This is a genomic window from Terrabacter sp. C0L_2 (assembly GCF_036352015.1).
Taxonomy (GTDB): domain Bacteria; phylum Actinomycetota; class Actinomycetes; order Actinomycetales; family Dermatophilaceae; genus Terrabacter; species Terrabacter tumescens.
The window spans coordinates 1-57671 of record NZ_CP143557.1 but is presented as its reverse complement, the minus strand read 5'-3'; the positions used below and the strand labels follow the sequence as shown (position 1 = coordinate 57671).

At 69.3% G+C, this 57671-nt stretch carries 55 protein-coding genes, 1 tRNA gene, 1 pseudogene and 1 riboswitch (1 of these 58 running past the window's edge); of the genes and pseudogenes, 27 read left to right on the top strand and 30 right to left on the bottom strand.

What is annotated here, in order from left to right; all coding sequences use genetic code 11:
* The 3 genes in view from mshA to U5C87_RS00275 are tightly spaced (at most 23 nt apart) and all read left to right on the top strand, a layout consistent with a single transcriptional unit that may run on beyond the window.
* On the top strand, positions 1-9 hold the final stretch of the coding sequence (gene mshA / locus U5C87_RS00285; protein WP_330474673.1) for a D-inositol-3-phosphate glycosyltransferase. 1278 nt of this gene lie to the left of the window's left edge; 9 of the gene's 1287 nt are visible here — the last part of the coding sequence; its start codon lies off the left edge, out of view; the stop codon is at positions 7-9.
* Positions 6-575, top strand: a complete 570-nt coding sequence (locus tag U5C87_RS00280) for a YbjN domain-containing protein (RefSeq protein WP_443082092.1) — start codon at positions 6-8, stop codon at positions 573-575. Before mshA ends, U5C87_RS00280 begins: the two co-directional genes overlap by 4 nt.
* Before the next feature lie 23 nt (positions 576-598).
* The gene (locus U5C87_RS00275) at positions 599-1342 is read left to right on the top strand and encodes a phosphoglyceromutase (protein WP_330474672.1); all 744 of its coding nucleotides are present in this window, start codon (positions 599-601) and stop codon (positions 1340-1342) included.
* An 83-nt stretch (positions 1343-1425) separates the two neighbouring features.
* Here the strand turns inward: U5C87_RS00275 and phoU are convergent, their stop codons facing one another.
* Positions 1426-2145 carry a phosphate signaling complex protein PhoU gene (gene phoU, locus U5C87_RS00270; RefSeq protein WP_030199686.1) on the bottom strand — a complete coding sequence of 240 codons (720 nt, stop codon included), beginning with the start codon at positions 2143-2145 and terminating at the stop codon, positions 1426-1428.
* A gap of 233 nt (positions 2146-2378) precedes the next feature.
* Between phoU and U5C87_RS00265 the strand changes: the two genes are divergently transcribed.
* Both U5C87_RS00265 and U5C87_RS00260 read left to right on the top strand, forming a co-directional pair.
* Positions 2379-3683: a sensor histidine kinase gene (locus U5C87_RS00265; RefSeq protein WP_330474671.1), complete on the top strand. Its 1305-nt coding sequence runs from the start codon at positions 2379-2381 to the stop codon at positions 3681-3683.
* 55 nt (positions 3684-3738) lie between these two features.
* Positions 3739-4422 carry a response regulator transcription factor gene (locus tag U5C87_RS00260; RefSeq protein WP_030199695.1) on the top strand — a complete coding sequence of 228 codons (684 nt, stop codon included), beginning with the start codon at positions 3739-3741 and terminating at the stop codon, positions 4420-4422.
* A 147-nt stretch (positions 4423-4569) separates the two neighbouring features.
* Here U5C87_RS00260 and U5C87_RS00255 read toward each other — a convergent pair whose 3' ends face one another.
* Entirely contained in the window at positions 4570-5091 is a 522-nt protein-coding gene (locus tag U5C87_RS00255) for a hypothetical protein (protein ID WP_330474670.1), read from the bottom strand.
* 264 nt (positions 5092-5355) lie between these two features.
* On the opposite strand from U5C87_RS00255, the gene U5C87_RS00250 reads away from it, so the two are divergent.
* From U5C87_RS00250 to U5C87_RS00225, 6 genes are all read left to right on the top strand, one after another.
* Entirely contained in the window at positions 5356-5838 is a 483-nt protein-coding gene (locus tag U5C87_RS00250) for a CarD family transcriptional regulator (protein ID WP_030199704.1), read from the top strand.
* 49 nt (positions 5839-5887) lie between these two features.
* Positions 5888-6559 (top strand): 2-C-methyl-D-erythritol 4-phosphate cytidylyltransferase, encoded by a 672-nt coding sequence (ispD, locus tag U5C87_RS00245; protein WP_443082117.1) that lies wholly within the window; start codon positions 5888-5890, stop codon positions 6557-6559.
* A gap of 75 nt (positions 6560-6634) precedes the next feature.
* The gene (locus U5C87_RS00240) at positions 6635-7435 is read left to right on the top strand and encodes an SDR family oxidoreductase (RefSeq protein ID WP_330474669.1); all 801 of its coding nucleotides are present in this window, start codon (positions 6635-6637) and stop codon (positions 7433-7435) included.
* Positions 7432-7929, top strand: coding sequence for a 2-C-methyl-D-erythritol 2,4-cyclodiphosphate synthase (gene ispF / locus U5C87_RS00235; protein WP_330474668.1), 498 nt, complete (start codon positions 7432-7434; stop codon positions 7927-7929). The genes U5C87_RS00240 and ispF overlap by 4 nt, the downstream gene beginning before the upstream one ends.
* Before the next feature lie 218 nt (positions 7930-8147).
* Complete coding sequence (locus U5C87_RS00230; protein WP_330474667.1) at positions 8148-9230, top strand: S-(hydroxymethyl)mycothiol dehydrogenase; 1083 nt, start codon at positions 8148-8150, stop codon at positions 9228-9230.
* Positions 9227-9901: an MBL fold metallo-hydrolase gene (locus U5C87_RS00225; protein WP_330474666.1), complete on the top strand. Its 675-nt coding sequence runs from the start codon at positions 9227-9229 to the stop codon at positions 9899-9901. Before U5C87_RS00230 ends, U5C87_RS00225 begins: the two co-directional genes overlap by 4 nt.
* A gap of 73 nt (positions 9902-9974) precedes the next feature.
* Here the strand turns inward: U5C87_RS00225 and U5C87_RS00220 are convergent, their stop codons facing one another.
* Positions 9975-10739 (bottom strand): hypothetical protein, encoded by a 765-nt coding sequence (locus U5C87_RS00220; protein WP_330474665.1) that lies wholly within the window; start codon positions 10737-10739, stop codon positions 9975-9977.
* A gap of 85 nt (positions 10740-10824) precedes the next feature.
* Between U5C87_RS00220 and cysS the strand changes: the two genes are divergently transcribed.
* The 4 genes from cysS to U5C87_RS00200 all read left to right on the top strand — a co-directional run bounded on the left by cysS (position 10825) and on the right by U5C87_RS00200 (position 14939).
* Positions 10825-12312, top strand: coding sequence for a cysteine--tRNA ligase (gene cysS, locus U5C87_RS00215; RefSeq protein WP_030199735.1), 1488 nt, complete (start codon positions 10825-10827; stop codon positions 12310-12312).
* 1 nt (position 12313) lies between these two features.
* Positions 12314-13288: a 23S rRNA (guanosine(2251)-2'-O)-methyltransferase RlmB gene (rlmB, locus tag U5C87_RS00210; RefSeq protein ID WP_330474664.1), complete on the top strand. Its 975-nt coding sequence runs from the start codon at positions 12314-12316 to the stop codon at positions 13286-13288.
* Between the two features lie 256 nt (positions 13289-13544).
* A complete protein-coding gene (locus U5C87_RS00205; RefSeq protein ID WP_330474663.1) occupies positions 13545-14399 on the top strand; it encodes a DUF929 family protein in 855 nt (284 codons plus the stop codon).
* Positions 14400-14405: 6 nt separating this feature from the next.
* Positions 14406-14939, top strand: a complete 534-nt coding sequence (locus U5C87_RS00200) for a vitamin K epoxide reductase family protein (RefSeq protein WP_330474662.1) — start codon at positions 14406-14408, stop codon at positions 14937-14939.
* A 39-nt stretch (positions 14940-14978) separates the two neighbouring features.
* Here U5C87_RS00200 and U5C87_RS00195 read toward each other — a convergent pair whose 3' ends face one another.
* The 3 genes from U5C87_RS00195 to U5C87_RS00185 all read right to left on the bottom strand — a co-directional run bounded on the left by U5C87_RS00195 (position 14979) and on the right by U5C87_RS00185 (position 18118).
* Positions 14979-16223 carry a DUF4032 domain-containing protein gene (locus tag U5C87_RS00195; protein ID WP_330474661.1) on the bottom strand — a complete coding sequence of 415 codons (1245 nt, stop codon included), beginning with the start codon at positions 16221-16223 and terminating at the stop codon, positions 14979-14981.
* On the bottom strand, positions 16220-16879 hold the full coding sequence (locus U5C87_RS00190; RefSeq protein ID WP_330474660.1) for a Pr6Pr family membrane protein: 660 nt from the start codon (positions 16877-16879) through the stop codon (positions 16220-16222). The genes U5C87_RS00195 and U5C87_RS00190 overlap by 4 nt, the downstream gene beginning before the upstream one ends.
* Positions 16880-17014: 135 nt before the next feature.
* Entirely contained in the window at positions 17015-18118 is a 1104-nt protein-coding gene (locus tag U5C87_RS00185) for an ABC transporter ATP-binding protein (protein WP_330474659.1), read from the bottom strand.
* Positions 18119-18386: 268 nt separating this feature from the next.
* On the opposite strand from U5C87_RS00185, the gene U5C87_RS00180 reads away from it, so the two are divergent.
* The 5 genes from U5C87_RS00180 (at position 18387) to U5C87_RS00160 (ending at position 25244) form a co-directional block, all read left to right on the top strand.
* Positions 18387-19706 (top strand): sugar ABC transporter substrate-binding protein, encoded by a 1320-nt coding sequence (locus U5C87_RS00180; RefSeq protein WP_330474658.1) that lies wholly within the window; start codon positions 18387-18389, stop codon positions 19704-19706.
* A 151-nt stretch (positions 19707-19857) separates the two neighbouring features.
* Positions 19858-21402, top strand: a complete 1545-nt coding sequence (locus U5C87_RS00175; protein ID WP_330474657.1) for an ABC transporter permease subunit — start codon at positions 19858-19860, stop codon at positions 21400-21402.
* Positions 21402-22346 carry a sugar ABC transporter permease gene (locus U5C87_RS00170; protein WP_330474656.1) on the top strand — a complete coding sequence of 315 codons (945 nt, stop codon included), beginning with the start codon at positions 21402-21404 and terminating at the stop codon, positions 22344-22346. The genes U5C87_RS00175 and U5C87_RS00170 overlap by 1 nt, the downstream gene beginning before the upstream one ends.
* Positions 22343-24229: a glycoside hydrolase family 13 protein gene (locus U5C87_RS00165; protein WP_330474655.1), complete on the top strand. Its 1887-nt coding sequence runs from the start codon at positions 22343-22345 to the stop codon at positions 24227-24229. Before U5C87_RS00170 ends, U5C87_RS00165 begins: the two co-directional genes overlap by 4 nt.
* A gap of 1 nt (position 24230) precedes the next feature.
* Positions 24231-25244, top strand: a complete 1014-nt coding sequence (locus U5C87_RS00160; RefSeq protein ID WP_330474654.1) for a LacI family DNA-binding transcriptional regulator — start codon at positions 24231-24233, stop codon at positions 25242-25244.
* 431 nt (positions 25245-25675) lie between these two features.
* Here U5C87_RS00160 and otsB read toward each other — a convergent pair whose 3' ends face one another.
* Positions 25676-26479, bottom strand: a complete 804-nt coding sequence (gene otsB, locus U5C87_RS00155) for a trehalose-phosphatase (RefSeq protein ID WP_330474653.1) — start codon at positions 26477-26479, stop codon at positions 25676-25678.
* Positions 26476-27990 carry an alpha,alpha-trehalose-phosphate synthase (UDP-forming) gene (locus U5C87_RS00150; RefSeq protein WP_330474652.1) on the bottom strand — a complete coding sequence of 505 codons (1515 nt, stop codon included), beginning with the start codon at positions 27988-27990 and terminating at the stop codon, positions 26476-26478. Before U5C87_RS00150 ends, otsB begins: the two co-directional genes overlap by 4 nt.
* Positions 27991-28144: 154 nt before the next feature.
* Between U5C87_RS00150 and U5C87_RS00145 the strand changes: the two genes are divergently transcribed.
* From U5C87_RS00145 to U5C87_RS00125, 5 genes are all read left to right on the top strand, one after another.
* A complete protein-coding gene (locus U5C87_RS00145) occupies positions 28145-28576 on the top strand; it encodes a CBS domain-containing protein (RefSeq protein ID WP_330474651.1) in 432 nt (143 codons plus the stop codon).
* A gap of 91 nt (positions 28577-28667) precedes the next feature.
* Positions 28668-30518: a serine/threonine-protein kinase gene (locus tag U5C87_RS00140; RefSeq protein ID WP_330474650.1), complete on the top strand. Its 1851-nt coding sequence runs from the start codon at positions 28668-28670 to the stop codon at positions 30516-30518.
* Positions 30519-30885: 367 nt separating this feature from the next.
* Positions 30886-31073, top strand: a riboswitch (cyclic di-AMP (ydaO/yuaA leader).
* 3 nt (positions 31074-31076) lie between these two features.
* Positions 31077-31748 carry a LysM peptidoglycan-binding domain-containing protein gene (locus U5C87_RS00135; protein ID WP_030199784.1) on the top strand — a complete coding sequence of 224 codons (672 nt, stop codon included), beginning with the start codon at positions 31077-31079 and terminating at the stop codon, positions 31746-31748.
* A 149-nt stretch (positions 31749-31897) separates the two neighbouring features.
* A tRNA-Thr gene (locus U5C87_RS00130) sits at positions 31898-31970 on the top strand.
* Between the two features lie 178 nt (positions 31971-32148).
* Complete coding sequence (locus U5C87_RS00125) at positions 32149-33267, top strand: tyrosine-type recombinase/integrase (RefSeq protein ID WP_330474649.1); 1119 nt, start codon at positions 32149-32151, stop codon at positions 33265-33267.
* Positions 33268-33299: 32 nt separating this feature from the next.
* Here U5C87_RS00125 and U5C87_RS00120 read toward each other — a convergent pair whose 3' ends face one another.
* The 6 genes from U5C87_RS00120 to U5C87_RS00095 form a co-directional block, all read right to left on the bottom strand.
* On the bottom strand, positions 33300-33548 hold the full coding sequence (locus U5C87_RS00120) for an excisionase family DNA-binding protein (protein WP_330474648.1): 249 nt from the start codon (positions 33546-33548) through the stop codon (positions 33300-33302).
* Between the two features lie 341 nt (positions 33549-33889).
* Entirely contained in the window at positions 33890-34219 is a 330-nt protein-coding gene (locus U5C87_RS00115; RefSeq protein ID WP_330474647.1) for a histone-like nucleoid-structuring protein Lsr2, read from the bottom strand.
* Positions 34220-34371: 152 nt separating this feature from the next.
* Entirely contained in the window at positions 34372-35805 is a 1434-nt protein-coding gene (locus tag U5C87_RS00110) for a PIN domain-containing protein (protein ID WP_330474646.1), read from the bottom strand.
* Between the two features lie 622 nt (positions 35806-36427).
* Complete coding sequence (locus U5C87_RS00105; RefSeq protein ID WP_330474645.1) at positions 36428-37777, bottom strand: ThiF family adenylyltransferase; 1350 nt, start codon at positions 37775-37777, stop codon at positions 36428-36430.
* Positions 37759-38145 carry a hypothetical protein gene (locus U5C87_RS00100; RefSeq protein WP_330474644.1) on the bottom strand — a complete coding sequence of 129 codons (387 nt, stop codon included), beginning with the start codon at positions 38143-38145 and terminating at the stop codon, positions 37759-37761. The genes U5C87_RS00105 and U5C87_RS00100 overlap by 19 nt, the downstream gene beginning before the upstream one ends.
* Positions 38142-38414, bottom strand: coding sequence for a multiubiquitin domain-containing protein (locus tag U5C87_RS00095; RefSeq protein ID WP_330474643.1), 273 nt, complete (start codon positions 38412-38414; stop codon positions 38142-38144). Before U5C87_RS00095 ends, U5C87_RS00100 begins: the two co-directional genes overlap by 4 nt.
* 154 nt (positions 38415-38568) lie before the next feature.
* Here U5C87_RS00095 and U5C87_RS00090 point away from each other — a divergent pair, with 154 nt between their 5' ends.
* Together U5C87_RS00090 and U5C87_RS00085 are read left to right on the top strand one after the other, a co-directional pair.
* On the top strand, positions 38569-39693 hold the full coding sequence (locus U5C87_RS00090; RefSeq protein ID WP_330474642.1) for a helix-turn-helix domain-containing protein: 1125 nt from the start codon (positions 38569-38571) through the stop codon (positions 39691-39693).
* A 98-nt stretch (positions 39694-39791) separates the two neighbouring features.
* The gene (locus U5C87_RS00085; protein WP_330474641.1) at positions 39792-40235 is read left to right on the top strand and encodes a hypothetical protein; all 444 of its coding nucleotides are present in this window, start codon (positions 39792-39794) and stop codon (positions 40233-40235) included.
* Positions 40236-40521: 286 nt separating this feature from the next.
* On the opposite strand, the gene U5C87_RS00080 is transcribed toward U5C87_RS00085, so the two are convergent.
* The 16 genes and pseudogenes from U5C87_RS00080 to U5C87_RS00005 all read right to left on the bottom strand — a co-directional run bounded on the left by U5C87_RS00080 (position 40522) and on the right by U5C87_RS00005 (position 57659).
* A complete protein-coding gene (locus U5C87_RS00080; RefSeq protein WP_330474640.1) occupies positions 40522-41895 on the bottom strand; it encodes a helix-turn-helix domain-containing protein in 1374 nt (457 codons plus the stop codon).
* Complete coding sequence (locus tag U5C87_RS00075; protein WP_330474639.1) at positions 41895-42236, bottom strand: hypothetical protein; 342 nt, start codon at positions 42234-42236, stop codon at positions 41895-41897. Before U5C87_RS00075 ends, U5C87_RS00080 begins: the two co-directional genes overlap by 1 nt.
* Positions 42237-42257: 21 nt before the next feature.
* Positions 42258-43706, bottom strand: coding sequence for a CHC2 zinc finger domain-containing protein (locus tag U5C87_RS00070; RefSeq protein WP_330474638.1), 1449 nt, complete (start codon positions 43704-43706; stop codon positions 42258-42260).
* On the bottom strand, positions 43703-44314 hold the full coding sequence (locus tag U5C87_RS00065; protein WP_330474637.1) for a hypothetical protein: 612 nt from the start codon (positions 44312-44314) through the stop codon (positions 43703-43705). Before U5C87_RS00065 ends, U5C87_RS00070 begins: the two co-directional genes overlap by 4 nt.
* 129 nt (positions 44315-44443) lie before the next feature.
* Complete coding sequence (locus tag U5C87_RS00060; protein ID WP_330474636.1) at positions 44444-44869, bottom strand: hypothetical protein; 426 nt, start codon at positions 44867-44869, stop codon at positions 44444-44446.
* Positions 44866-45276 (bottom strand): hypothetical protein, encoded by a 411-nt coding sequence (locus tag U5C87_RS00055; RefSeq protein WP_330474635.1) that lies wholly within the window; start codon positions 45274-45276, stop codon positions 44866-44868. Before U5C87_RS00055 ends, U5C87_RS00060 begins: the two co-directional genes overlap by 4 nt.
* Positions 45254-46573: a type IV secretory system conjugative DNA transfer family protein gene (locus tag U5C87_RS00050; protein WP_330474634.1), complete on the bottom strand. Its 1320-nt coding sequence runs from the start codon at positions 46571-46573 to the stop codon at positions 45254-45256. The genes U5C87_RS00055 and U5C87_RS00050 overlap by 23 nt, the downstream gene beginning before the upstream one ends.
* 532 nt (positions 46574-47105) lie before the next feature.
* Positions 47106-48299 carry an IS110 family transposase gene (locus U5C87_RS00045; RefSeq protein ID WP_330474633.1) on the bottom strand — a complete coding sequence of 398 codons (1194 nt, stop codon included), beginning with the start codon at positions 48297-48299 and terminating at the stop codon, positions 47106-47108.
* Between the two features lie 401 nt (positions 48300-48700).
* A pseudogene (locus U5C87_RS00040) lies at positions 48701-49569 on the bottom strand (aldo/keto reductase).
* Positions 49570-49776: 207 nt separating this feature from the next.
* Positions 49777-50976 (bottom strand): IS110 family transposase, encoded by a 1200-nt coding sequence (locus U5C87_RS00035; RefSeq protein ID WP_443082150.1) that lies wholly within the window; start codon positions 50974-50976, stop codon positions 49777-49779.
* A gap of 312 nt (positions 50977-51288) precedes the next feature.
* The gene (locus U5C87_RS00030) at positions 51289-52197 is read right to left on the bottom strand and encodes an ATP-dependent DNA ligase (protein ID WP_330474631.1); all 909 of its coding nucleotides are present in this window, start codon (positions 52195-52197) and stop codon (positions 51289-51291) included.
* 123 nt (positions 52198-52320) lie between these two features.
* Positions 52321-53541, bottom strand: a complete 1221-nt coding sequence (locus U5C87_RS00025; protein ID WP_330474630.1) for an ATP-binding protein — start codon at positions 53539-53541, stop codon at positions 52321-52323.
* A 233-nt stretch (positions 53542-53774) separates the two neighbouring features.
* Positions 53775-55220, bottom strand: coding sequence for an SCO6880 family protein (locus U5C87_RS00020; protein WP_330474629.1), 1446 nt, complete (start codon positions 55218-55220; stop codon positions 53775-53777).
* 3 nt (positions 55221-55223) lie between these two features.
* A complete protein-coding gene (locus U5C87_RS00015; RefSeq protein WP_330474628.1) occupies positions 55224-56564 on the bottom strand; it encodes a type IV secretion system protein in 1341 nt (446 codons plus the stop codon).
* Positions 56561-57349, bottom strand: coding sequence for a hypothetical protein (locus U5C87_RS00010; RefSeq protein ID WP_330474627.1), 789 nt, complete (start codon positions 57347-57349; stop codon positions 56561-56563). The genes U5C87_RS00015 and U5C87_RS00010 overlap by 4 nt, the downstream gene beginning before the upstream one ends.
* Positions 57350-57377: 28 nt before the next feature.
* On the bottom strand, positions 57378-57659 hold the full coding sequence (locus U5C87_RS00005; protein WP_034770756.1) for a DUF6112 family protein: 282 nt from the start codon (positions 57657-57659) through the stop codon (positions 57378-57380).
* Positions 57660-57671 lie beyond the last annotated feature (12 nt).

Sequence of the window (57671 nt, the reverse complement as noted above, 5' to 3'; positions counted from 1 at the left end):
ATCCCGTGAGCGCCGAGCCGCAGGAGCCGGACCCGGCGGACCCGGTGGACTCGGTGGACTCGGCGGAGGGCACGCCGCGCGCGGCCGCCGAGGCCCGCCTCACGGCATACCTCGACTCCGTCGGGCTCGACTGGGAGCTCGGCGGACGCGCGGGTGAGTACGTCGTCACGCTGCCCGGCGAGAAGAAGCTCAAGACCGTCGTGTCGGTGCTCGTGCGCGACCGGACGACGAGCCTCAGCGCCTTCGTCATCCGCAACCCCGACGAGAACCACGAGGTCTTCTACCGCACCCTGCTGCGCAAGAACCTCCGGCTGCAGGGGCTCGCCTACGCGATCGACTCCGACGGTGACGTCTACCTCCGCGGCGAGATCCCGACCGTCGCGGTCGAGCCCGACCACCTCGACCAGGTCTTCGGCATCGTGCTGTCCGCGAGCGACGACGTCTTCAACGAGCTGCTCGCGCTCGGCTTCCTCGGCTCGATGAAGAAGGAGTGGGCCTGGCGGGTGTCGCGTGGCGAGTCCACCCGCAACCTCGACGCGTTCCGTCACCTGTTGGACGACGGGTCGGAGGCCTGATCGGCCGTCGCTAGGCTGGCGCCATGACCTACACGCTCGTCCTCGTCCGTCATGGCGAAAGCGACTGGAACGCCAAGAACCTCTTCACCGGCTGGGTCGACGTCGACCTCACCGACAAGGGCCGCGCCGAGGGCGTGCGCGCCGGCGAGCAGCTCAAGGAGGCAGGGATCCTGCCCGACATCGTGCACACCTCGCTGCTGCGTCGCGCCATCACGACGGCCAACCTCTCGCTCGACGCCGCCGACCGCCACTGGATCCCGGTCAAGCGCGACTGGCGCCTCAACGAGCGCCACTACGGCGCGCTGCAGGGCAAGGACAAGAAGCAGACTCTCGAGCAGTTCGGCGAGGAGCAGTTCATGCTCTGGCGCCGCTCCTACGACGTGCCGCCGCCGCCCATCGAGGTCGACGACGAGTTCTCGCAGCACGGCGACCCGCGCTACGCCGGTCTCGGCGACGCGATGCCCGCGACGGAGTGCCTCAAGGACGTCGTCACGCGCCTCATGCCGTACTGGGAGACCGAGATCCAGAACGACCTCGCCGACGGCCTCACTGTCATGGTCGCCGCGCACGGCAACTCGCTGCGGGCCCTCGTCAAGACGCTCGACGGCATCTCCGACGACGACATCGCCGGGCTCAACATCCCCACCGGCATGCCGCTCGTCTACGAGCTCGACGAGTCGTTCAAGCCCGTCACCCCGGGTGGGCGCTACCTCGACCCCGAGGCCGCCCGCGCCGCGGCAGAGGCCGTCGCCAACCAGGGCCGCTGACCGACCGCCTTCACCGTCGAAAGGCCACGAACCGGGCTCCGGTTCGTGGCCTTTCGGGGCTTTCGGCTGGAGGCGTCTGGGCGTCAGGCGGGGGTGTGCCCGCGCTCGATCTCGGCGATGACGTCGGCGTCCTCGTCGTCCTCGTGGTCGAAGCTGACCTCGGAGTCGTACTCGCCCGTGACGAGGTAGACGACGCGCCGGGCGACCGACACGGCGTGGTCGGCGAAGCGCTCGTAGTAGCGGCCGACGAGCGTCAGGTCGAGGATCGAGCTGCGCGACCACGACGTGTTCTCGTCGAGGAGCGCCGCGAAGAGGTCGCGGTGCAGGTCGTCCATCGCGTCGTCGTCCTTCTCGAGCGCGATGGCGCCGGCGACGTCCTTGCTCGCGATGATCGAGCCGCACTTGGCCACGATCGCCTCGGCGACCTGGCCCATCTGCAGGATGTGCGCGCGCAGCTCCGGCGGCACCGCCGAGTCCGGCGTGCGCAGGCGGGCGACCTTGGCGACGTGGCGGGCGAGGTCGCCCATCCGCTCGAGGTCCGAGCTCATGTGCATCGCCGTGACGACGATGCGCAGGTCGGTCGCGACGGGCTGCTGCCGCGCGAGCAGGTCGATGGACAGCTCGTCCAGCTCGATGCGGATGTCGTCGAGCTTGCGGTCGGCCTCGATGACCGACTCGGCGAGGTGGACGTCGGCGTCGAGCAGGGCGGTCGTGGCGCGGGAGATGGCCGACCCCGCGAGCCGGGTCATCTCGACGAGCTGGTCCGAGATGGTGTCGAGGTCCTCGTGGAACTGGTCGCGCATGGTCTTCCTGTCAGTCGCCGGTCGTGCGTGCTCGGGTCGTCGTGCCTGCCAGCCTGCCACCCGCGACGCGCGCGAGAGGGCATACGGGCGGGTCGACACGTCCCCCGCTGGTGCAGAGGCTCGCAGGGCTTCGTGAATGGGTGGGGACGCTGAGGTGAACAGTGGGTTCGTGCACCGCACGAGCACGGCGCGCGTGGTCGGAGCCTCCCGCGTCGATGCGTACGCTGAGTGTCGTGGACCCGACGACCGCGGCAACGCTCGGTGGCATCGCCGGCCTCGCCCTGGGCGGCCTGGCGATGGTCGCCGTGCGCCTGTCGGACCGCTCGACGGCGGCCGAGGCGCCGGCCCCTCCCGACCCGCCGCTGCCCCCGGGCGTCGGTGAGGTCATCGCCGTCCTGCGCTCGAGCGGCATCCTCGTCGACTCCTCCGACCGCGTCGTCAACAACTCGCCCGCGGCGGTCGCGCAGGGTCTCGTGCGCGGCCAGGAGCTCGTCCACCCCGAGCTGCTCCACCTCGCCCGGGCGGTGCGCCGCGACGGCGTCATCCGCGAGGCCGAGCTGACCCTGCAGAAGGGCATCGGCGACGGGCGCCTCGTCGTGGCCGCCCGCGTCGCACCCCTGGGCGCCGACCACGTGCTGCTGCTCGTCGAGGACCGCTCCAAGGCGGCCCGCGTCGAGGAGATCCGCCGCGACTTCCTCGCCAACGTCAGCCACGAGCTCAAGACCCCCGTCGGCGGCATCTCGCTCCTCGCCGAGGCGGTGCTCGACGCCCACGACGACCCCGAGGCCGTGGCCCGCTTCGCCAAGCGGATCAGCGTCGAGTCCGACCGGCTGACCCGCCTGGTCAAGGAGATAGTCGAGCTGTCCCGCCTGCAGGGCGCCGACGTCATCAAGGACCCGACGCTCATCGACGTCGGGGCGTGTGCCCGCGACGCCGCCGACCGCAGCCGACTCATCGCCGACGAGCACCGCATCGAGCTCGTCACGGCGGTCGACGAGGGCTGCGAGGTGTGGGGCGACGCCGACCTCGTGACCACCGCCATCAGCAACCTCATCGGCAACGCCATCGCCTACTCCGACAGCGGCACGCGCGTCGGCGTCATGGTGCGCCGCGGTCGCTCCGGCGTCATCGACGTCTCGGTCACCGACCAGGGGCTCGGCATCGCGCCGGACGAGCAGCAGCGCATCTTCGAGCGCTTCTACCGCGTCGACACCGCGCGCTCGCGCGCGACGGGTGGCACCGGCCTCGGCCTCGCGATCGTCAAGCACGTGGCCGACAACCACGGCGGCAACGTCTCGGTCTGGTCCGAGCCCGGCCGCGGCTCGACCTTCACCATCGAGCTGCCCGCGGCCAACGCCTCCGGCGCCATCGAGCCCGCCGCACCGACGACGTATGCCGCCCTGCCGCACGACCCGCGGCCGACTCCGTCCGACCGCGAGGGCTCGACGCCGGCCGGGGACACGAGCCCGACGCCGTCCGCAGACCCGGGTCCGAACCCGTCCGTGGACACCGGCCCGACTCCGTCCGTGAGCGCCTGAGACCCCACCTGAGCAACCCGCCAGCCCCACGCTGCCAGACCCCGAGAGGCCCGTCTTGAGTCGCATTCTCATCGTCGAGGACGAGGTGTCGTTCTCCGACCCGCTGTCCTACCTGCTGAAGAAGGAGGGCTACGACGTCGCCGTGGCCGAGACCGGGCCGGACGGCCTGGCCGAGTTCGACAAGAACGGCGCCGACCTCGTCCTGCTCGACCTCATGCTCCCCGGCCTGTCGGGGGTCGACGTGTGCCGGGCGCTGCGCCAGCGGTCGTCGGTCCCGGTCATCATGCTGACGGCCAAGGACAGCGAGATCGACAAGGTGGTCGGCCTCGAGATCGGCGCCGACGACTACGTCACGAAGCCCTACTCGAGCCGCGAGCTGCTCGCGCGGGTCAAGGCCGTCCTGCGCCGTCTCGCCGAGCCCGAGGACCTGCTGCCCTCGACCCTCGAGTCGGGGCCGGTCCGGATGGACGTCGAGCGCCACACCGTCAGCGTCGCGGGCCGGTCCGCCTCGCTGCCGCTCAAGGAGTTCGAGCTGCTCGAGATGCTGCTGCGCAACTCCGGCCGGGTGCTGACGCGCATGCAGCTCATCGACCGGGTCTGGGGGAGCGACTACGTCGGGGACACCAAGACCCTCGACGTCCACGTCAAGCGCCTGCGGGCCAAGGTCGAGCCCGACCCGGCCAACCCCGTCCACATCGTCACGGTGCGCGGCCTCGGCTACAAGTTCGAGGCCGGCTGAGCCGTCGGACGTCACCCGCGACCCGGTGACGCGCAGACGCAGTGGTGCGCCCACGGCATACGCCGTCGGTGACCGCTCGCGGCCCCGTCGAGAACGCACGAGGACCGGCCTCCCGAGGGAGCCGGTCCTCGTCGTGTCAGGCGTCAGTCAGCTGCCCGTGGGCGCGGGCGTGACCGTCGAGTAGTAGTCCTTGGGGGCCAGCACGGGCACCTTGACGACGGTCGTGCCGCCGACGCTCGAGGTGACCGTGACGGGCACGAGGCCGCCCGGCTTGGTCTTGACCCCGCTGAGCTGCAGGCCCTTCGAGGAGAGGGAGACCTGCTCCTGCGGACGCAGCGAGATCTCGGACCCGGTGGGCGCGCTCGTCGCGTTGGGGTCGGCCTGGGCGGCGATCTGGACCGTCATGTCCTGGTCGCCGAGGTTGACCGCGGAGCCGGAGATGACGACGGTCCCGGTGCCGTCGCCGACGAGCGCGAGGTCGCGAAGGGCGAGCTCGCCGACGTTGGCCGGCACGCCGTCGGCGGGGACGTAGGCGACGTCGGTCTGGACGGGCGAGTTGACCTGGCAGCCGGTCGTCGCGAGGGCGAGGGCCACACCGGCGAGCACCGTCGTCACCCGGCGGGTGGACGGGCGACGCGCGGGGGCCGGGGCGGGGATTCGACGCTTCACGGGCGACAGCCTACCGGCGCACGGGCCGCGCGGCCGGGGCACCCGCCGTAGCGGCTCGCCGGGGTGACCGGGCAGCCGTCGGGACGGGCCGGTCCGCGCGTCCGGAGGGGCTCGTGATGCATGCCGAACCGGGTTCTGTCAAGACGTCAATCGTCGGCCCCGGGCGGCCGACTATGGCTCTGACCTGCGACGATGCCGGATCCTGAGATCGCTATGTGCCTTGGTTCGTGATAATCTGGAGGTCGCGAAAGGGGAAAACAGCAGATGGTTTTCAAGGTCGGCGAGACGGTCGTGTACCCCCACCACGGGGCTGCACTGATCGAAGAGATCAACACACGAACGATCAAGGGAGAGGACAAGCTCTACCTCAAGCTCAAGGTCGCTCAGGGTGACCTGACGATCGAAGTCCCCGCCGAGAACTGCGACCTCGTGGGTGTCCGCGACGTCGTGGGCCAGGAGGGCCTGGACCGGGTGTTCGAGGTCCTGCGCACGCCCCACACCGAGGAGCCGACCAACTGGTCGCGCCGCTACAAGGCCAACCTCGAGAAGCTCGCGTCGGGTGACGTCATCAAGGTCGCCGAGGTCGTTCGTGACCTGTGGCGTCGTGACCAGGACCGTGGTCTGTCGGCCGGCGAGAAGCGCATGCTCGCCAAGGCCCGCCAGATCCTCGTCTCCGAGCTCGCGCTCGCGGAGAAGACCGACGAGGAGAAGGCCGAGACCATCCTCGACGAGGTCCTCGCGTCCTGATCCGGGCGAGATCCTGAACAACGAGACCGGAGCCGGTCGCGTCGGCGTCATCGTCGTCGCGGCCGGCTCCGGTTCGCGTCTGGGGGCTTCGGTCCCCAAGGCGTTCGTGCCCCTCGCGGGGGTGCCCATGCTGGGGCACGCGCTGCGGGGGGCTCTGTCGTGCACGGCGGTCTCCGAGGTGGTCGTCGTCGCTCCTGCCGCGCACCGCGGTGACGCCGAGGTCCTGGCCGAGGGCGTATGCCGTGAGCTCGGGTCGTCCGCGCCCGTGGCCGTCGTCGTCGGCGGGGCCGAGCGGGGCGACTCCGTCGCAGCCGGGCTGGCCGTGCTGGGCGATGCCGTCGAGATCGTCCTCGTCCACGACGCCGCCCGGTGCCTGACGCCGGTGGCGGTCTTCGACCGGGTCGTGGCCGCCGTCGCCGGTGGGGCGGTCGCGGTCGTGCCCGGCACCGCCGTGGTCGACACGATCAAGCAGGTCGACGCGGAGGGCTTCGTCGTCGGCACCCCGGACCGGTCGGCGCTGCGCGCGGTGCAGACGCCCCAGGGCTTCCGGCGGGACGTGCTCGAGCGGGCCCACGCCGTCTCGAGCGACGCGACCGACGACGCCGGGCTCGTCGAGCGGCTGGGGGAGCGGGTCCTCGTCGTCGAGGGCGACCCGCGAGCCCTCAAGGTCACCACCCCCGCGGACCTCGACGCCGCCGCCCGCCTCCTCACCGCCACCTGACCCGCGGTTCGATGTATCTGCGCGGCCTCTGGGGCGCGCGGATACATCGAACCGGCAGCGCCTATTGTCGGCAGCGTGACCGACGTGACGACCTCGACCCAGTCCCGCCCCCTGGCCCTCATCACCGGTGGCGGCACCGGCATCGGCGCGGCCATCGCCCGGCGCCTCTCGCAGGACGGCTTCGACGTCGTCGTCGCGGGCCGCCGCCGCGAGAAGCTCGACGAGGTCGTGGCCTCCGTCGAGGTGGCCGGAGGCTCGGCCCGCGCCCTCGTCATGGACGTCACCGACGCCGACTCGGTCAGCCAGGGCGTTGCGACGCTCGGCCGCTGCGACGTCGTCGTCAACAACGCCGGTGGCGCCCTCGGCGTGACCCGTGTCGAGGACGGCGACCCGGCCGAGTGGGAGCGGATGTACGCCACGAACGTCGTCGGCACGATGCGCGTCACCCAGGCCGTGCTGCCGCTCCTGCGCCGCTCGGCCCGCGCCACGATCGTCGACATCAGCTCCATCGCCGGCGAGCGCGTCTACGAGGGCGGCGCCGGCTACGTCGCCGCCAAGCACGGCACCTCGGTCGTCTCCGAGACGCTGCGCCTCGAGCTCAACGGCGAGAACATCCGCGTCGTCGACATCCGCCCCGGCATGGTCCGCACCGAGGAGTTCTCCCTGACCCGGCTGCACGGCGACCAGGCCGCGGCCGACAAGGTCTATGCCGACGTCGACCGCCCCCTCGTGGCCGACGACGTCGCCGAGTGCGTCGGCTTCGTCGTCGGGCTGCCCCAGCACGTCAACATCGACACCATGGTGATCAAGCCGGTGGCGCAGGCGGCCCCGCACAAGCTCCACCGCGGCCCGATCGACTGGAAGGACGCCCGGTGACGACCCTCCCGCGCGTCGGCGTCGGGGTCGACGTCCACGCGTACGCCCTCGAGGGGTCGGACCGCGAGCTGTGGGTCGCCGGCCTGCTCTGGCCGGGCGAGCGCGGTCTCGACGGGCACTCCGACGCGGACGTCGCGGCGCACGCCGCCTGCGACGCGATCTTCTCCGCCGCCGGCATCGGTGACCTCGGCGCGCACTTCGGCACGTCCCGCCCCGAGCTCGCCGGCGCGTCCGGCGTCACACTGCTGTCCGAGGCCGCGAGGCTCGTGCGCGAGGCCGGCTACGAGATCGGCAACATCGCGGTGCAGGTCGTCGGCAACCGTCCCAAGGTGGGCACGCGCCGCGCCGAGGCCGAGGCCGCGCTGTCCGAGGCGGCCGGCGCCCCGGTGTCGGTGAGCGGCACGACGACGGACGGACTGGGCCTCACCGGCCGGGCCGAGGGCATCGCCGCCATCGCCACCGCCCTCGTCGTCCCCACCGCACCGGTCGAGTGAGCGCTCCGCCCCAGTCGAGTGAGCGCTCCGCCCCAGGCCGGGGCGCGCCCGTCCGCGACTGATGTGACTGGGCGCTCACTCGTGTGTGACGGGGCGCTCACTCGACGCAGCGGGACGCGCGGCGCCGCTCGCCCTCGTTGCGTCTGCCGCCCCGGGGCGTTTGGGTAGGTCAAGGAAGGCCCTCGGGGCCGCACGTCCGCAGATCGACAGGAGTAGTCATGCCGCAGACCGTCAAGGGTGTCATCAGCCGCAGCAAGGGAGCCGACGTCGAGGTCGTCGACGTCGTCGTGCCCGACCCGGGACCCGGCGAGGCGGTGGTCAAGATCGAGACCTGCGGGGTGTGCCACACGGACCTGCACTACCGCGAGGGCGGCATCAACGACGACTACCCGTTCCTGCTCGGGCACGAGGCAGCGGGCTACGTCGAGGCCGTCGGCGAGGGTGTCACCGACGTCGCACCCGGCGACTTCGTCATCCTCAACTGGCGCGCCGTCTGCGGCCAGTGCCGGGCCTGCGCCAAGGGCAAGCCGTGGTACTGCTTCAACACCGCGAACGCCACGCAGAAGATGACGCTGACCGACGGCACCGAGCTGACGCCGGCCCTCGGCATCGGCGCCTTCATCGAGAAGACCCTCGTCGCCGCCGGCCAGTGCACCAAGGTGCCCGAGGCCGACGCCGCCGCGGTCGGTCTGCTCGGCTGCGGGGTCATGGCCGGCTTCGGTGCGGCCGTCAACACCGGCGGCGTGACCCGGGGCGACTCCGTCGCCGTCATCGGCTGCGGGGGTGTCGGCAACGCCGCCATCGCTGGCGCCCGGGTGGCCGGCGCGACGACGATCATCGCCGTCGACGTCAGCGACGCCAAGCTCGAGCAGGCCAGGCACTTCGGCGCGACGCACACGGTCAACAGCAAGGACACCGACGCGGTCGAGACGATCCGCAGCCTGACCGGCGGCAACGGCGCCGACGTCGTCGTCGAGGCGGTCGGCCGCCCCGAGACCTACGAGCAGGCCTTCTACGCCCGCGACCTCGCCGGCACGGTGGTCCTCGTCGGCGTGCCGACGCCCGACCAGCAGGTGACCCTGCCGATGATCGACATCTTCGGTCGCGGCGGCTCGCTCAAGTCGAGCTGGTACGGCGACTGCCTGCCGAGCCGGGACTTCCCGATGCTCGTCGAGCTCTACAGGCAGGGCCGCTTCGACCTCGACGCCTTCGTCACCGAGCGCATCGGCCTCGGCGACATCGAGGCGGCGTTCGAGAAGATGCACCGCGGCGAGGTGCTGCGTTCGGTGGTCGAGCTGTGAGCGCCGACGACGCGGCCGACCAGGTCAGGCCCTCGCAGGGCGGCGTGCGCGTCGACCACACGACCACCGAGGGCACCTTCAGCCTCGACGGCGGCACGTGGGAGGTCGAGAACAACGTCTGGGTCATCGGTGACGACACCTCGTGCGTCGTCATCGACGCCCCGCACGACGCCGGCGCGATCCTCGAGCTCGTCGGCGACCGTCGCCTGACGCATGTGCTGCTGACGCACGCGCACGACGACCACGTCACGGTCGTGCCCGAGCTGCTCGCGTCGCACCCGGGGGCGAAGGTCGCGCTGCACCCCGACGACCGGGTGCTGTGGGACCGGACCCATCCCGACCTGGCGCCGACGCAGGACCTCGCCGACGGGGACGTCGTGCAGGTCGGCGACGTCGAGCTCTTCGTGCTGCACACCCCTGGCCACGCCCCGGGTGCGTGCTGCTTCTTCGCGCGTGACCTCGCCGTCGTCTTCACGGGCGACACGCTCTTCCACGGCGGTCCGGGGTCGACGGGTCGCTCGTACTCCGACTTCCCGACCATCGTCGAGTCGATCAGGGACAAGCTGCTCTCCCTGCCGCCCGAGACGGCGGTCCTGACCGGCCACGGCCGCGCCACGACCGTCGGCGACGAGTTGCCCGACGTCGAGGAGTGGATCCGCCGAGGGCACTGACGCGCGCTCCGCGCCACACGGCATGCGCAAGCGGGCGTATGCCGTGTGGCCGCGCCGGGCCTGCCGGGCGGGCTCAGGCGCGTGGTGCGTCGCGCAGCAGGCTGATCTTCTGCCAGATCTTGCGGCTCATTCCGGTCGTGAGGTTCTCGATCTCGCTCACGGTGTCGAGTACGAGCGCGTCGGTCGACTCCTCGGCGCAGAGGGCCGCGGCCTTGGAGCAGAGCGAGAGCAGCTCGGAGCAGTAGTCGAGGTAGAGCGCGTAGTCGCGCACCGACATCGTGCGCGGGCTGACCACCTCGTCGCCGGCCACGTCGTCGCCGGCCACGGTGCCCGGCCGCGTGGCGGGCAGCAGCGCCGCCGGGTCCTTGCTCATCTGGTGCATGTCGATGATGTGCGCCAGCGACCGCAGCCGGTGCAGCCGCCGGATGAGGTCGTTGCGCACGACCCGGTCGGCGAGCGAGAGCAGGAACCAGATGGCGATGCCGGCGAAGACGAGGTCGTTGATGAGGCTCTCGACGACCGGCAGCCACTCGAACGCCGCGATCGAGCCCGCGCGCGCCACGGCGTCGCGCACGGCGATCGCGACGGCGACGACCGAGACGGCGACGACCACGACGATGAGCACGCGCGAGAGCCACAGCAGCGCGGCCCGCTGGACGGGAGCGCGGCGGCGCCGGTCGAGGAGCGCGTCGATGACCTTGCCGAGCTCCTCGGTGGCCGCGCGCAGCCCGGGGTGGCGGGGCAGGTAGGTGTCGATGCGCTCGCCGAGGTAGCTGATGACGGCGCGGACCTCGGTGCCGTCGAGCCGCTCGTAGCTCGTGAGCCGCGGTTGCGCCATGGCCCCGACCCTAGTCCGAGGGCCGCTGCAGCTGCCGGACCGTCGCTGGTCGGGCGCGTGGCGACGCGCCGATAGACTTCGGCGGGTGAGCCTACGACTGTTCGACACCGCAACCCGGGAGCTGCGCGACTTCACGCCGCGCGAGGCGGGCAAGGTCGGCATGTACATCTGTGGCCTCACCACCCAGGGTGCGCCGCACATCGGGCACATCCGTTTCGCCGTCGCGTTCGACGTGCTGCGCCGCTGGCTCGAGACCGGGCACGGCTACGACGTGACGCTCGTGCGCAACGTCACCGACATCGACGACAAGGTGCTGCGCAAGGCCGCCGAGGCGGGCGAGCAGTGGTTCGCCCTGACCTACCGCAACGAGCGGCTCACCTCGCAGGCGCTCGACGCGCTGGGCGTCGAGCCCGCCACCTACGAGCCGCGCGCCACCGGGCACGTGCCCGACATGGTCACGCTCATGGAGACCCTCATCGACAAGGGGCACGCGTATGCCGCCCCCGACGGCAGCGGCGACGTCTACTTCGACGTGCGCTCGTGGCCCGAGTACGGCTCGCTCACGGGCCAGTCGCTCGACGACATGGCGAGCGCCGACGACGCCGACCCGCGCGGCAAGCGCGACCCCCGCGACTTCGCGCTCTGGAAGGGCCGCAAGTCCGACGAGCCCGAGAGCGCCTCGTGGCCGACGCCGTTCGGCGCCGGACGCCCCGGCTGGCACCTCGAGTGCTCCGCCATGGCGCGGCGCTGGCTCGGCGACGAGTTCGACATCCACGGCGGCGGCATCGACCTGCGTTTCCCGCACCACGAGAACGAGCAGGCGCAGTCGCGCGCGGCCGGTCTCGGCTTCGCCCGCTACTGGCTCCACAACGCGTGGGTCACGGTCAAGGGCCAGAAGATGGGCAAGTCCCTCGGCAACGCCCTCGAGGTCGCGCACCTGCTCGAGGTGACCCGCCCCATCGTGCTGCGCTACTACCTCACGGCCGCGCACTACCGTTCGACGATCGAGTACCACGAGGGCTCGCTCGAGGAGGCCGCCGGCGCCGTCGAGCGCATCGAGGGCTTCCTCGAGCGCGCGGCCCGACGCGGCGAGATCGTGCCCGTGGCCGCGACCGACCTGCCGGCGGCGTTCGTCGCCTCGATGGACGACGACCTCGGCGTCAGCGGCGCGCTCGCCGTCGTGCACGACACCGTGCGGGCCGGCAACAGCGCGCTCGACGAGGACGACGACGAGGCGGCCCTCGCGGCCGCCGGCGCCGTCGTCGCCATGACCGACGTGCTCGGCGTGAACCCCCTTGCGGCGCACTGGGGTTCGGGCGGCAGCCGCGAGGACGCCGCCGCCGAGGTGGCGCTCGAGGCACTCGTGCGGGCCCAGCTCGACGCGCGCCAGGTCGCCCGCCAGGAACGCGACTTCGAGCGCGCCGACGAGATCCGCGACAGCCTGACGGCCGTCGGCATCGAGATCACCGACACCCCCTCCGGGGCCCAGTGGTCCCTCGCCCGCGCACCGCGCGCGAACGACCCCGAAGACACCACCACCGCGGCCCCCGGGGCCGAGAAGGCACAGGGCTGACATGCCAGGCAACTCCCAGAGGCGCGGCGCCATCCGCAAGAGCAGCAAGGGCGCGACCGTCGGTTCAGGCGGCCAGCGCCGCCGCGGGCTCGAGGGCAAGGGCCCGACCCCCAAGGCCGCCGACCGCGAGTACCACCCCGCGCACAAGCGGGCCACGTCCGCCGCCAAGCGCTCCGGTGGCGGCTCCGCCGGTCCGGGTGGCCGCGGCCAGGCGCGCTCCAAGAGCCGCGGCAGCAAGGCCTCGAGCGAGATGGTCTACGGCCGCAACTCGGTCGTCGAGGCCCTGCGCGCGGACGTGCCCGTGGCGACGATGTACATCGCGACGCGCATCGACACCGACGACCGGGTGCGCGAGGCCCTCAAGATCGCCACCGAGCGCGGCCTCGCCATCCTCGAGACGCCCCGCGGCGAGCTCGACCGCCTCACCGACGGCGGCGTCCACCAGGGCATGGCGCTGCAGGTGCCGCCCTACGAGTACGCCCACCCGAACGACCTCATCGACCCCGAGATGCCCGGCATCCCGCTCGTCGTGGCCCTCGACGGCATCACCGACCCGCGCAACCTCGGCGCCATCGTGCGGTCCGTCGCGGCCTTCGGCGGTCACGGCGTCGTCGTGCCGGAGCGGCGCTCGGTCGGCATGACGGCCTCCGCGTGGAAGACCTCCGCCGGTGCCGCCGCCCGCATCCCCGTGGCCCGCGCCAGCAACCTCACGCGCGCCCTCGAGGAGTTCAAGAAGGCCGGCTTCTTCATCCTCGGCCTCGACATGGACGGCGACGTCGAGCTGCCCGACCTGACGCTCGCCACCGAGCCGCTCGTCATCGTGACCGGCTCCGAGGGCAAGGGCCTCTCGCGCCTCGTCCGCGAGACGTGCGACCAGATCGTCTCGATCCCGATGAGCTCGGCCGTCGAGTCGCTCAACGCCGGCCTCGCCACCGGCGTCACCCTCTACGAGATCGCCCGCCAGCGCCGACGCTGACGGGCGACGCCCGACCCCGCGGGACGGCATACGCCCGTTCGGCGCAGCCGACGTCGACAGGCGAGTGGGGAGCGGGCGGGACCATGCACGAGGGTCAGCGAGGACCCGGCTGTGAGTTGGGGAACTTCGGACGGCCCTCCCACGCTGGTCTGATGGTGCTCGATTAGAGTGCTGTCGAGTCGACTACGCCCTGTAGTACCCACCGGGGCGTCACGCTGAGCGCTGCGGACGAGCAGCCGGAACGAAGGACGTACCCGTGGCGAAGAGCACCCGCGCCGAGACGGCCGCCCGAGCGGCGCAGCTGCGCGCCGAGGCCGCCCGCAAGGACCGCCAGCGCACCCAGGTCATCGCCGCGTCGGTGGCCGTCGTCGTCGTGATCATCGCCGTCGTCGTCGGGGTCGTCATCTCCAACCGGCCCAAGGACGCTCCCGCGGCCGCCAGCGGGGGAGCCGCCGCGCTCGCCACCCTCGAGAAGCTGCCCGCGACCCTCTTCGACAAGGCGCCGGCGCCCTCGCCCGCGCAGGCGCCGACCAAGCTGCAGGGCGGCACCGCGCTGACGCAGGACGGCAAGCCGAAGGTGCTCTACATCGGCGCCGAGTACTGCCCCTTCTGCGCGATGGAGCGCTGGGCCCTCATCGGTGCGCTGTCGCGCTTCGGCACCTTCACCGGCGTCACCGAGACGACGAGCTCGAGCACCGACGTGCACCCCAACACCCCGACGTTCTCGTTCAAGGACGCGAAGTTCACGAGCGACGTCGTCGCCTTCCAGGCCATCGAGACCCAGGACCGCGAGGGCAAGCCCCTGCAGACGCTCGACGGCGAGAATCTCGCGCTGTTCCAGAAGTTCAACCCGGGCGGCGGCATCCCGTGGGTCACCTACGGGGGCACGCACGCCACCGACGGCGCAACGGTCGACGCCAACGCCTTCGAGGGCAAGACCTACGACCAGATCATCGCCGGCATCCAGGACCCGACCTCCGACATCGGCAAGACGGTGACGCCCGCGATCAACATGATCACCGCCCAGATCTGCTCGCAGACCGACGGCAAGCCGGCCAACGTCTGCACGAGCCAGGGCGTGCAGTCCGCGTCCGTGCTGCTCAAGCGGTGACGCGGCGTGAGCTCGCTGCGTGACGACGTGACCACGGGCGACGCCCCGGTGGTCGCCGGACGCACCCGCCCGGCGTGGCTCGCACCCGTCTCGGTGGTGCTCGCGGTCGTGGGGCTGCTCGTCTCGGCCTACCTGACCTACGAGCACTTCACGGCCAACGCCACCCTGGCGTGCAGCATCGGCGGCGTCGTCGACTGCGCCAAGGTCACGACGAGCGCGTGGAGCACCTTCATGGGGGTGCCGGTGGCGCTGCTCGGCCTCGTCTTCTTCGTCGTGGCGCTCGCGCTCTGCCTGCCGCGCGTGTGGCGCCGACCCGAGGCGTGGCTGGGCGCGGCGCGACTCGGCTGGCTCACCGTCGGCCTCGGCATGGTGCTCTACCTCGTGTGGGCCGAGCTCTACCGCATCAACGCGATCTGCCTGTGGTGCACCGCGGTCCACGTCGTGACGTTCCTGCTGTGGATCGTCGTCCTCTTCGGCCAGATCCTCTCGGGGCCGGCGGAGTCCGCGCACGTCGACCGCGAGGGTATGCCGGCGCGCTGAGTCGCGACGAGCCGCTTCGCTTCGCGGGTGGCGGCATCGTCAGTCGAACCGGCTGATGACCGGCATCTCCTCGGTGTCGACGCCGAGGACGGACTTCTCCTCCGGCTTGGCCGGCAGGACCGTCGCGACGTAGTCGCGTAGGGCGTCCTCGATCGGGGTGTCGTGCCCGGCGCGCTCGCTCATGTACCAGCGGTGCTCGAGCACCTCGTGGAAGATCTCGGCCGGCTCGAGGCGACCGGTCAGCTCACGTGGCACGGCACGCGTCACGGGCTCGTAGACCTTGGCCAGCCAGTCGTGCGCGACGATCTCCTCGTCGTCACCCTGACGGTCGGTCGCGGCGGTGTAGGCGTCGAGGTCGTTGAGCAGGCGGCGCGCCTGGTTCTCGCCGACGTCGAGGCCGGTGAGCCGCAGCAGGCGGCGGGAGTGGTGGCCGGCGTCGACGACCTTCGGGGTGATGACGATCTCGGTGCCCCCGATGTCGGTCGTCATCGACAGCTCGTCGACGTCGAAGCCGAGCTCGTTGAGGCGCCGGATGCGCTCGTCGACGCGCCAGCGGTCACCGAGCTCGAAGCGCTCGGTGCCGGTGAGGGCGTCCCACAGCGTGTGGTAGCGCTCGATGACCGAGGCGGACACCTCGAAGGGGTCGGCGTGCTCCTCGAGGAAGCCACCGGCCGCGAGGTCCATGAGCTCGCCCGCGATGTTGACCCGCGCGATGTCGAGGTCGTGCTCGCGCTGGCCGTCGGACAGGCGCGCGTGCAGCTCACCGGTCTCGGCGTCGACGAGGTAGGCGGCGAAAGCGCCCGCGTCGCGGCGGAAAAGGGTGTTGGACAGCGACACGTCGCCCCACCAGAAGCCTTCGAGGTGCAGGCGCACGAGGAGCACCGCGAGGGCGTCCATGAGGCGCACCGCCGTGTCGGGCCGGAGGTTCTGGCTGTAGAGCGCGCGGTAGGGCAGCGAGAACTGCAGGTGGCGCGTGATGAGGCACGCGTCGAGCGGCTCACCGTCGACCGTCGTGCGACCGTGCACGACACCGAACGGTTCGACCGACGGCACGTCGAGCCGACGCAGGTTGCGCAGCATGGCGTACTCGCGGTCGGCGATGTCGTCCTTGATCTCCTTGACCGCCAGCACCCGGGCGCCGAGCTTGACGAAGCGGACGACGTGGCGCGAGATGCCGCGGGGGAGCGCTGCGAGGTGGCTCTCGGGCCACTCCTCCAACGGTGTCGACCACGGCAGGTCGAGCAGGGCGGACTCGGGCCTGGCGGTGGTGATCTCGAGCGTCACGCGCTCATCGTGGCACGCTCGCGCGACAGACGTCGATCAGCCCACAGTGCAAGGCCCCCGAGAGCGAGGAAGAGCACGGAGATGACGGCGCAGTTGAGCAGCGTCCGTCCGAGGCCGATCGTGCCCACGTTGAGGAACGGGTAGGGGTACCAGCCGACGAAGGGGCCGAGCGCGAGCGTCGCCGCGAGCCACAGCACGGGCCAGATGAGCGAGGGCAGCAGGTCCTCGCGAGTGACCTTCTCGCGAGGGCCGAAGAAGGCCCACCCGACGAAGGTCAGCGAGGGCACGACGACGTGGAGCAGGCGGTCGCAGACGAGGTTGGCCGTCGTGTAGGTCGGCGACGGCGGCAGCGCGACGGCCGCGACGATGCCCGTCACGGTGATGCCGATGAGCGAGGCGAGCCGCACGACGCGGAAGACCTGGGTGTCCACGCGGTCGCGGACGATGAGGTACATCGAGACGGCGACGAGGATGTTGGACTGGATCGTGAAGTAGCTGAAGTACCGGCGCACCTGCTCGGGGCGGGCGGTCGTCACCGCGCTCGAGTCGAGGATGTTCTCGCCGCTGACGACGAGGTAGAGCTGCAGGACGAGGGCGGTGACCGCCACGAGCAGCGTCAGGGTGTGCCAGGCGCGTCCGATCCGCGATGTCGTCACACGCGGATCCTAGGGCCACGGCGGGACTGCGGCCCGACCTTGTCGAGCCTTGGAGACGACGACGCCGGGCCGGCACCCACGAGGGGTGCCGACCCGGCGGCATACGCGATCTGCTGGCGCCGGAGGCGCTTCGGCTCAGTCGCCGACGCGCAGGCCCGACTCCGAGTTGAAGACGTGGACGTGACCGGCCTTGGGCTTGAGGTAGATCTTCTCGCCCTTCTCCGGGGGACGACGACCGTCGACGCGCGCGATGAACGGCACGGCGCCGGCGTTCTCACCGGTGGCCTCGAGCAGCTTCTGCTCGGTCGAGCCGTAGATGTAGGCGTCGGCGCCGAGCTCCTCGACGACGTCGACCGTGACGGGGATGCCCGACTGGTCCGAGCTCAGCTCGAGGTCCTCGGGGCGCACGCCGAGCGTGACGTCCTTGCCGACTCCGGCGAGGTCCTCACGCGCGATCGGCACGGTGTGGCCGTGCAGGTCGACCCCGCTCTCGCTGACGGGGACGCTCATGAGGTTCATGGCGGGCGAGCCGATGAAGCCGGCGACGAAGACGTTGGCGGGGTGGTCGTACATCCGGCGCGGGCTGTCGCACTGCTGGAGGATGCCGTCCTTGAGCACCGCGACGCGGTCACCCATCGTCATGGCCTCGACCTGGTCGTGCGTGACGTAGACCGTCGTCACGCCGAGACGGCGCTGGAGCGAGGCGATCTGCGTGCGGGTCTGGACGCGGAGCTTGGCGTCGAGGTTGGACAGCGGCTCGTCCATGAGGAAGACCTGGGGCGAGCGGACGATCGCGCGGCCCATGGCGACGCGCTGGCGCTGGCCACCGGAGAGGGCCTTCGGCTTGCGGTCGAGGTAGGGCGTGAGGTCGAGGATCTTGGCGGCTTCCTCGACGCGCTTGCGGATCTCGGCCTTGTCGACGCCGGCGATCTTGAGCGCGAAGCCCATGTTGTCGGCGACCGTCATGTGCGGGTAGAGCGCGTAGTTCTGGAACACCATCGCGACGTCGCGATCCTTGGGGGACAGGTTCGTCACGTCGCGGTCACCGATGAGGATGCGGCCGCCGTTGACCTCCTCGAGGCCGGCGAGCATGCGCAGGGAGGTGGACTTGCCACATCCGGAGGGACCGACGAGGACGAGGAACTCCCCGTCCGCGATCTCGATGTTGAGCTTGTCGACCGAGGGGACCGGGTTGCCCGGGTACTGCCTCGTCGCGTTGTCGAACGTCACTGTTGCCATGGCTTCTTTGCCTTCCTTCACCGGCAGGAACGTGCCGGACGATCCGTTGTAAAGGTGCCTGCCCGGCTGAGCAGGCACCGTCATCATGTCCCATGCGCCGCAGGTTGACCACCCCCGTCCCATCCACGACCCCGCTGACCTGCGGTTTTGTGTCGTGTCCAGAACGTTGCAAAAACTTGCTGCAAGCAGGTGGCCGCCGTCTGCAACTTCTTGCTAGATTCCGGGGCACCGGTGGCGGCGTGTGCCACCTGGCTTCAAAGGAGAATCCATGCACAAGCGTGCGCTCGGCGCTGCTGCTGTCACGGGTGTTGCCGCCCTGGCCCTCAGCGCCTGCGGTGGGTCCAGCCCCACCACCCCGTCCAACACCGGTGCCGCCGGCACGAGCAAGGCGACCACCTCTGGCACCCCCGAGACGCCGAGCGGCACCGCTGCTCCCGTCCGTGACGCCAACGTCGATCTCGTCATCTGGACCGACGCCGACCGTTCCAAGGCCGTGCAGAAGTACGCCGACCAGTTCGCCGCCGAGAACGGCGTCTCGGTCAAGGTCCAGATCTCGACCGACACCCGCGCCCAGTTCAAGGACGCGACGAAGGTCGGCAAGGGCCCGGACGTCATCGTCGGCGCCCACGACTGGCTCGGCGAGCTCGTCCAGAACTCGACGGTCGCCCCGGTCAACCTCAGCTCGGACGTCGCGGCGAAGTTCCTGCCGAGCGCCATCGCTGCCACGAAGTTCAACGGCCAGTCCTACGGCGTCCCGTACGCCGTCGAGAACATCGGCCTCATGTACAACAAGGACCTCGTCCCGAACCCGCCCAAGACCATGGACGAGCTCGTCGCCACCGGCGAGAAGCTCGTCAAGGAGGGCAAGGCCAAGCAGGTCCTGTCGCAGTTCGTCTCCAAGGTCGGCAACGCGTACTTCGCCTACCCCTACCTCTCCGCCTTCCCCGACGGCGGCATCTTCGCCACGAAGGACAACGGCGACTACGACCCCAACAAGCTGATCGTCAACAGCGCCGGCTCCGTCAAGGGTGGCGAGGTCCTCGCCGAGCTCGGCAAGAAGAAGGTCCTCTCGACCAACGTCGACGACACGAACCAGGACGCGCTCTTCGACACGAAGGCCGCCCCGTTCATGATCTCCGGTCCGTGGAGCGTCGCGAAGGCCAAGGATGCCGGGATCAACTACGGCATCGCCCCGCTGCCCAGCCTGACCGGTGGCGGCGCCATGCAGCCGTTCCTCGGTATCCAGATGTTCTACGTCTCGAGCAAGGCCAAGAACGCCGCCCTCGCGCAGGAGTTCGTCACGAACTACATCCCGCGCAAGGACGTCCAGCTCGCACTCTTCGAGGTCGGCAAGCGTCCGCCGGCCCTCAAGGAGGCCTACGACGAGGTCGCCGCGAGCGACCCCGACGTCAAGGCGTGGTACGAGGCCGGTGTCGACGGCAAGCCGATGCCGAACATCCCGGCGATGAACTCGGTCTGGGGCCCCTTCGGCCAGGCGACCGCTGACATCATCTCCGGCAAGGCCGGTGCCAAGGAGCGTCTCGACGCTGCTGCCAAGGAGATCGCGGCCAACATCGCCAAGGGCTGAGCTTCCTCGGTCTGAACAGGGGTTCCGGGGTCCGCCGCCGTGGCGGACCCCGGGTCCCCGGCCCGAGCACGGGCCACCAGGGAGCTCCTTCGGGGCTCCCCTTCGTGCATCTACGGCAACGGCGCCGGTCCGGCGCAAAAGGACGTGTCACATGACCAAGCCCCTCGCGCTCGCGATCAAGTGGGTTCTCATCCTCGCGACGATGGCCGGCATCCTGTGGGTCGCCACCAAGCTCGCCCAGGCAGGCAACACGATGGCGGTCGTCATCGCGGGACTCGTGGGGATGGGGATCCTCGCCGTCTACGCGACGCGACGGGCCGTCCCCCTGAAGTACCTCGTGCCGGGCCTGCTCTTCATGACCCTCTTCCAGCTGTGGCCGGTGCTCTACACCGCGAGCCTGTCGACGACGAACTACGGCGACGGCCATCTCTACAGCAAGGAGGAGTCGGTCTCCGACATCATCGCCCAGTCGGTGCGTGAGGTCGCCGACACCCCGCGCTACAAGATGTCGGTCGCGACGAAGGAGGGTGGCGACCCCGCCACCGCCGACCTCGTCCTGCTCCTGACCAAGCCCGACGGCTCGACGTTCGTCGGCGACAAGACAGGCCTTCAGCCGCTGCCCCCCACCGGTGTCGAGAAGACACCGGTCGGCAAGATCACCAAGGCGCCCGGCTACACGATCCTCAACGCGCGGCAGGCCAACGCCCGGAGCAAGGACCTCTCCGCCATCGCCGTGCCGACGACCGACGGTGGCGGCATCAAGCCCGTCGGCCTCTCGGAGGCCTTCGAGGGCCGCGCCACCGTCACCTACGACGCCAACGCAGACAAGCTCACCGACTCGTCCACGCAGCCACCGACCGTGTATGCGCCGAAGGACGCCCGGTGGGTCAACGTCGCCGACCCGACCGTGAGCTTCCCGCAGGGCTGGAAGGAGAGCGTCGGCTTCGCCAACTACACGCGCATCTTCACCGACCCGACGATCCGCAGCGGCTTCCTCGGCATCTTCGTCTGGAACGTCGTCTTCGCCATCGTCTCGGTGCTCTCGACGTTCCTGCTGGGCATGCTCATCGCGCTGCTCTTCAACGACCCGAGGCTGCGCGGCAAGGCCATCTACCGATCTCTGCTGATTCTCCCGTACGCGCTTCCCGGCTTCGTCACGGCGCTGGTGTGGAAGGGCATGTTCAACCAGGACTACGGCATCATCAACCAGACGCTGGGCCTGGGTGTCGACTGGCTGGGCACCTCCGCAGGAGCCAAGGCCGCGATCCTCATCACGAACCTGTGGCTCGGCTTCCCCTACATGTTCATCGTGTGCACGGGCGCGCTGCAGTCGATCCCGCAGGACGTGCGCGAGGCGGCGACCATCGACGGCGCCAACGCCTTCCGGACGCTGCGGTCGATCATCATGCCGCTGCTCCTCGTCGCCGTCGGGCCGCTGCTCCTCGCGTCGTTCGCCTTCAACTTCAACAACTTCGGGCTCATCTACCTGCTCACCAAGGGCGGCCCGTTCAACGGCGCCGACACGAGCATCGGCTCGAGCGACCTGCTCATCACGTATGCGTTCCGCCTGGCCTTCTCCGGCAGCGCGCCCAACTACGGCTTCGCCGCCGCGGTGTCCGTCATCATCTTCCTGCTCGTGGCGCTGATGAGCATCCCGGGCTTCCGCCGCACCAAGGCCCTCGAGGAGGTCAACTGATGTCGACCGTGAATGCTCCGCTCCCCGCCGACCCGCGCGTCGACGCCCGCGTCGAGCAGGAGACCGGCGCCCCGACCCCGGCCTCGCCCAAGCGCGGTGGCCTCGGCGGCTCGGTGTGGTGGCGCCACGCCCTGGGCATCCTCGCCCTGATGTGGGCGCTCTTCCCGATCCTGTTCATCTACTCGGCCGCGACCAACCCGAGCGGCACGCTCAACACGGCCAGCCTGTGGCCGTCGGGCTTCTCCACGAAGAACTTCACCGACCTGTTCAACGACAGCTCGCGCCCGTTCTGGACCTGGTACAAGAACTCGATGATCATCTCGCTCGTCGGGGCGCTCGGGGCGGTCTTCATCGGGGCGTGCGCGGCGTTCGCCTTCTCGCGCCTGCGGTTCAAGGGCCGACGCGGCGGCATGATGTTCCTGCTGCTGACGACGTTCTTCCCGGCGCTGCTCGCCATCGTCGCGACGTACATCATCTTCGCGGGCATCGGTGACGTGCTGCCGGCCTTCGGCCTCAACACCACGTCCGGCCTGATCCTCGCCTACCTCGGTGGCGCGCTCGGTGCCAACGTGTGGCTGCTCAAGGGATACTTCGACACGGTTCCGCGCGAGCTCGACGAGGCCGCGATCGTCGACGGCGCGAGCCATGCCCGCATCTTCTTCACGATGACGCTGCGCCTCGTCATGCCGATCCTCGTCACGGTGTTCATGCTCGTCTTCGTCGGGCTCTACGGCGAGTTCATGCTCGCCAGCGTCTTTTTGACCGACGTCGACCAGCAGACGCTGGGTGTCGGGCTCTACGGCATGACGCTCGGCAACGACGCGAACACCCTCTTCGGGCGGTTCACGGCCGGGGCCCTGCTCGGCTCCATCCCCGTCATGCTGCTCTACCTGGCCTTCCAGCGTCAGCTCGTCGGCGGCCTCACCACGGGATCCGTCAAGTGAGCCCTGCCCCGACCCGCCATGAGACGTGGCTGAGCCAGCCGCACCACGACGGGTCGGGGCGGTACGTCTCCAACCAGGCGCCCCGTCTCGGTGACCACGTCGACGTGCTCGTCCGCGTGCCCCTTGAGGCGGACGTCGAGGCGGTGCACGTGCGCACCGCGCCCGACGGCGAGGCCACGTTCACGGTGGCCCGCAAGGTGCGTACGACCTCGGTCGACGCCTGGTGGCGCGCGACGCTGACGTGCCACAACCCCGTCACGAACTACCGCTTCCTGCTCACCGGCGGCCCCACGAAGTACCAGTGGCTCAACGGGACCGGCGTCCACGAGCGGGACGTGCCCGACGCGAGCGACTTCCGCCTCGTCGCCCACGCGAGCCCGCCTCCGGAGTGGGCGCTGGGATCCGTCGTCTACCAGATCTTCCCCGACCGCTTCGCGCGCTCGAAGGGCGCCGACAGGCACGAGACGCCCGACTGGGCGACCCCGGCCGCGTGGACCGACCCGGTCGACCTCAGCCCCACGGGAGTCGCCCACCAGCTCTACGGCGGCGACCTCGACGGCATCACCGAGCACCTCGACCACCTCGAGTCCCTCGGCATCGACGTCGTCTACATGACGCCGTTCTTCCCGGCCCGGTCCAACCACCGCTACGACGCGTCGTCCTTCGAGCAGATCGACGAGCTCCTCGGCGGCGCCCCGGCGCTGCGCCGGCTCACCAAGGCGGCGCACGAGCGCGGCATGAAGGTGATGGGCGACTTCACGACGAACCACACGGGCAACGCCCACGAGTGGTTCCTCAAGGCGGCCGGCCCGGGCGGGAAGAACACGCCCGAGCGGGACTACTACATCTGGGAGGACGGCACCTACGTCGCGTGGCTCGGCGTGCCGTCCCTGCCGAAGCTCAACCACCTCAACGCCGCCCTGCGCCACCGCATCTTCGAGGACCCTCAAGGGGTCGTGCGCAAGTGGCTCGGTCGGTCGGGTGGGCTCGACGGGTGGCGGGTCGACGTCGCGAACATGACGGGCCGATGGCGCGCCACCGACGTCAACCACGACGTGGCGCGCCAGATGCGTGACGTCATGGGACGTGTCGCGCCCAACGCGCTGCTCGTGGGAGAGCACTTCCACGACTACACCCCCGACATGCCGGGCGACGGCTGGCACGGCGTCATGAACTACGCCGGCTTCTGCAAGCCGGCGTGGACCTGGCTGCGCCGGGAGCCCAAGGACCCGCGCTTCCTCGGAGCGCCGGTTCGCCTGCCGTTGCTCGACGCCGGCGCTGTCGTCGAGACGATGCGTGACTTCACCTCGCGCATCTCGTGGCAGTCGCTCGTGCACTCGTTCAACCTCGTCGGCTCGCACGACGTGCCGCGCATCCGCACGCTCGTCGGTGCCGAGTCCGTCGAGGTGGCCGCCGGCCTGCTCATGACGTTCCCGTCGATGCCGATGATGACCTACGGCGACGAGATCGGGATGGAGGGCACGTTCGGCGAGGACGGCCGCCGCCCGATGCCGTGGGACGAGAACGCCTGGGACGCAGACACGCTCGAGGTCTACCGCGGCTTGATCTCGGCGCGCCAGCGCTCGGTCGCGCTGCGTCGGGGCGGTCTGCGCTGGGTGCACGCCGAGGGCGACGCGATGGTCTACCTCCGCGAGACGCTCGACGAGGTGGCCCTCGTGCACGTGGCGCGGGCGGCCCACGAGCCGGTCGTGCTCGACCCGCGGCACCTCGACGGCATCGGCTCCGGCTCCTCTCTGTACGGACCGGCGCCCAAGGTGCGCAAGCGGGCTGTCACACTGAGCGCCTCGGGGCCGGCCGTGTCGATCTGGACGTGGCGCCCCACCGACGACGGTCCACGGCACGTGCGACGAAGGGTGAGGTGACGTGAAGGCACGACTGCGTGACATCGCCGGCCAGGCGAGCGTCTCCGAGGCGACGGTGTCGCGCGTGCTCAACGGCAAGCCCGGGGTGGCCGAGTCGACGCGCCAGGCGGTGCTGACGGCGCTCGACGTGCTCGGCTACGACCGGCCGAGTCGCCTGCGCCGCAAGAGCGCCGGTCTCGTCGGCCTCATCGTCCCCGAGCTGACCAACCCGATCTTCCCGGCCTTCGCGCAGATCATCGAGAACTCCCTGGCCCAGAACGGCTACACGCCGGTGCTCTGCACCCAGGTGGCCGGTGGGGTCCACGAGGACGACTACGTCCAGATGCTGCTCGAGCGGGGGGTGGCCGGCATCATCTTCATCTCCGGCCTGCACGCCGACACGACGACCGACCCGGACCGCTACATCGCCCTGCGCGACCGCAACCTGCCGCTCGTGCTCGTCAACGGCTACATCGAGGGCGTCGACGCGCCGTTCATCAGCAACGACGACGTCGCCTCGATGGGGCTCGCGCTCGAGCACCTCGTCAGCCTCGGCCACCGCGAGATCGGCCTGGCCGTCGGTCCGGACCGCTACGTCCCGGTCATCCGCAAGATCGCCGGCTTCCGGCACTCGATGCAGGAGCTCACCGGCCGCTCGGACGTCGACGACCTCATCGAGCGCTCGCTCTTCTCCGTCGAGGGTGGGGCCACCGCGGCCGGGCGTCTGCTCGACCGGGGCGCCACCGCCGTCGTGTGCGGGTCGGACCTCATGGCCCTGGGAGCGATCCGCGAGGCACGCAAGCGTGGTCTCAACGTGCCGCGTGACTTCTCGGTGGTCGGCTACGACGACTCGACGCTCATCGCCTTCACCGACCCGCCGCTGACGACGGTGCGCCAGAGCGTCAACGCCATGAGCGCGGCGACGGTGCGGGCCCTGCTCGACGAGATCGCCGGACAGCCTTCTCCCCGAGCGGAGTACGTCTTCCGCCCCGAGCTCGTCGTGCGCGGTTCGACGGGCGCCGTCCGGCGGCACTGAGCCTCGCTCGCCCGACCCGGCCGGACGGCATACGCCGGCCTGCTCACCCGCGACCCCAACCTCCGCCGGGGCGGAGAAGTGGTGGGGTTTCGGGGGGAGCAACCGCGAGAACTCCGCCGGGGCGGAGAAGTGGTGGGGTTTCGGGGGGAGCAACCGCGAGAACTCCGCCGGGGCGGAGAAGTGGTGGGGTTTCGGGGCGTGCGGCCGCGACAACTCCGCCGGGGCGGAGAAGTGGTGGGGTTTAGGGGGGAGTAAACGGCGAGAACTCCGCCGGGGCGGAGAAGTGGTGGGGTTTCGGGGCGTGCGGCCGCGACAACTCCGCCGGGGCGGAGGAAACGGAGGGGTTGAGGGGGTGGTGCCTCGAGAACTCCGCCGGGGCGGAGGAGTTGGAGGCTGGGCTGGGCGTATGCCGGGTGGCGCGGTCCCGCTCGTCAGCCCGTCACGTGCGCGGCCGAGCTGAGCTCCTGCAGGCGCGTGAGCAGGGCTGCGGCGGCGGGCTCGTCGTCGACGCGGTAGCGGGCCGCGGTCGAGCCGGTGCCGACCTTGACCGTGAGGTCGTCGGGTCGGCGCATGCGGGTGAAGGCGTCCTCGTCGGTGACGTCGTCGCCGAGGTAGACGCGCGCGACGGCATCGACGTGGCGGCCGAGCGCCGTGACGGCAGAGCCCTTGTCGGCGTGCGAGACCGACAGCTCGAGCACCGACTTGCCCTTGAGCACCTTGACGCCCGGGTGGTCGAGCGCGACGCGTCGGGCGTCGGCGATCGCGGCGTCGCCGACCTCGCGCGGCAGGCCGCGCACGTGGACGACGACGGCAGCGGACTTCAGCTCGATGTGCGCCTCGGAGTGGTGCTCCTTGATGAGCGCCTCGATGTCGGAGCGCAGCTCGGCCAGGGTCGCCTCGTCGTCGGGTGTGACAGCGGCGGCCTCCATGGCCTCGCGCACCGCCGGGCTCGACGACTCGGCGCCGTGGCTCCCGATGAGGACGATCGGCTCGTCCTCCCCGATCTCGGTGAGGGTGCGCAGCGTCGCGAGGTCGCGCCCCGAGACGACGGCGACGTGCACGCCCGGCAGGGCCGCGAGCGAGCGCAGCGTGTCGATGGCGCCGGGGACGGGGGTCGCCTGCATCGGGTCGGCGTCGAAGGGCGCAAGCACGCCGTCGTAGTCGGTGGCCACGAGCAGGGGGCGCGTCGTGGCGGCCCGCTCGAGCGCCTCCTCGACCGGGGCGACGGCGCTCATGAGCGGGCCCCGCTCGAGGCCGACCGGGACTCGTTGGGGGCGGGCATGAGCGGGGTCTCCTCCGCGTGCGGGGTGGGCGGTTGGCGAGGCTCGGGCTGGGGAAGCTCCGGCGCGGCGGCCAGGGCGGCGAGGTAGCGGGCCGCCCAGCGCTGGACGTCGTGGTCGGACACCCGGCGGCGCAGCGCCTTCATGATCCGCTGCTTGTCCCTGGCGGGGGTGTTGATGGCCCGCAGGATCGTCTGCTTGAGCCCCTCGATGTCGTGGGGGTTGCAGGCGAAGGCCTGGTGCAGCTCGTGCCAGGCGCCGGTGAACTCCGAGAGCACGAGCGCGCCGCCGAGGTCGTGGCGGCACGTGACGTACTCCTTGGCGACGAGGTTCATCCCGTCGCGCAGGGGCGTGACGAGCATGACGTCGGCGGCCTGGAAGAGGGCCGCCATCTCCTCGCGCGGGTAGGAGTGGTGCAGGTAGTGCACGGCGGGCGCGCCGATCTTGCCGAGCTCGCCGTTGATGCGCCCGACGGTCTGCTCGATCTCGCCGCGCAGCAGACGGTAGGCGTCGACACGCTCGCGGCTGGGCGTCGCCACCTGGACGAGGGTGACCTCGGGCGGTCCGACGCGCCGCTCGGAGAGCAGCTCCTCGTAGGCCTTGAGCCGGTGCCGGATGCCCTTGGTGTAGTCGAGCCGGTCGACACCGAGCATGAGGACCTCGGGGTCGCCGAGGCTCGCGCGGATCTCGCGTGCGCGGGCCATGACGTCAGGCCGCTTGGCGAGCTCCTCGAGACCCTGGAAGTCGACGGAGATCGGGATCGCGGCAGCCCGGACCTGACGGTGGGAGCCCTCCACGGTGACGCGGTCGCGCTTGGTCTGCGCGCCGAGCAGCTGCCGGCACGCGCGGACGAAGTTGCGGGCGTCGGCCTGGCGCTGGAAGCCGAGGAAGTCGGCGCCGAGCAGGCCGTCGAGCAGCTGCGCGCGCCACGGCAGCTGCGCGAAGAGCTCGACGGGCGGGAACGGGATGTGGTTGAACCAGCCGATGCGCACGTCGGGGCGCAGCTTCCGCAGCAGCGTCGGGACGAGCTGGAGCTGGTAGTCCTGCACCCAGACGGTGGCGCCCTCGGCGGCGACCTCGGCGACCGCCTCGGCGAAGCGCTGGTTGACGGCCTGGTAGCTCGACCACCACTCGCGGTGGAAGGTCGCCGGCACGATGACGTCGTGGTAGATCGGCCAGAGGGTGTCGTTGGAGAAGCCCTCGTAGTAGTCGCGCACCTCCTCGGCCGACAGCGGCACGGGGTGCAGGTGGATGCCATCCTCGTCGAAGGGCTCGGGCGCCTCGCCGGCGTCGCCGGCCCAGCCGACCCAGGCGCCGGGCTGGGAGCGCATCACCGACTCCATGGCCGTGACGAGGCCGCCGGGGCTGCGCCGCCACTCGACCTCGCCGTCGTCGCCGATGAACTTGTCGACGGGAAGGCGGTTCGCGGCGATGACGAGGTCGTAGGTCGGCCGAGGGGTCGGCACGCAATCAACTCCTGCTGCTGGAGGGACGATCGGTCTCACTCTAACGAGCGAACGGTGGCGCCCGGTGCGGTCCCGTTCTAGGGTCGAGTCAGGGCACCTCTGGCGGCGCGGGTGCGCCGCCCGAGGGGCATCGCGCCGAGGTGAAGGAGTCGCCGTGAAGGTTTCCGACGTGCTGCGCAACAAGGGCAGCGAGGTCATCACCATCAAGCCCGACGACACCGTGTCCACCCTGCTCGACCTGTTGACCGAGCACCGCATCGGCGCCGTGGTGGTCAGCGCGGACGGCTCGAGCATCGACGGCATCGTCAGCGAGCGCGACATCGTGAGCCACCTGCACGGCAGTGGCACGGGGGTGCTCGAGGCGCCGGTCTCGCAGATCATGACGAGCGAGGTCACCACCGGGTCGGCCGGCGACGACATCGCCGACCTCGCGGGCACGATGACCGAGCTGCGGGTGCGCCACGTGCCCATCGTCGACGCCGACGGCAAGCTGGCCGCCATCGTGAGCATCGGCGACATCGTCAAGCACCGCCTGTCCGAGCTGCAGTCCGAGCGCGACCAGCTGCGGGACTACATCAGCAGCTGACCACCCGGGCAGACCGGGACGAAGCAGGACACTTCGCGGCGCGCTGCCGCGACGTTGGGGCTGTCGCCTGCCCGTCGCATACCGTAGGCACATGACTGCGTACGACCGGACCGAGCGGGTGCCCGCCCCTCGGCCCGGCGCGCGCACCGGCGGCGTGCCCGTCTCGCAGCGGCCCGGCGGTCCGGGTGCCGGCGGCATCCCCGGCCAGCAGCGGATCGGCCCCTACCGCCTCATCGAGGAGATCGGCGAGGGCGGCATGGGGGTCGTGCACCTCGCCCTCGACCCGCGTGGCCGTGCGGTGGCCATCAAGGTGCTGCGCGCGCACGTGGCGCACGACACCGACGCGCGCCAGCGGCTCTCGCGCGAGGTCGACACGCTCTCGCGCATCCGCGACGCCCGCGTCGCCAGTGTCATCGACGCCGACGTCATGGCCCCGCGCCCCTACATCGTGACCCGCTACGTCCCCGGGCCGGCGCTCGACGAGGTCGTCGAGGACCACGGGCCCCTCGCGCCCGCCGACCTGCTGCGTCTCGCGCGCGGCATCGCCGAGGCGATCCGATCCATCCACGCGTGCGGCGTCGTCCACCGCGACATCAAGCCGGGCAACGTCCTGCTCGAGGACGGCGACCCCGTGCTCATCGACTTCGGCATCGCGCACCTGCAGGACGACGTGCGCCACACCGTGGGCGGGCTCGTCATGGGCACCCCGGGCTACCTCTCGCCCGAGCTCGTCGAGGGCGCCGCGATCACCGACGCCACCGACTGGTGGGGCTGGGCCGCCACGATCACGTATGCCGCGTCGGGCCGTCCGCCGTTCGGGCGAGCCCGCATGGACGCGGTTCTCACCCGCGTCCGCGCCGGCGACGTCGACCTCGACGGTGTCGACCCGCGCCTCGTGCCGCTGCTCCGGGCGTCGCTGTCGCCCGACCCGCGGCGACGACCGCACGCCGACGAGGTCATCGCCGCCCTCGAGCTCTACGCCGCCGGCCATGCCGCGACGGTCCCGACGCCGAGCGGCAACCCATGGGACGACGGTCGGGTCGGCGCCGTGCCGGGGGAGACCCAGGTCGTCCAGGGCGGCAGCACCGCCGTCCTTCCGCACGTCGCGCCGACCGTCGTCCAGCCCACCGTCAACCCCGCGGCCTACCCGCCCGCCTACCCTCCTGCCCAGCCCGTGAACGACGCGCAGGTGCGGTGGGCCCCGCCCCCTACCGGCCCGCGTGCCCCCGAGCCCGACCCCACGGCATACGACCACTGGGACGACGAGGGGGAGACCGGGCACGCTCCGGCGGACGGCTACTGGGCCGACGAGGAGTGGGCCGAGGAGGAGCCCGAGCAGCGCGAGGGTGACCCACGCATCGGCATGCCCATGCGCACGGGGCTGCTCGCCGCGTTCGGTGCCGCGTGGGTCGGCGCCCTCATGGCCTGGCCCGGCATCGCGATCCTCGTGCTCGCCGGCCTGTCGGTGCTGGCGCGCGCCACGGACCGCTCGGTCACGGCGCTCGTGCTGCGCCGCTACGACTACGGGCGGCGGCGCAGCGACGTGCCGTTCGCCGTGGTCTCCAGTCCCTGGCACCTCGTCGTCGGCGTCATCGCCACGGCGGTGGGGATGCTGCTGCCCGTCGCCGTGGCGCTCGCCGGCATCTTCGCGGGCGCCCTGCTGCTCGCGGGCACCCAGGGGACCGACCTCGGCCCGGGTGCGCCGATCACGCTGGCGGTCGGCGGTGTGCTCGGGATGCTCATGCTGTGGTGGGGTCCCGGCGGTGCCTCGCTGCGGCGGGGGTCCCGCTCGATCGCGCGGCGCGTCGTGCCTGCGGGCCTCGCATCCCAGATCGTCGCCGGGCTCCTGGTCGTCGCGGGCATCGCGGCGGCGCTCGTCGCCTTGCAGAACGGCCAGAGCATCACGTGGAACCCCTTCTCCGGCAACCCCTTCGGGGCGTGAGCGGCGCGGTCCGCTGACGGCAGGGTCCGCCGCACGGGCAGCCGAGACGGTGGTGGCGGTCGCGCGGGCGGTTCTGGAAGGCGTCTGTGCGTGTCACCGGCGGCCTCTGTGCGCGTGCTGTGCTACTAGCGCATCAGCCCCTGAGATCTGCTGGGAAAAAGATCACGGAAGTGTCTCGACTTGGGTTGTGCGGCGCTTCGACCTCACGTACCGTCAGTGCTCGGCAGCACCGGCCTCCGGGTCGGAACGGGCACTGCATGCATGGGTTCCCGGCTCGCTTCGTCGCGTCCGGCTCCACACGAACGCTCCCACAACTTCACATGGACACCCATTGAATCCGTTCCCTGAGCGCGCCGAGCCTCGCCAGCCAGGGATGTAGCCCACACCCGTGGGCCGGGCGAGGACGGGGGACCCAGTGTGGCCAGTGAGTGCATGTGCGTTCGAGCGCATGACAAGAGGACGAGATCTGGCCTGGGGGTGAAGTCGCTACTGCGACAGGGCACCTGACGCCCCAACCCGACAGCTAACCCCGCAGGCGCGCGTCAGGAAGGAAAACCCATGCAGTACATGTCCAAGCACGCTGCCGCCAAGAAGATCTCGGTCAAGCAGCGTCTTGCGGGAGTCGGAATCGCTGGAGCCGCGACCATCGCCGCAGGCATCACCACCGCAGGGTCGGCCAAGGCCGCCTCGGTGTGGGACTCGGTCGCCGCGTGCGAGTCGGGCGGCAACTGGCACATCAACACCGGAAACGGCTACTACGGCGGCCTGCAGTTCAGCTCGAGCACGTGGCGCGGCTTCGGCGGCGGCGCCTACGCCTCGCGCGCCGACCTCGCCACCAAGGCCGAGCAGATCGCGATCGCGCAGCGCGTGCTCGCTTCGCAGGGGCCGGGTGCCTGGCCCGTCTGCTCGAAGCGTGCCGGCCTGACGCGCTCCAACGGCGGTGCCTCGACGACGGCCGTCTCGCGCTCGACGACGCGCAAGCCCCTGGCGAGCACGAGCACGACGTCCAAGAAGAAGACGGTCTCGAAGAAGAAGACCTACGCGGCCAAGCCGGCGACGACCAACGCCGGCAAGGGCGCCAAGGTCACCGTGCGCAGCGGCGACACCCTCGGCAAGCTCGCCGCCCGCTACCACGTGGCCGGTGGCTGGAAGGCCCTCTGGAAGGCCAACGGGGCCCGCGTCACCAACCCGAATCTCATCTTCGTGGGTCAGACGCTGCGTCTGCCCTGAGTTCCTGATACAACTGAGCCGGACGGCCTCGCGCGACCAACCCCTGGGTTGCGCGGGGCCGTCCTCTCGTTTCCGGGCCTCGTCGGTTTGGGCGTATGCCGTCGGGCTCGGTTACGCTTTCGCCCGTCCGCGGCGTCGACCGGGGACGTGCTGGCGTGGCGCAATTGGTAGCGCACCTGTCTTGTAAACAGGTGGTTAGGGGTTCGAGTCCCCTCGCCAGCTCTGTGCTCAGGTCGGGCAATGGTGCCCCTGACCTGCGGTTTCGCCGTCGTGCAGCGATCGGGACGCGGTGGACCGGAGTGGACTCGACAGGACGGGACTTCACTCCGGGATCGCACGTGGATCGCACGAGTGGCGCCGTCGGATCAGCGACGCATGCTCGCAGTGCCGAGGGCCCATCGTGGTCGGTAAGGCGAATCACCGAGGTTTCGGCCATGTGCGTCGGCTCCCGTCAAAGCGCTGGCAGGCGAGCTACCAAGGCCCTGACCTCGGTCGGCACAAAGCGCCGAGGACCTTCGTTACCAAGGTCGATGCTGAGGCGTGGCTAGCCGCCGAGCGCGCCCTTATCTCGGAAGGCAAGTGGTCGCCCGCAGCACTGAGGCGCTCCGGTGACTCGGGATCGATTCGGCTCGAACAGTACGCGGCCGGGTGGCTACGCGAGCGCCGCCTCAAACCTCGTACGCGCGAGGGCTACGAGCACCTGTTGCGGCGCTACCTACTGCCGGCCTTTGGGCATGCCCCGCTGGCGCAGATCACGCCCTCTCATGTGCGGCAGTGGTGGGTCTCCCTGAACGAGGACACGCCAACCATCAACGCCAGGGCCTACGCGCTCCTCAAGGCGATCCTCAACACGGCCGTCGCCGACGAAGAGTTGGTCGCCAACCCCTGTCGTATCCGATCAGCGTCGAGCGCACATCGAGCGCGAGACATCAGGCCCGCGACCATCCAGGAGCTGGAGACCATCGTCGAGGCACTTCCCCAGAACCGTCGGGCGATAGCGCTTCTGTGCTCATGGTGTGCCATGCGGATTGGCGAGGTACTGGAGCTACGGCGCAAGGATCTTGACCTTGCGCGCGGCGTGGTCCGTGTCGAGAGAGCGGTGGCACGGGTGTCTGGGCGCCCGGTGGTTGGTCCGCCCAAATCGGCTGCTGGACGGCGGGCAGTGACGATCCCGCCGCACGTCGTGCCCGCGCTGCAACAGCACCTAGACAGCTACGTCGGAAGAGGAGCGAACGACCTCCTCTTCCCTGCCAGAGACGGGCGCAGCCACCTCCAGCCCACCGTCTTCAACGACGCCTTCCGGAAAGCTCGACATGCGGCTGGGCGGGATGACCTGCGCGTGCACGACCTGAGGCATACAGGTGCCACGCTTGCCGCCATGACCGGTGCCACGCTCGCCGAGCTGCAGCAACGTCTCGGTCACTCCACGGTCGTCGCAGCCTTGCGCTACCAACATGCTGCTCAGGGTCGAGATGCCGCGATTGCGGAGGCTCTGAGTCAGTTGGCCGCCCGTAAGTGACGTGTGGTGTTTGCAGCGGCATCGCCGTTCGGTCAGACAGGGAACCGCCAGCTCTCGGGCGCGATTGAGGGAGCTCCTCGACTTACGAAGTCGGCCACCGGAGTGAGAAGGGCATCGACCTCGTCGATGTCGACCCTGATCAAGCGCGGACCCGTCCGGTATGCGTTCAGGCGGCCAGCGGCGATCCATCGCCGGACGGTCCGAGTATCGACAGCGAGGCGTTCGGCTGCAGACTGCAGCGTCTCGTACCGCCGACGTTGTGGTGTCGTGTGTTCACCCATGCCTACTCCTCCGGTCGAGACCATCTGGACGACAAGAGCGGAGGGTCTCCATCGGCGATAGCGCCGTTGCTGCGCGGGCTGGACCTGGCGGCGCCGCCGTGGCGCAACAACGTCGTCACGGTTGGTGTGCAGGGCAGCCCGCCGGACAGTCGCTGTCGTCCGCCGGCCACCGATCGCCGGACCAGTGATTCCCCACGGACGGCGACGCCTCGTTATTGAAGGCTGGGATGAGGATTTGAGGCGACGCCGTCTTCTCTCTCGAGGTTTCCGGGAGCGGACTGACAGTGATCAGCTTGTGAGGGTGTCTTCCTGCGCCTGTGCCGCGGCCGGCCTGGTGCCGGTCAGTGGCGTGCGTCGAAAGTTGCCACAACCCGCTGGGGGATGCGTCCGCGTGCCGGCACGGGATGCCCGTTGCTGTGCGCCCACGCTCGGATCTCTGCGTTGCGTGACTGACCAGTCGAGGGGATCTTGACTCGTGTTCGCCCGGTGCCGTGGGAACCGGCCTTGCGGGCCGCCATCATGTAACGCCCCAGAGTCTCCCTTAGCGCGGTCGCGTTCTTCGCTGACAGGTCGATCTCATACATGCCACCATCGATGGCGAACGTGACAGTCTCCATAGCTTCCGTACCGTCTAGGTCGTCGAGCAGCGTGACGATCTTTCGTTGTGCCATGACGCGATCCTACGGGGCAGCGGCGATGGGGAGCACGCCTCAGGTGCGGAGCAGCAAGAAGCGGATATGGGCCACGACGCGCTCGTGGCGGTATGACGCAGCGGTCGCCCGGTGCTGGCACGCCTCCCTCGCCCCTACATTCAGGTTCCCCTTCAGGAGTCTGGGAGCAGCAACTCCGGTCCGGTCGCATTGACGTCAGGTGCTGGCCAAACCCCGCGAACATCCTGCGCCACCTCACGCAGGTCAACGGCGATACCGCCATTTGTCGACATGAGGGTGTCTGCAACTTCAGCGGGGTCAGAAGTCAAATACAGCCTGTCATTTGCAGATAGAAGAATCCCTGTCCAGGACTCAATGTCCCGCAGGCGCTTCGCGTGGGACTGCACTTTGGACGTCGGGAGCCCGCCTTCAAGAAGAGCCAGCGCGACCTTCAAGAGAACCGCCTCACGAAAGCTCAGCCAAGGGAGGCCTCCGAAGGTCGCATTAGGCTTGATCAGACCGGATCGCACCCATTGTTCCAGTTGTGCATACGGAAGCCCCATCATCTGCGCCGCTCGCGGAAGGGTGATACCTCCCGCGCCGGAAGGAAGAATGTCAGTCTTTGCCGGCGACGGGGCGAGGACTGGTTCGGTCCTTTCCTTTGCGGCGGGGAGATCTTGGGCCTCTGCGAGTGTCGCCTCGCTGATCTGAGGCCTGGACAACATGCGCGGTGCAGTCCGCAGCAAGTCTGAGACGGTTGCCAGCAGCAGGCGATGGCCTGTCTTCTCCATCATTTCTTGCACCAGCTGGGGGTGGGCTCCGATTCGCATCCCACGGAGTTCGAAAGTCCAGTCACCCTTGCCTACATCGTTGGTGATAACCGCTACTGGCCCACGGCTGGAAATCGCCCAACGAACCACCTCTGCCCACCAGAGATAGTCACCATACGGATTGTCAGATTTGGACCTGTCTTTAAAACCTGGTGCGAGTTTGGCCTCGGCGCGCCGGGCGCCCTCTTGCAGATCCGTGGTTCGCTGTTCTGCGGTTGGTGGCGAGCCAACTCGCCCTTGAAGTATGTCCTCTAACTGTCTCAGCACCGGGTCATTGCCTAGGGCCACCCGGTCTGCATCCAGGTCGTAATCGGCGATCACATTGTTGAGAAGAGTTTCAGCCGACCCGAACGCTTTGCTCAGAGCGTTCTTAGCCTCGGACGCCTCAACATTTTTGCCATGCGCCCTTTGAGCGACCCGGTTGACAAGCCCACTCGCCTGCGCCGCAATATTTAAGAGACTGGCCTTTTCATCGGCAAGTTCTTTGCTGCGTTCTGCAACCGCATCGACTCGTCTAGCATGAAACTCGGCCGCCACTTGGTGCGGAATGAAGATGCGATCCTTTAAGCGTCCGAGCAACTCCAAGAACTCTTTGCGCGCCGACTGTGAAAGGCGATATGCATCTAGAAGAGCGCTCGTGTCCAGGACGATTAGGCCGCTTACGTACGCCTCTTGCCACTCCGCGTCCGTAGGTTTATGGAAACCTTGGAAGCCGTCTAGCAGTCCACGAAGAGGCGGCGTTGCCTCGGCGGCCGGCGGAGGATCTTGGGGACTCACAATCTCTTAGCCTAGGGTTGGGCCCCGGGGCACCACACCTCGACACGCTGACGCCTGTCGCTTGAGACGCTGAGCGTTGCAAACGCTGCGGCATGCCGCGCTGAAGCCCACCGCTTGGTCTCGCGACAGCAGGAGCGGCGGAAAGACGCGACCCAGCCGTCCGCCAAGCGCGGTTAAAAGGCAGACAGCACTGCGGTGCTCGGTTACCAGATGTGAGTGCCGTCACCCGCCGGCGCGGGTGGAGCCCACCGACTTCTGTAGCCCAACGAGACCTTCCGCGGTGCGACAGAGACAAGCACAGCCGCAATCGCGATCAGCACCCCGCCGAGGCTCAGGATCGATGACCCTGTGTTGTGGATGGCGGAACCTTCGGCCAACACAACATCCGGGCTCGTGACCTCGACGCCCGCTGGCCAGTGGGGCGGGTCCTGCGCCAACGCGAAGCAGCCAGGCGCCTGGTTCGCGGTGTTGGCGCACTGGCTGAGGTAGGTCGCGCGGGAGAACCAACGAGCCGCCTCGTTGAAGGCGGCGTTGGCTGACACGAGCGTGAAGCAGCCCAGTCCGAAGGTGCCCATCGCGAGGCAGAGCACGATTAAGCGAAATGTGGCCCGCCCCAGTCGCCTCACGACGCATCCTCACCGTCAGCGTGGTCCCCGCAGAAAGGGCAGGCGGGGTCGCGTCTGGGGTTGAGGAGGTCCCGCTGACGGGTGCGCGGTCGGATGAGCAAGCTGGCGGGGTCGACGTCGTCGCGGTGGAGGTTGGTGACGGCAAGCATGAAGTGGTTGACGGCCTCCGCGACAGCGAGGGTGTTGAGGGTGATGACGCTGGGTGCGGGAACCTCGTTGAGGTACCTGGCCTGACGGGCTTCCTCGCGGGGGAGGTGGTCGAGTGCCAGCTCGGTAGGGTCCACGAGTCCGTTGCACCACAGGCACCCACTGCCGGGCACCATGGGCCGGGCCGCGGCGTGGATCTGCCCGATGGTGCCGTCGTCGTGGACCTGGATCTTGACTCCGACCTGGGTGCCGGGGATGAGGTTCTCTTCGATGACCTTGTTGGCGTAGTGCCGCGCTCCGGCGGTGTCGGCGGCGAGGAAGATCCAGTCGCACGACGTGAGCAGGGTGGCGGTGTTGGGTCCCAAGGTCGCCTCGTGCAGATCCAGCGTGATGTTGGGGTTGGCTCGGCGCGCGTTGTCGGCCGCGACCTCGGTCTTCGGACGGCCCACGTCGCTCAGGGCTGCGCCAGTGAGCCGGTTAAGGTTGTCCTTCGCGACCCGGTCATCGTCGATGAGGACGAGGTGCCCGACGCCGAGTCGAGCCAAGTACTCGACGATGAGGGATCCCGCGCCGCCGAGCCCGACGACCGCGACTCTCATGGCCATGAACGTTGCTTGGCCGGCGTCGCCGAACAGGCGCACCTGCCGGTCCGCGGCGGGGTCTGCGGACGCGACTCGTGCGGGCGTTGGATGGAGACGGAGCAGGTTGTTGCCGGGGACGACAACGCCGGAAACGTCCGTGCGGCTGCCGTCCGGGAGCCACAGGTCGCCAGCGGCTGCTCCCTCGGCGAGGACGAGGGCGCCGACGATCTGACCGGTGATCTGCCGCAGTGCCGGGTAGCCGCGCTCGTGGCTGGCGAGGTCGATTTTGGAGAACTGCACGCTCCCGACGCCGGGGTGCGCGTGCACGGCGATGTAGGCCTGGCTGGTCGCGCGCGCCCGCAGTGCCGCGTCGCGGACGAAGGTCGCGGACAGGGCGTGGTGTCCGAACGTGCCATCGACGTAGTCGGTCCCGGTGACGGCGGGGATGAGCGTGGTAACGAGGAGTCGCGGACCGCGCGGCCCATCGACGCGGCGAGCCAGCAGGACCGCGCCGCCGCCGTCGCCGGTGAACAGGTGCTCGTGGAGGTCATGCCACAGCGGCGCCGGGGTGGTGACGCTCCAGCCGTTCGTCGGGGGGTTCACAGGGCGCTGAACCACGTCCTCACCTTCTCCGCCTTGAGGGTCGCGTTGTCCGTGGTCGGGTTCCACCGGTTCGATCTGCGGGACAGCTGCAGTGCGGGTCGGCCCTGCCACTCGACCGCTTGGACGGCCGAGCCGTGCGCCTGCTGGTCGCTCCGCTCGACCCGCCCGACGTAGTGCGGGTACACGTCCGAGTGGGGGTATGCCGCGTTGAGGTGGAACCCCATCCAGGTGGCGGCAGGATCGTAGGTCGTCCCCACCGCCACCTCCTTGATGACGACGTGGGCGCCGCCGGCACCGTCCGGGGTGACCTCGGGCTCCTGCCCGAAGTGCCCGCGAAGGCTGTCGATGGCGCTCTGCACGGCGAGGGTCAAGTCGCCGTTCACGAGTTGTCGTCGGGGGCGACGCAGGTGAACTCCATGTGGGTGTGGACCTTGACGATGTCCTCGTCACCGATCACGTCGTAGCGCTGCCCGTGCAGCACGGACAGCTGAAAGTTCAGCTCGATCGGGGCTTGCTGGGCGATGGCGGCCTGCTTGATCTGTAGGCCGGTCTGGTCTCCCTTCGGCAGTTCGAGTCGAAGCTCCGTGTTGAACGTCACCCCGACGGTGCCGTGTTTGGGGTTGGGCCCCTTCGGGGCGGTCTGCTCGGGCATGTGAGGCTCCTTCGGGCGCGAAACGATCGTTGCGATTTTCGCAACGCTCTCGACCATACGCGCCGGTTGCGGAAATCGCAACCCTTCTGGCGCTTTGGCCTCGCCGGGTCGGCGCGTCGTTGCGCTTATCGCAACGACGTGGTCATAATGAGGCGTGCCCGGACAAACATTGGTTGACCGTGTCCGCCGCCTGATCGAGGAGTCGGGCCAGACGCAAGAGGCCTTCGGCGCCACGATCGGGCTGGATGCACCCAAGCTCTCCAAGGCGCTCAGCGGGAAGCGGCGGTTCAGCTCTCTGGACCTCGCGAGGATCGCCGACGCAACCGGCTCCACCGTGGACTGGCTACTCACTGGCCAAAGGGCGGGGATGGCTGCGCGCGCTGCAACTGGCAGCGTGAGTGTTACGTCTGCTGTGCGGGAGGCCACCAACCTGGCTGAGTCGAGAGGCAGTTTGTACTTCCTTGGCGACCACCAAGATTGGCCGAAGCCGCCGGGCTTCACGAGCTCCTTATGGATCGAGCAGGGAGCCCAGTTGGCCGAGTTCGCCTTGCATCACCTAGGTCAGCCCTCCGCCTTTGGCAGTTCAGAGACATTCGCTGGAGCCATCGAACGTGCATTCGGAATCGATGTGCGTTCGATGGACCTTGGCACCGGTTGCGATGGCTTGGCGCTTTGGACCGAAGGTGGAGCCAAAATTCTGTTAGTCTCCACGAGCGAGAACCCCACGCGGCAACGTTTCACTGTCGCTCACGAGCTCGCTCACTTGCTATGCCTCGATGACCAGGGCCTGCATGTAGACGAGAACGTCATGGGAGGAAATCGTGGGGATGCGTCAGAGGTCAGAGCCAACTCCTTCGCAGCGTGTTTGCTTATGCCCGCTCCTATCCTAAGGGACCACTTCACAAGCGGCGTCTCCGATGAGGGATTCGCTCGCCAAGTCATGGACCTAAAGGTCTCCCCAAGCTCTCTGGCATGGCGGCTCCTTAACTTGAAACTCATCGACGCCGACCAACGGGCACGCCTGGGTCGTCTCCGCACCATCGACTGCGCTGCTCAAGTTAATCTTTTGGGGGACTACGCGGGTTGGGTTGAGGCAAGCAGCCAGCCCCGCCTACCGGTGAAGCTCATTCGAGACATGCTGGACTCGTACCTGCACGGAAAGGCCACCCTTCGCCCCCTAGCCAACCTCATGAGCCTGCCCGTCGAGGTTCTACGGGACGCAATTGAGCCAGCCTTGACCGAGCCGGGTCCGGACGCTGTCCACGACTACGAGCCGTGACGACCAACTTATTTCCCGACAATACGGTTCTTTGCAACTTCGCTTGTGTACACCAGCTAGACCTGCTTGAGCGCCTTCTAGGTGGTCGGGGAAGGTGGGTGGAGGCCGTCGCAGCGGAATGCAGAAGGTCTAGTGCGACCTATGCGGATTTGGCTTCGATTGAGGCTGCTGGTTGGCTCGGGCAGCCAGTGGAGATCAGCGACGAGATTGAGATACTCCAAGTCGAGGGCATTCGTAAAGCTGTTTTCGGCGGAGCCGCTTCTCGAGCGCTCGACCACTTGGGAGAAGCCCAAACCATACACATCATCCGGCAGCGAGCGGATTTTTGCGGATCGACTTGGATCAGCGACGATCGAGAGGCCTTGCGTGTCGCTCGCCTTCAAGGAATCCCTGTACGCGAGACACAGCATTTGGTTGCAGAAGCGGTTCAGTGGGGTCTACTTGGCAGCGCTGAGGCCGGCTACTCGATGCTGCAGCAAATGATTGCCGAGGACCAGCATCCCGCGCTGCCCCCCTCGGCGGGCGCGTTGCTAACCCTGTAGCCCCCGTCCCATATTCCTCGCTGTTTCCGAGGCGCCAGATCGCGCATCGCCGACACATGCCTTAAGCGCGCGTTTCATGCGGCCTCGGTAGATACGACCACGGCCTGGGAGTGAGAGCTTGGCCCTTGACGGGGTAGTCCTATATAGGCGGTTGGTGTCGCCCTTAGTGCGCGCGCTGTGCGCTCATAGTGGGCGGGACGGGCGCCCTTGGTGAGCGCTCGAGCAACTGCGCACTCGGCTCCTTCGGGCGCCGTCGTCCGGCCAGCTAAGGCAACGGCTTCCCGGTTTAGATCGCTGGCGCGTGCACTTCGGCTCGACAAATGTGACTCGGCGCCAGTTCTGCCGGCAGCATTCGTGCTGCGTCGGCGGCGCTTGCCTGAGCGCTCCGCAGGGCATCAATGAGGTTCGGCAGATCGCGGGCAGTGGCCTCGACCATACGTCCCCCGAGCTTCGCGCTGAGGCGCGACGGGTCATTGTGCGCGTGCCGGGCATGGATGAATAGAACCCCTGAGTGGTGCAGCTGAGAAGCGAAGGGCGCCACCTGAGTCGTGAGCCACGCGACGTCGCTAGCTCCCCGCAGCAGCACTTGATAAGCATCCGCCGGATGTTCCCGCTCGGCGCCGGTGGTCAGGGTGATGCGGCTGAGCGCCGTGTTGAGGCGACGGGCCGCCTCCACGTACGCACGGGACGGCGGCATGCCGGTGGACGTCTGCTTCCAGACGTCGGCAGCGCTCTGAAGTGACCGCGCCGACGTGCGGAGTTGCTCTCGAGACCGCGTGTGATCGCTATCCGGTTCGCTCCCCAGCACAGCATCGAGGGCCGCGTACAGGTGAACGCCTTGGCGGTTGATGTCTTGCAGTACGGCAACGCTGGGTACGGCGTCGCGTAGTTCATCGCGCGCCGCGCTGGCCCAATCGTGCAGAGAGCGCTCGAGTACCGCGCCAGGTGTGTTCAGCGCCTGAGCGGGCGCTGGGATCGCTGGATTCTGGAGCCCGCGTAGTGGCGAGGCGGCCGGCAGCGTCGACGCCGCTGTTCCTGCGTATCGGGCGATCAGCAGGGGACGGTCCGCAGCGACCGGGTCACAGAGAGCGAGCGCTCGCCTGGCAGCTGCCGCGGTGATGGAGAGGGTCTGCGTTGCGAGTGTCAGGGCTGCCTGGGTCTGCAATTGGGGAGAAGCGGCGTCGAGTCGGTGGAGAACCAGGAGGTCGTTCAGTGCGCCGAGAATGCAAGAGAGTCGGGCGATGGGGTGCGGATCGTCGGTAGAGGCTGACGGCACGTCGCGACGGGCCGTGACCTCGCTGCGCGGGATTCGATATCCGTTGCCGGTGGGGGCGGCCAGCAGTGCGCCGGCGGTGATTCGGTTCCTCACCACGTTGTCGCTGGTGCCGAGCAGGCGTGCAGCTTCCTTGATCGAGAAGTCTGGTCGGTCGTCGACGGGCTGAAGCGGACGGGGGAAGTCACGCATGGCTTGATGAAGCTGTGCAGCACCGTCCTGGCTGGAGAGCCAGCCCGTGACCGCGCTGTCGAGCTCGTGGAGCAGGCGGTAGACCGTCTGGTCGAACGACTCCCAGTGCTCTCGTGACATTGGAGCGCCGGTCTGCTGAAGCTCGGCGAGCACGCGTCGTGCTTGGTCGATCAGGTCGGCGGCGGTCGTGGCCATCAGGAGCTGGCCTTCGGTGCGCTGAACTCATGGAGCTCGAGCATGCGAGCGTTCGCCCTGAGGTCGGCGATGTGGGCATGCCAGAACTGCAGGTCCTGCGGTGCGTCGGTGGAAGCTATGTGGTCGAGGGCGGCCAGCGCGGCGGTCAAGTGCTCGTGAAGTTCACCGGCTTCGACGGGTGACGTCGCGGGCATCGGGTTGAGTGCAGTGGCAAGGAGGCGGACGGTGCCAGCCATGGCTGACCACGGATCGAGGGGGTTGCCGTGGGCTCGGGCCTCGGCTTGGTCGGCGGCGCAGTGCAGTTCGGCCGAGGCACGGTCGAGCAGGTTGGTCGAGGACACAGACATGAGGACCCTTCTGGTTCAGATGAGTGAGGGAGCTGACGCTGGGCGCCACAGGGAGGGACGAGGGGTGGGGTGCTCGCGCAGTGCGTGCCCGACGGCCGTGGCGTAGGTGTCGCGTGGGTTCCAGCCGTGTCGGGTCATCTCGGCGGCGGAGTCGCGCAGCAGCTGGTGGCTCTCTGTGGCGGGCAGCTGAGAGGCGAGGGTGGCGATGAGTTCAGCGGCGTCGCGGATGGGATCCTCAGCCTTGTAGAGCAGGGCTCGAATGATGTCGCGCCCGGGGACGACCGTCGTCGGCATGTCTTCGCCGGACGACCCGGAGGGCGCCGCGAGGAGGGCTCGAAGGCCCTGGGGCCCCTGGGCGGCGAGCCAGTCGGCTGGGTCGGTGCCGGCCGGCATACGGGTCGCCAGGACGGGGGAGCGCTGCTCGAGGCAGGCCTCCGCGACCCATCGGACGGTGCCCTGCTGCCCCGCGTCGTCGCCGTCGAAGGTGATCCGTGGAGGCAGCGGGGTCAGCGCCAGCGTCGCGCGTACCTGCGCGGGAGAGGCGGACACCCCGTTGGTGGAGCAGACGGCGACGCGGTGTGTTGTTCCGGTGGCGGCGGCGGCGGACGCGACGGCGAGGGCGTCGATGGCTCCTTCGACGACGAGCACCTGCACGTCCGCAGCGAGCGGGTGGTGGGTTGGCCGGTAGAGGATTTGCGACTTGTCGAAGACCGGGGTACGCGTGGGGTTGCGGTACTTGGGTGCGGCGGGGTGGCCGCTGATGTCGCGGCCGATGAAGCCGTGGATGCGCCCGCTGGCATTGGTGATCGGGAAGATGAGGCGGTTGCGGTAGGTGTCGATGAGCCGGCCGCCTCGGGTTCGCATGGCGAGGTCGATGCCGATAAGTTCGTCGTCGTTGACGCCTGCAGACCTGAGGTGCTCGGTGAGTGTGGCCCAGCCGTGAGCGGCGTGTCCGACGAACCGCTGTCCGTCGAACTCGTTCGTCAGCGGTTCGAGGTTCAGGCCGCGCCGGTGGTGCAGGTAGTGCGCGGCGAAGGCCGTGCCGACGGGGGTGGCGAAGTGCTCCCAGGCCAGTTGGTTGATCTCGAACGCGCGCTCAGGCGGAATGGCGTTGACGACCGGATCAGGGACAGCGTGAAGTCGCGGCTCGGCAGGGACGATCGTGAGTGGGCGCTCGCGGTGTTGATCGCCGTCAAGCACGTTGACGGCCTCGAGGAAGCTGAGGTGCAGGGTTCGTTGGACGAAGTCGATGACGTCGCCGCTGGCGCCGCACCCGAAGCAGTGGAAGCGGTCGGGGATCCCGTCGACCGAGAGCGACGGCGTCGCGTCGTCGTGGAAGGGGCAGCAGCCCATGTAGCCGTGCCCGCGTGGCTGCAGCTCGATGCCGGCGGCGGTCACCACCTCGGGGAGCGGGTGCCGTGCCCGGATCGCCTCGACGTCGACGGACGGGCGTGGCGCGGTCACAGCTGCACCTCGGCCACCGGTGGAGGAGTGCGACCTGCGGACTCGAGTGCGGCGCCGTAGGAGCCGACGAGCTGGGCGAAGGTCTCGATGGGCATGTGGATGTCGGTGTCGGTGGCGTGTGCGAAGGCACGGTCGACGGCGGCACGTGGGGCACTGGTGGAGAGGACGGCATACTCCTGCCACGTTGGGTCGTAGGCGTAGAGCAGTCCGTGGGTGGCTGCGTCGCCGTCGAGGCGCAGGGAGATCCGCTGGTTGCTGCGTGGTCCCCAGCGCATGCCGTAGTCGCGGTCGACGCCGCGGATGTTGCGGTGTTGGGCGTCGAATGCCTTCGGGCCGACCCATTCGATGCTGGGCTTCGAGGGAGTGGTGGCCGCTCGGACGCGGTATGCCGCCTCACGGAGTTCCTGGAGATCGGTGGTGCCTGCGTCTAGGGCGGTCGTGATCCGCTCGGCGACTGTGAAGGGGTCGTGGCCGAGCTCGGGGGCGAGGACCTGGGCGGTGGCGTGGGCGTATGCGTTGCGCTGGCCGAGGCGGTACCAGTAGTCGATGGGGTCGTGCTCTTCGACGTTGAGGCTGGCGTTGCGGGCCAGGGCCATGAGCTGGTCCACGACACCGTCATTTTGGATCAGGGCAGACGGTGTGGGGTGTGCGGTGGCGGACATGTCGACCCTTTCCTGCGCGGGCGCCTCCCGCGCTTCTGGAGTGAGGACCCTCCGTCCGGGACACCATCCGTCGCGTCAGTTCGTTTGCTGGCCAGTCGCTTTCGTCATGCACCATGAGGCGACCATGTCGTCGCGGTGGCCGGCGACGGAGCATTGGGTTTTGGAGACTTGGTCGGCGAGGAAGAGCTGGGCGTCGTGCAGCGCGCGGATGAAGTCCATGGCGGCGGTGGGGGAGGCGGTGTCGGCGTAGTCGGCCCGCTCGTGGTCCCGGAGTGCGGAGAGGATCTCGACGAGGGCTGTGTGCTGGGGCCAGCAGGGTGGGATGACTCGTGGTTCGAGGGCGAAGCGGCGGACGAGGTAGTTGACCCACTCGTCCAGCTCACGCATTCGGTCGCGGGCCTCGTCCTCGGTGAGGGAGGGCCAGTGGACGGGCCCGCGGAGCTGGCCGAAGGTCCGCTCGAACGGGTCTTCGCCGAAATCGAGAGGCTCGTCTGTGGTCACGACGTCGAGGTGGTCGAGGACTGCCGCCTCGACATACCGCGTGCGGCGCGCACGTGGCGGAGGGCGGCGATGATCGCGACGGTGGCAGTCTGGCGGTCAACCCGTCGCCAGGTCGGCTGCGAGTCGATGATCGCGTGCAGGGCCTTGTGGTCGCGCCGGCAGAGCGGCAGCAGGTCGCGGAGCGACTCGTCGCCGAGACGGTCGTACGTCGCGTGGTGCAGGTGGCCGGCTTTGAGCGTCCACTGCCGGCCGCACACCAGGCAGGAGGGCTCGATGCCGGCGGCGGTCAGCCACGCGGCATACCAATGCTTCCGCTTGTCGCGCCACGCACGCGAGTTGAGGTAGGCGTCGTAGAAGGCCCGCCGGCTCCGTGGCGCCGCTCTCTCACGGATGGGCGTGGCTGGCATGGCGGATCTTCTGCTCGAGGTCGAGTCGGGCCGCGGTGAGGTCCTTGGCGTCCTTGCGCTTGGTCCACGGGCTCATGGTGAGCGCGATCGGTGGGGCGGAGCGTAGGAGGAGGATCGCGGACCCGAACGGGAGGGTGCGCAGCTCGGCTGGGGTGAGGATGGGCACGTCGCTGGTTGAGGTGGAGGTCGAGTGGCGGCCGTCGTGGCTTGTGCTGCGGCTCGTGATCTCTTTGGGGCGTGTGCCGATGAGCTTGGACAGGTCGTCGAGGTCTCGGGCGTTGGAGCCGCCGCCGAGGATGAGCTTGACGATGGCGGCGTCCCAGATGGCTGATGCGGCGTGTTCGCCCCAGACGGCGCGGGCCTGGGACAGGGACTGCAGGACGACGGTCGTGGCGATGCCGGAGCCGCCTCCGTCGGACATGAGCGAGGCGAGCGAGGGCAGTGGGTAGTTGGCGGCTTCGTCGAGGACCATCGACAGCGGAGGGTCGAGTCGGGATGCGGGGGAGGCGGCGGCCTTGCGGCGGGCGACCTCGAGGACGTCCTCGAGGAAAGCGCCGACGAGTCCCGCCGTGGCTGCGGCCCCGGTGGAGGTGCCGAGCAGGTAGACGGTGCCGTTGTTGGCGAGGACTTCTGCTGGGTCGAGCTGCTCGCCCTCGGTAGGGGAGACGGCGTCGAGGACTCGAGGGTCGGCGAGGGCGGCGAAGGCGATCGAGACCATGGCCCAGACGGAGTCTCGCTGTCGCGGGTCGGCGCTGATGATGGAGTCGAGGCCCTGATGCCACGCTTGGGCGGCCGCGGGGTGGGTGCCGAGGATCATGACGGCTTCTCTCGCGTGCACCGCGGACAACGACCACCGGTAGAGGTCACCGGCGCTGCAGCCGCCGAGAGCGGCGGCGTGCAGGAGCGCGCGGACGGCCTGCTCGGCGGATGACTGCCAGAAGTTGGCATCGGTGGTGCCGGACGCGGCGCCCTTGGTGAGGGCTTTGGCTCGCACCATCGCCACGTGCGGGTCCTCGCAACCACGAATGGGAGACCAGCGCGCTGTCGACGGTATACCGGGGGCGAGGCCTTGCGGGTCGAAGACGGCTACCGGGCCGACGCTCTTCCGCGCCAGGAGGGTGGCGGTGAGGTTGTCCGGGCGGGTGCTGGTGGTTACTACCGCTCCCGGCGCCTCGAGGATGGCCGGGATGACCAGGTGCAGTCCCTTGCCCGAACGTGGGGGCCCGAGGACGACGGTCGAGTCCTCGACCGTCACGAAGCACTGGACGCCGCGGCTATTGCCGACGGCGTGCGCCACCGACTCGACCGACCTGCCAGGTGAAGACGGCCGCAAGGCGGTGACCCGGTGTTTGACGCGAGGAGATCCGGCCGCAGCCAAGGCCTCAGATCGTGACGCGATGCCCGCACGTGTGGCCCAGCTGTGATCCGCTGACGATTGGGTGCGGTGACGTCGGAAGAGTTTTGCTGGACCAGCCAAGGCAACCACGAGCACGAGAAGCAGACCCCAGTACCCGAGTGTGGACCCCACATCGACACCCCACGCCGCGACCGGATCGAAGGGATGCAGCAGCAGATTCGCCACTCTCACTGCCGAGAACGACGGTGCCGGGCTGCCTCTGAGCCACGCTCCTGCGAGCGCTGCGAGCCAGAGCAGCAGACACCCGCCGAATGCACCGGCGAGAACGCACAGCATCGCTCGGTCGCTTTTGGACTGGGGGAGCTCCTCGTGACGCATGCACCGAAGACGTTCGCCTCGGGGCACGAACCACGAGCGAGGAACCGTGAGCGGTGACATGTTCGTGAGCGTCCGCAACTGGCTCCTCTCTGTGTCAAGACGCCGACGGGAGCGGGGTTCTAGGCTGGTTGGTGACGGGTTCGGGAAGTGGCTTGTCCGAAGAGCCGGTGGTGGGTTGTGAGCCGGCCGCGCTGGAGTAAGAGTCGTCACCCTGGTGCCCTCCCGGGCCCGTCCCGGTTGCCCTGGTGAGGTCCTCGAGCATGGTGGCGAAGACGAGGTCGGACAGGCGTCGTTTGAGGCAGCGCATCGCCTCCATGGATGACTTGCCGGTGGCCTTCTTGCGGTCGTAGTACGCGCGTCCTTCGGTCGGGTGTCGCAGCTGGACGGTGGCCATGATGTGCAGGACCCGGTTGATCTGACGGTTGCCGCGGCGGGACAGCCGGTGTCGGACCACATCCCCGGAGGAGGCGTCGATCGGGGCGGTGCCGGTCCAGGAGGCGAAGTGGTTGCGGTCCGGGAACCGGGTGATGTCGCCGACCTCGACGAGCAGCATCGCGGCACCGCTGGGACCGATGCCGTTCAAGTCGGTCAGTGACGTGCCGGTCGCCTTCAGCGCGGCGGTCAGGTCTTTGTCGGCGGCCTTGGACCGGGCATAGACCTTCTCCAGGTCGGCGACCAGCTCGAGCGCGACCTGCTTACGCGCCTTGCCGGCCGCGTCGCGAGGACGTACCGGAGCCAGGAGCTTGCGGGCCTGCCGCGCGGACAGGTACAGCTTCGCCCCACCTGGGATCAGTTCCAGCAGAAGGCGATGCAGCTGGCTGACCTTGCGGGTGTGTTCCTCACCGAGCATCCGCCGCCGGTCAACCAGAACCCGCAGCAGCTCGACCTGCCCGGCGTTGACGACCGGGTGCAGCCCAGACATCCGGACCCCGACGAGCGCGATGGAGTGTGCGTCGGCGTCATCGGTCTTGCGGCCGTTGCCCGAGGTCAACAACCGGACTCGGTGGGACAGCTTCGCCGGCACGTCCACCACCTGCTCACCTTCGGCGATGAGCCGGGTCGCGACATGACGTCCGATCCCGGCGCAGCCCTCGATCGCCCAGAGCCGGTCGGTGAACCGGCCCACGAAGGTCGGCATCGCCGCGAACCCGTCCGGGTCGGTGCCGAAGCGCGCCTTGTCCAAGACGTTCTCGTCGGCGCTCATCACCTCGATGGTGACCGAGCGCTTGTGTGGATCCATCCCGATCACCACAGCCTCTTGGACCGCGGTCACGCCAGCGTTGTTCATCAGCGTTCCTCCCTTGTCCACGACGGATGTCGGACACGGGAGGGCACCGCTACTTCAGGCAGCGCATTCCTCTCTTGAGCCTCTCCCGGCCCTGGCGATGCCCGAGGCTGCGCAAACCAAATGAGAGCCACAACGCGGACGCTGGGCAGCCGATGTGCGAGCGACAACCCCGGGCACCTGAGCCCCAGCCCGGCCAGGCCAGAACCTGGCCCCATTCTCTAAGTAGCCGATGTGAGCGCGTGTCGCCGACACAGTCCGAATGCTCGTGCACGCGGGCAACTGAACTTTGTGAGCGGACGCGCAGGGAGGCTCAGGCACCCGTGATGGCGCGCTCAGCCAGGGTTGGGTCTGCGCCGGGGTCGGCGCGGCTCGCGTGTTTGTCCCTCACAGGGGATCCCACCTCACGGCTCGGGGATTTCGAGGTCCCACGTCGAGGGGTCGACCTCGTCGGGATCAGGTCCACCTCGTACGCCCCGGTTGAGGGCGTCGATGGAGGTGAGTTCCTCCTCTTCTAAGGCGAAGTCGAACACGTCGATGTTCTGGGCGATGCGCTCGGCGTTGATGGACTTGGGATCACGGAGCGGCCCTGCTGCAGGTGCCAGCGCAGCATGACCTGGGCCGGGGACTTGCCGTGCGCTGCGGCGATGGCAGCGATGACGTGGTCGTTCAGGACGCTCTTCCGGTCCTCGCCCCATCCCGGGTAGAAGGTGATGCCACCGATCGGCGACCAGGCTTGGGTCAAGGTGCCGAAGTCTGCATTGGCCTGTTGCACGTCGGGCTGGGTGAAGTACGGGTGCAGCTCCACTTGGTTGACCGCCGGGACGACCTCGGTCCGTTCGCGCAGCGCCTCCAGGTGGTGCGGCATGAAGTTGCTGACCCCGATCGCGTTGACCTGTCCGTCGGCGAGCAGTCGTTCGAGTGCGCGGTAGGCCTCGATGGTGCGCTCGAAGTGCTGCGGCATCGGTTGGTGGAGGATGAGCAGGTCGATCGTCGGGAAGCCCAGCTTGGCGGCGCTCTTTTCGAAAGCGTGCAGCGTCTCGTCGTAGCCGTAGTCGCTCACCCAGACCTTGGTCTCCAGGAAGACCTCGTTCCGGTCGACACCGGATCGACGGACCCCCTCGCCCACTTCGCGTTCGTTGCCGTAGCCGGCGGCGGTGTCGATGTGCCGGTACCCGCAGGCAAGAGCGGTCGCGACAGCTGCTGTCGTCTCCTCCGGCGCGCTTTGAAACACGCCGAGACCGGCCCCGTCCAAGAAGTCCGGCCCGGCGATGTGGTCTACATCGAACCCGGCGAGGAGCACTGGCACGGCGCCACCCCGGAGCGGTTCATGGCTCACGTCGCCATCCAGGAAGCCGACGAGAACGGTGACGTGGCCACCTGGCTCGACCACGTCACCGACACCGAGTACCGCGCCTGACGGGTCTGCGGCCCACCCTGCTGGGCCTCAACCGACGTCCGGTCATGGCTCCCTTCTGTGTCAAGACGCGGCCGGGAGGGGCGTTCTAGGCTGGGTGGTGACGGGTCCGGGAAGTGGCTTGTCCGAAGAGCCGGTGTGGGGTTGTGAGCCGGTCGCGCTGGAGTCAGAGTCGTTGCCCCGGTGCCCTCCTGGGCCCGTCACCTGTCGCGTAGCTGTGGTGATCCGGCCGGCGACGTAGTCGCCGAGCATCGTCCGGAAGACGAGGTCGGACAGCCGCCGTTTGAGGCAGCGCATCACTTCCATCGCGCTCTTCCCGGCGGCTTTCTTCCGGTCGAAGTAGGCGCGGCCCTCGGTCGGGGTGCCCAGCTGGACGGTGGCCATGATGTGCAGCACCCGGTTGATCTGCCGGTTCCCGAAACGAGAGAGCCGGTGGCCGACGTGGTCGCCGGAGGAGGCGTCGATCGGGGCGGTCCCGGTCCAGGAGGCGAAGTGGTTGCGGTCCGGGAACCGGGCCAGGTCACCGACCTCGACCAACAAGCGCGCCGCACCCGACGGGCCGACACCGTGCAGGCCCAGCAGTGAGGTCCCGGTCGCGGCGACGAGCACCTTCAGCTCCTTGTCCGCGGCCTTCTTCCGGGCATAGATCCGCTCCAGATCGGCGACCAGCTCGACCGCGACGCGCTTACGGGTCTTGCCGACCGCGTCCCGCGGCCGGACCCCGGCCAGGATGGTCTTGGCCTGCGCGGCGGAGAGGTACTCCTTTGCGCCACCAGGTAGCAGTTCCAACAGGATTCGGTGCAGCTGGCTGATCTTGCGGGTGTGCTCGTCCCCGATCGCGCGGCGTCGGTCGACCAGCAGCTGCAGCACCTCGAGCTGCGCATCGGTCACGACCGGGCGCAGCCCGGCCATCCGCGTGCCGACCAAGGCGACCGAGTGCGCGTCGGTGGCGTCGGTCTTGCGGCCCTGCCCGGTCGCGAACACCCGGGCCCGCGCGGACAGCTTCGCCGGCACGTAGACCACGTCCTGCCCATCCGCGATCAGCCGGTGCGCGATGTGCCGCCCGATGCCTTCGCAGCCCTCGATCGCCCAGACCCGCTCGGGCCATGCGGCCACGTGCTCGAGCATCGCTGCGTAGCCCTCGAGGCTGGTGTCGAACCGGCCGCCGCCGACGACCGTCTCGTCGGCGGTCATCACCTCGATCGTCACGCTGCGCTTGTGCGGGTCCATCCCGATCACGACCCGCGAAACCTGCTCCTGCATGTAGCCCTCCTTCGCCCGGAAACCGATCACTTCGATGGGCGTGGAGGGCACCGCTACTTCGAGCAGAGCAATCCCTTCTTGAGCCTCTCCTGCCCGGCGGCGCCCGGGCGGCGCAACCCATGAGTGAGCCACACGACGAAGCGTGGGCAGCCGCTGCTTCGAGCGACGAGCCCGGGCACCTGAACCGAGCCTGCGCAGGCACCGGTCCTGCCGTCAATGAAACAAGTAGCCGCTGATGGCGCGTGCCGTGGCGCCGACGGGCAGCCATGCGTCAGGCCGCCATCGGGGTCCAGTACCCGTCCCCCCAGTCGGTCAGTTGACCTCCATCGGGTCGAGGTCTGGCCTGCTCCGGTGCAACCGCGCAGCGTGACGGAGCACGCCTGCGGCTGCAGAGGCGTCGGCATCGACCTCGACGACAAACGGCGCTACTACCGTCACGCGAGTCGGGCTAGCCGAGCCCCAGGCGAAGGTGCGCTCGAACGCCTCGCCAGTCGGGCGCAACAACGGCGCGAGGGACTTGGCCGCGGCTTTCGGGAGCGAAGTGGTCGAGCCGGCAGTGACCGGCTTGCCCTCGTCGTCGACATCTCCCGGAAACGCGAGAACCAAAGCCGTAGGGGCCGCGAGGTCGCCGGTGAACCCGATCGCCAGCATGTCCAGCGTCTGCTTCGCCTTCACCTTCCACCACACCCGTTGACCCGGCTCCGTCGGGTACCTGCTGCCGGCGTCCTTGATCACCAAGCCCTCGATGCCGCCGGCCGTCAGCGTCTGGAACCACTCTCGGGCGAGAGCGAGGTCATCGGTCTGCTGGCAGAGCACGATCGGAGAGGCGATCCCCGCTAGGGCCCGCTGGAGCACCGCTCGACGCTCGCGCAGGGGTCGGCCGCGCAGGTCCTCGGCGCCGGCAGCGAGCACGTCGAAGACGACGAACTGGGCGGGGCGTCGGGCGGCGACCGTGCGGATCCGACGGCCGGCAGTCATGCGGGCCTGCAACCCCTCGAAGTCCAATCGACCGGCCGCTGCATCCCAGGCGATGACCTCACCGTCCAGCACCAGGTCGTCGGGAAGTCGCGCGCGCAGGACAGGCGCCAGGTCCGGAAACAGGGGAGTGAGGATCGTGCCGTTGCGGGAGTAGATGCGGCCACCACCGACCAGCGCCCGGTATCCGTCCCACTTCGGCTCCCACACCAGGTCCTTCGCTCCAGAAGGGGTGAGCTCGTCCACGCGTCGCGCCAATGCGACTGGGGCATGCAATGACACCGCAGGCATGCCGCCCACACTGCACCACCGGATAGCCAGATCGGGCGCCAGGATGCGATCCGATCGGCGACTGGGGCGGCGACTAGATCAAGTTGGCAGGTGCATGCGGGCGTTGGTGTCGAAGAGCGACAGCTCGCCATCCGTCGCCACGTGCCTGACGACGAACGCGCGCTGCCCCACGCGCCAGAGTCCCTCGCCCCGCTGCAGGCCCGGTAGCTGCGCCCGCTCGGCGCTCGAGAGGCCCAGTTCAACTGCGGTCTGAGGTGCCTCGCTGACCTCCTGCTGATAGACGATCTTCGTCGAGCAGTCACCGAGCAGCCCTCGGGCCAGAGCCCGTGACTCCGAGCCGGCATCGCCGACGGCGTCGAGGTCCGAGAGGCGGTGCACGATGAGGAGGTTCGCGATGCCGAGGCCGCGGGATAGCTTCCATTGGGACTGCATGCGGGCGAGCAGCGCTGGCTGTCGCATGAGGCGCCACGCCTCGTCGTAGATGACCCAGCGTTGACCTCCGTCGGGTGCCGAGAGCGCAGCTTCCATCCAGGCGGAGGCACATGTCATGACCATCGCGATGAGCTGGTCGGAGCCCTGGATCTGCGAAAGGTCCAGCGTCACCATCGGCAGCGAGGGGTCGAACGTGATGGTCGACGGGCCGTCAAAGAGACCGCTGAGGTCGCCGGCCACGAGCCGGCGAAGTGCGTGCGCGAGGACGCGGCCATCGCGTGCCAGGTCCGTAGCGCAGGCGCCGGGCAGCGAGGTGCGTGGCTCGAGCAGCAGATCCACCACCAGCGGCAGTGTCGGCTCGGTTGCCGCAGCTGCAGCGTCGGCCAACGCGACATCGAGCGCCGTGTGCTCGACGGACTGCAGTGGGCGGCCGAGGGACGACTGGGCCAGGGAGCCGACTAGGGCGCGGCGACGGTTGGTGACCAAGGCCCTCCACTGGCCGTCAGACAGGTCGGCTCCGCGCGGTCCGGGGTCAAGTGGGTTCAGTCGATTCGTCGAGCCGCCACCGAGCTGGATCGCCACCCCACCGACGGCCTCGGCGACCACGGACCACTCGCCCTTAGGGTCGCCCGGCACGTAGACGCGGCGTCCGAAGGCGATCGATCGGGTGGCGAGTGACTTTGCGAGACATGACTTTCCCTTACCGACCACACCGGCCAGGAGGCAGTTGGGGTTCGTGATCACGCCCTCGCGGTAGAGCACCCAGGGGTCGAAGCAGAAGCCGCCACCAGACCACGCGTCCTGGCCGACGTAGACGCCCTCGCTGCCCAGGCCGCCCTCCGCCAGGAAGGGATAGGCACCTGCCACGACGTCAGACGTGGCACGGTGACCGGGCAGACGAAACCGCCGGTAGGAGCGGCCGGCCTCGGGCCCGCTCTCTCCCTCGGCCGGCAGGAAAACCCTCGGCTCGGAGTCCTGGGCGCTCGACGCCGTCACGAGCAACCCAGCACGGGGCTCCGGTGGCTTCGCATGCCGACCGCCACGTCGGCGCTTCGTGCCGTGGGGCACGTAGAAGGACGCCGGTTGCTGGGTGGCGCGCATCAGCTGACCTTTCGTCCCAATGGAAGTGATGCCGACACGAACGCCCGGGCTTGCTGGCCGTAGAGGCGCCGCGTCTCACAACCGCACTGGATCGCCGCGCGGGAGATCTCGGCTACCGCAGCTTCAAGCTCGTCGAGAGACGGGGCGGTGACCGAGATGAGCCCGGTGAACTTCACGTCCGCGTGGCCGCTGATCAGGGCTCGTTCGCGCTCGATGACGTCGTCGCGTTCTGCGGCGTCGGACAGGTCCGCGATGGCACCGATCTTCGCCTTCTGCGCCGCCTCCGTCGCGTACTCGACCTTGGCCTTGCGGATGTCGCGCATGGCGGCGTCGGCGGGGATCGGCTGGATGGTCAAGGAGATCGTCTTGCGGATGCCGGGTTGGAAGACGAGCGAGTGCAGGAAGTAGGGCGGCGCTGCCACCCGCGGCCACTCGTTGATCCACAGAACAGCGGAGTACGCCGTGTCGTGACGGACGTGGTCCCACTCCTCGTCCATCGCGACGGGACCAGCAGCGGCGAGGGTCTGGTGGAGCTCTTTCTGCCCCTTAAACCCTGGCTCGAAGGACTCACGGAGCGCGGCCGCAAGCTCACTCTCGTTGAACCAGGTCGCCAGTGACAGGTCCGCAGCACGGAGACCCGCCTCGAGCGATGTCATCTCCTGGCGCAGGAAGGCCGCCGCGCCGCGTAGACCGCGCCCTGCCTGCTTGATGTGGGCTCGGGCGCCGCGCAGGTCGAGGGAGAGCGCGATGAGGGTGCGGTGCGTGGAGGCAGCCGGCGCTGCAGTGCGCATGAGTGACTCGTACTGCTGCACCGCCCACTGACCGGGCCGCTTGACGCCGTTGAGGTCCCACCAGCCGGTGATGCCGCGGCCGGCGTCGGGTAGCGACACCTCGAGGACCTGCAGGCGGCATCCCGTCCCGGACGCAGCCAGGCTGGCAAGGGCACGTCCCCATCCGTGGACGCGTCGAGCCTGCTCGTCGGTCGAGAGCAGGACGTATGCCGGGTGGCGCACGAGCGCGACCGCCGTGAGTGTCTGCGCGTGCGGGTCGTGCAGCATGGCGGTGCCGGTGTCCTCGTCGATGAGGAAGCGCAGGGCGGCTGCGTCCCCGGGCAGCGCGAGAGTTCCGCCCGGCCGCGGCGCCGACGGGCGAGTGCGGTACTTCGTCTGGCCGAGCATCTTGCGGACAGCGAAGTGCCCGGCCGTGGGCATCGACTCGACGGCTGGGCGGCCGTGCCAGCGCACGAAGGCGAGCGCGATGAGGCTTCCCCACAGCGGAGCAGTCAGGCCTGCACCGGTGGAGCTGCCGAGGAAGATCGACGGGACGAAGACGAGGACGGCGACGCACAGGCACAGCACCCGGGACGCTGAGAGCCCGAGAAGCAGTCCTCGGCGAGGAAGCCGCCCGAAGCGGACCGTCATGGGGTTGGTGGTGGTGTCGGTCATCGGTCAGCTCCTCGAGCTGTAGGCGGGTGGCTGCTTCATCGGGGACTCCTGCGCTGGTGCGCTCGCGCCGACTGATGTGCCCGGCGATGTCCCTGGTGGGTTGGTCGCCACATCACCGGCCTTCATGACCATCGACTTGCCTGCCAGGGCGAGCGAGCCGACGGAGGCAGCTGGAGCAGCCACCGAGGCGGCGGCTGCGGCGCCGCCTCCGCTGGCTGCTCCAGCCGGTCCAGCGGCGCCGCCGGACAGGCCCGCGCCTGTACCCGGTGAGGGTGGCCCTGACGGCAGTGTGTGGGCGGGGCGCAGGGGAGGGGGCGGCATACCTCCGCTGCTTCTGCCACCTCTGCCGGCCCCGGACGAGCCCATGGATGCCAGCGCTCGACCTTGGGCCTGGATGGCGCTGACCTTCTGGGGTGCGCTGACGAGTGTCTGGGCGCCGACGGACGCTTGGCGTGCCGTCGCATGGGCGGAGTGCAGGGTGTCCCCGGCGAAGTGGAACATGCGAATGGCGACCCAAGGAGCCAAGCCACCGAGGAGCAGCGTGAGCGAGCCGCCGGCGAGCTGGGTCACCGTCTGGCTCACCCCCGTACCGGACTGCCCGGCCCCGTTGAGCACGGCGACGCCGATGGTGAGCATGATGACGAGCAGCAGCTTGGAGACGATCATGGCTGCCACGAGCTCGATCCACCGGCGAACCCAAGCACGGGTGAAGTCGGCGGTGGCGCCGGCGAAGGCCAGGGGTGCCAGTACGGCAGCCACGATCAGCATGAGCTTGCGGATCATCATGGCTGCCCACACCACGACGGCGGCGACGATGATGACGACGGCCAGCAGGATGACGACGGCCGGGTTCTGCATCTGCGCCAGGCCGACGAAGGAGAGCTTGCTCCCCAGGGCTCCGATCTGGGTGTCCATCGTGAAGCTGACGACGCCGTCACTGAGGGCGTCCACGGCACCGAGGAGCACGCGTGTTGTGGCGAGTGCCAGGGCTGAGCCGACAAAGCTGATGAGGAGCCCGCTGAGGGCTCGCCCGAGCGCGACGGGATGCCCGCGCAGTACGCCGGCGGTGATCTGGATGACGAAGAGGCCTAGGCAGAGGGTGGCGGCGATGGTGCCGGTGATGGTCATCTCCCGAAGGAGCGCCGACGACCGGAGATCCAAGGTGGTCGCGGAGCCGATCTGCTGCCAGAGCCAGATGGTTGCGTTCTGTGCTGCGATCCCGAAGTAGCCAGCGATGCTGGAGAAGGCACCGTCGACGACGTTGGACGCCGCCCCGGCGGCACCTGCGGCCGCGCTGGCGACCAGGCACAGTGGGTTGCCGGCCATGATCCCGTCGCAACTCATGACGCACTCACCGGCAGGGAGGAGTAGGTGACGGCTGTGACGAAGCCCCATGACTCGCGGCTCGGAGGGCCTTCGAGATTGAGCGTCATGGCGACGGATGAGGTGCTGCTGGTGGCTCGGCCGGCCTTGAGATAATGGTGGGTGACCGTGGCGGAGACTTCTCTGCCGGTGACGCCGGGGTCACTGATGCGGCCGCTGGAGACGGCGGTGCTCCAGGCCATCGGCTCCTCTACATGCTCGATGTGGACGGTGGTGTAGGCGTGTTGGATGCCAAAGGCAACCCATTCGCGAGTCCCGGGCACGGCCGGTGTCTGCCCCGCCGCCTCCGTGACGGAGTAGACCGCCAGACGGCTGCGGAGCTCCTTTGGCACCAATCCCACTACGAGTGGCTCGGACGTCTGTGCTGACTCGGCTTGCACCCATGCGAGGTGCTCGGCGCGTGGCCGGCGGTAGTCCTGGGTGAGGAGCCGGCGGACGAACTCGGCGGCATAGAGGTCCGGTTGCTGAGCGACGTCTCCGGCGATCCGTGCTTCTCTCGTCGGGGGCGCGACCCAGCTCACCGTGCGTAGCCGCTCGATGTCAGCGGCAACGGGGTCCGCCTCTCGCGCAGTGGTCCCCGGATGCGCCGTCATGCCCGGTTGCGCCGCAGGTGAGTTCGCCTGCGCCGGTGGTGAATTGGTCGTCGACGGGGGGCGCGCGGCTTGTGACGGTGGTCTCTGTCCGCCGGACAGCACCACCCCGACGACGCCGGCCGTGAGCAGCAGCGAGATGACGGCTACGACCACGAACGGGCGGAGGGCTCTCCACCTCATGTCACTGGACCGCGGAGCCGGCGGCGCTGAAGAAGGTGACAAGGGTGTTCGCGGCGCCGATGAGCATGGCGGCTCCCGCGGAGACGAGGACCCCGGTCTTGCCACGGCCGGCGATGTGAGGGTTGGACGAGTGCGAGCCGATCGCCCACGCGATCGCCGAGATGGCGATACCGGCGACGGCGGCGATGAGCCCGAAGGTCAGGAGGGCGCCGACGATCTTCTCGATCGCGGCGATGCCCGGCAGGCCGTTCTGGTTCGGCGTGACGTCGACTGAGGGAATCATCCAGGTCTTCAT

Excerpts from the sequence above, each read along its gene's own strand:
- U5C87_RS00275 (WP_330474672.1), top strand. The coding sequence starts at position 599 with ATGACCTACACGCTCGTCCTCGTCCGTCATGGCGAAAGCGACTGGAAC.
- phoU (WP_030199686.1), bottom strand. The coding sequence starts at position 2,145 with ATGCGCGACCAGTTCCACGAGGACCTCGACACCATCTCGGACCAGCTC.
- U5C87_RS00250 (WP_030199704.1), top strand. The coding sequence starts at position 5,356 with ATGGTTTTCAAGGTCGGCGAGACGGTCGTGTACCCCCACCACGGGGCT.
- U5C87_RS00230 (WP_330474667.1), top strand. The coding sequence starts at position 8,148 with ATGCCGCAGACCGTCAAGGGTGTCATCAGCCGCAGCAAGGGAGCCGAC.
- U5C87_RS00220 (WP_330474665.1), bottom strand. The coding sequence starts at position 10,739 with ATGGCGCAACCGCGGCTCACGAGCTACGAGCGGCTCGACGGCACCGAG.
- rlmB (WP_330474664.1), top strand. The coding sequence starts at position 12,314 with ATGCCAGGCAACTCCCAGAGGCGCGGCGCCATCCGCAAGAGCAGCAAG.
- U5C87_RS00185 (WP_330474659.1), bottom strand. The coding sequence starts at position 18,118 with ATGGCAACAGTGACGTTCGACAACGCGACGAGGCAGTACCCGGGCAAC.
- U5C87_RS00180 (WP_330474658.1), top strand. The coding sequence starts at position 18,387 with ATGCACAAGCGTGCGCTCGGCGCTGCTGCTGTCACGGGTGTTGCCGCC.
- U5C87_RS00175 (WP_330474657.1), top strand. The coding sequence starts at position 19,858 with ATGACCAAGCCCCTCGCGCTCGCGATCAAGTGGGTTCTCATCCTCGCG.
- U5C87_RS00170 (WP_330474656.1), top strand. The coding sequence starts at position 21,402 with ATGTCGACCGTGAATGCTCCGCTCCCCGCCGACCCGCGCGTCGACGCC.
- otsB (WP_330474653.1), bottom strand. The coding sequence starts at position 26,479 with ATGAGCGCCGTCGCCCCGGTCGAGGAGGCGCTCGAGCGGGCCGCCACG.
- U5C87_RS00140 (WP_330474650.1), top strand. The coding sequence starts at position 28,668 with ATGACTGCGTACGACCGGACCGAGCGGGTGCCCGCCCCTCGGCCCGGC.
- U5C87_RS00135 (WP_030199784.1), top strand. The coding sequence starts at position 31,077 with ATGCAGTACATGTCCAAGCACGCTGCCGCCAAGAAGATCTCGGTCAAG.
- U5C87_RS00120 (WP_330474648.1), bottom strand. The coding sequence starts at position 33,548 with ATGGGTGAACACACGACACCACAACGTCGGCGGTACGAGACGCTGCAG.
- U5C87_RS00115 (WP_330474647.1), bottom strand. The coding sequence starts at position 34,219 with ATGGCACAACGAAAGATCGTCACGCTGCTCGACGACCTAGACGGTACG.
- U5C87_RS00095 (WP_330474643.1), bottom strand. The coding sequence starts at position 38,414 with ATGCCCGAGCAGACCGCCCCGAAGGGGCCCAACCCCAAACACGGCACC.
- U5C87_RS00080 (WP_330474640.1), bottom strand. The coding sequence starts at position 41,895 with ATGGCCACGACCGCCGCCGACCTGATCGACCAAGCACGACGCGTGCTC.
- U5C87_RS00055 (WP_330474635.1), bottom strand. The coding sequence starts at position 45,276 with ATGCCAGCCACGCCCATCCGTGAGAGAGCGGCGCCACGGAGCCGGCGG.
- U5C87_RS00045 (WP_330474633.1), bottom strand. The coding sequence starts at position 48,299 with ATGAACAACGCTGGCGTGACCGCGGTCCAAGAGGCTGTGGTGATCGGG.
- U5C87_RS00035 (WP_443082150.1), bottom strand. The coding sequence starts at position 50,976 with ATGCAGGAGCAGGTTTCGCGGGTCGTGATCGGGATGGACCCGCACAAG.
- U5C87_RS00020 (WP_330474629.1), bottom strand. The coding sequence starts at position 55,220 with ATGACCGACACCACCACCAACCCCATGACGGTCCGCTTCGGGCGGCTT.
- U5C87_RS00015 (WP_330474628.1), bottom strand. The coding sequence starts at position 56,564 with ATGAGTTGCGACGGGATCATGGCCGGCAACCCACTGTGCCTGGTCGCC.
- U5C87_RS00005 (WP_034770756.1), bottom strand. The coding sequence starts at position 57,659 with ATGATTCCCTCAGTCGACGTCACGCCGAACCAGAACGGCCTGCCGGGC.